Raw genomic sequence first — 54,828 nt, forward strand, 5'->3', positions numbered from 1 at the left:
GCCCCCCCGCGCCGCGGGGGCTCCCGGCCGCGGGCGGGGGGGGGGGGCCCCGGGGGGGGGGGGGGGGGGGGGGGGGGGGCGCGCCCGGGGGGGGGCCCCCCCCGGGGGGGGGGGCCCCCCCCGCCGCGCTCTCATGTCCCGGCACGTGCTCACCACGTGCCGAGGACGTGCTCAGTGCTTGAAGACGTCCTTCGTCTTCTCCTTGGCCTGACGGGCGTCGCCCTTCGACTGCTGGGCGCGGCCCTCGGCCTCCATGCGCTCGTTGCCCACGGCACGGCCGACCGTCTCCTTGGCCTTGCCCTTGGCCTGCTCGGTCTTCGCCTTGGCCTTCTGCTCTCCAGCCACTTCTCGTTCACTCCCAGTCGTGTGCGACGTCGGGGTCACAGTCCGGGTGACCTTGAATGGGGAGGTCCAAACCTGCCGGGGCGACTACACTGCCGCCCCATGACGTACTTCTTCCACCTCCGCTAGGCACCGTCGGCGAAGCGAGGACCCCCCGTCGCCGACGACGCGGGGCAGCGGAGCGCTGCCCCGAGTGCCGACGTGGAAGAAGATCCCCACCATGCACACGCCCCTCGTGGCGCGCTGCCTCCGCGGCCTGGAGCCGCTGGTCGCCGCCGAGGTCGTCCGGTCCGGTCTCGGCGCGGTCACCGATCTGCGGCACCGCGAAGTCCATTTCCGCACGCACCGGTCCGCGCCACCGCTGCGCACCGCGGACGACGTGTTCCTGCTCGCCGCCCAGCGCCCCGACGTCGGAGCCGCCCGGCAGGCCCCGCTGGAGCTCGCCGCACTCGCCGACGCCACCGGCCTCGACGACCTGCTGCTCCTGCGGCGCGCGGCCACGGCACCCGCCTGCGTCGACGTCTCGGCCTCCTTCCTCGGCCGGCGCGCCTTCACCCGCTACGACGTGGAGGACACCGTGGGCGCGGCCCTGGCGAAGCGGCTCGGCGTCCCGTACCACTCGCGCCGCACGGGCACCGCTCCCCCGCCGGGCTCCTGCGGCTGGCGCGTCACCCTGGACGGCACGCGGGCCACCCTCATGCTGCGTGTCGACGACCGGCCGCTGCACCGCCGGCCCTACAAGCGGCACACCCTGCCGGGCACCCTCCACCCGCCGCTCGCCGCCGCCATGGCGGCGCTGGCCGGGATCCGCCCCGGGCAGGTGGTCCTGGACCCGTGCTGCGGTGCCGGAACCCTGCTGATCGAGGGGGCGTTCGCCCGGCCCGACGCCCGCTTCCTCGGCTTCGACCTGTCGGCGGAGGCGGTCGCGGCGGCCCGGGCCAACGCCGGTGCGCTGCCGGTGTCCGCCGGCCGCTGCGACGCCGGCCGGCTGCCGCTGCCCGACGGGGCCGCCGACCGCGTGCTGTGCAACCCGCCGTGGGGCGCCCAGGTCCCGGCCGGTGGCCTGCTGGCCGGCGCGCCCGGCCGCTGGTGGACGGAACTGCGGCGCGTCCTCTCCCCCGACGGCACGGCCGTCCTGCTGCTGCCCGGGCGCGACGACCTGGCCGCCGCGCTCCGGCACGGCTTCACGCCCGCGTACGCCCAGCGCCTGCGCCTGTCCGGGGCACAGCCGTTCCTCATGCGCCTGACCCCGGCGGACGCCCGCCGGCGCCGTCGCTGACCAACTCCGCCCCGGCCGCCCGCTCGTGGGAACCTTGCCCCGATCATGATCAGCGGAACGGAGCGAGGACACGCCATGACCATCAACCGGCCGGGGCTGCCCGGGGACCTGCCACCGGCCCGGGTGCTGTGGGCGCGCTGGGCACTCATCGCCGCGCTGGAGGCCACCACCGGGGACGAGCGGAAGGCTCACCACCGCACGGGCACCTGGGCCGACGGCGGCGGGCTGCACCTGGTGGAGCCTCGTACCCCGGGGCGAGGGGCGGTGGGTGCTCTACGGCGAGGACGAGTCGAGCGGCTGCAAGTGGCACCACCCCCCGGTCGACCTGCTCGCCGGAGCCCCTTCCTGGCTGCCGCACGAGGAGTTGGGGGACCTGCTCGGCGGTGCGGAACTGGGCTGCGTCTACTGGTACGAGAACGGGTCCTGGGCCCGGGCCCCGTATCCGGACACCCTGGACGACGACGGCCTCGACTGCGGGATGAGCCGTTTCACCGACCGCACGGACGTGCTGCGCACGGTGGCCGACGAGGCGCACGGCGCCACGTCGGCCGCCGACGCGGAGGCCTTGCTGGCCCACGCCGAGAACTACCGGCTGACGCCCGGGTTGCTGCTGTCCCTCACCCGGGGCCCGCACGGGCGGCGGCGGGACCGGCCGGCCATGACCAGGGCGCTGGAGCACGCGGGCCTGGACCGGCCGTGACCGGCGAGGTCAGTGGCAGCATCCGTCACCGGCCGGCGTGACCTCCAGCCGGCAGAAGCAGGACGCCCGGACCGGCACGTCGGCCAGGGCGGTCGCCGTCTTGAGCTGGTGCGCCACGAGCGCCGCCTCCCCCGTCTTGCCGTTGCGCAGCAGGCACTCGTGGAAACCGTGCAGCGCCCACACGTTGTTGGGGTGCTGCAGGGGGCGGGGCAGGGTGTCGTCGAGGCCGAGGTCGGCGCGGTAGACGGCCTCGGCCTCCGCCACCCGGCCCTGTTCCAGCAGCAGGGCGCCGTAGGCGTGGCGGGTGGGCTGCATCCAGCCCCAGGGTTCGTCGTAGGGCAGGTTGTCGTCGAGTTCGATGGAGCGTTCCAGGGCGGCGAAGGCCAGGTGGTGGTTGCCTTTGCGGTATTCCAGTTCCCCGTCGAGCATGGCCGCGGCGATGGCGAGGATGTCGTGGCAGGTGTTGTTGAACAGCATCCGGGTCCCGGGCACGCGCCCCACGGCCTCGTGGAACAGGGCACGTTCGGCCTCCGCCCGGTCGACCTCGCCGGTGGCCGAGAGGGCCACGCCCCGGGCGTAGTGGCGCATGGCGGTGGTCACCGCGTAGAGCTCCGGGTCGGCGGGGGCGGGCAGGCGCAGGATGTCGGCCCAGCGGCCGAAGCGGATCAGGACGTGGACGCGCATGGCCAGGAAGGCCTCCAGCCAGTCGGCCATCGGGGGGCTCTGCACGCGCAGCAGGTCCTCCGGGACGGCGGCCTCCAGCTGGGCGGCGGTGTCGAGGGCGACCTGGGCCTGACCGAGGAACATCGCGCCGTAGATCTTGAAGTGGTAGTTGTGCGCCCGGTAGAGGGTGTAGAAGTTCATCGCGCCGGAGCGGCGGTGGTACTTCTCGTCGGCGGCGATCGCCGCGGAGTTGGCCGCGACGACCTGGCGGTAGTCGCCGCACAGCACGTCCAGGTGCGAGGGCATGTGGAGGAGGTGTCCCGCGTCGGGCACGATGCCGCGCAGCCGGTCGGCGACGGTGAGGGCCCGCTCCGGGGCCGGGGACATCTCCATGAGGTGGATGTACAGGTGCAGCACGCCGGGGTGCCGTGCGCCGGCCTCGGTGGCCAGGGCGCCTTCCAGCACGTCCCGGGCCTCGGGGGTGCGGGCGCCCGCGGCCGGCTGCCCGGTGCTGAGGTCCCACAGCTGCCACGGGGTGAGGTTCATCGCGGCGTCGGCGTGGAGGGTGGCGACGTCCGGGTCGTCGGGTGCCAGCGCGTAGACCGCGCGCATGGCGTCCGCGTAGGGCTCGTTCCACACGGAGCAGTCCTCCACGGCCTCCGGCTGCGGGTAGCGGGCCCGCAGGGCGCCGATCAGGGCCTGCTCGACCGGGGTGGCGCCGCGGGCCTTGTCGTGGGCCCGCTCCACGGCGGCGTGCGTGCGCTCGACCGTCCGCGCCAGTTCCTCGCCGTCGAAGAATTCCCAGGGCTTGTTGTAGTTCGGGCCGAGGGCGTAGGCGATGCCCCAGTACGCCATCGCGCAGTCGGGATCGGCCTCGGCCGCCTTCTCGAAACAGGCGACGGCTTCCTCGTGGTGGAAGGCGTACGTCCACACCAGACCCCGGTCGAACCAGAGTTGGGCCTCGGCGGACGTGGTGGTGACGGGACGGCTGTGGGAACCGAGGTCGTAATAGTCGCCCATGGGTTTCTCCTGGGAGTGCGGCCGGGGCCGCGAGAATAGCGGTTGCGCACCCAGTGCGGGCTTTCGTCCGGTTTTCGTCATTCCAGGTTAGAGGCTCGGGCGGTGGGCCCGGAGGTGCCGGGCGTGATTTCTTCGCGTCCCGGTCAGGCAAGGGCCAGCGGCCGCGGGCCAGGGTCCTGATCATGCCGTTGGCCCAGCGGAGCCCCCGGAGGGTCCGCGGACGGCAGTCGCCGCGCAGGAGGAGCAGCCCGGTTTCGGGGTGCGCCCGTCTTGCGAGGGAACTCGTGGCCGTGCGGCCGCGCCGCCAGGTCCCGCCAGGTCCCTGCCGGGTCGTTCACCGCTGCCGCCGGCGGGGCGGACCGGCAGGGTGACACGCGCCGCGGCGGTCTTGACCGGGGACTGCTCGGACACCGGGGCCCGGCCGGTGACGGTGGTCCCGCCGGCGGCGCGGCCCGGCCGGCGTCGGGCGGGCGACGGCCGGCCGGCGCGTTCCCGTGGTCGGAGGGGGTCCCGCCTCCCGGAGGGAACGGCGGTCCCGCCCGGGGCACCCACACGGCGGCCGATCACTCAGAGTGCGCGAACCATGACACATGGGTCTCACCGGACGGCCCGTGCCGATCATCTTGTCGTTCGATCGTGGGCAGCTTCACCGACGGGCTGGCACCGCCCAACTCCCGCTCCCTAGGATGTACTTCCTGTCCAGCCAGTCCGTTGGCGCGGCACCTTGCAGGGGGAACGATGCACTCCGAGAAGCAGCTGTCCACCGAGATCGACGCGAACGTGCCGACGGCAGCACGCATGTACGACTACTACCTGGGCGGCAAGGACAACTACGCGGCCGACCGCGCCGCGTGCGAGGAACTCGACAAGGTCGTCCCGAGCACGCGCCGTCTGGCCCTGAACAACCGCCGCTTCCTGCAGCGGGTCGTGCGGACCCTCTCCGAGGAGTACGGCATCCGCCAGTACCTGGACCACGGCTCCGGCCTGCCGACGCAGGACAACGTGCACCAGGTCGCCCAGCGCATCGACCCCACCACCCACGTCGTGTACGTCGACAACGACCCGATGGTGCTGGTGCACGGCCGCGCGCTGCTGGAGCAGGACGAGCGCACCACGGTGATCCACGCGGACATGCGCGAGACCGACCTGATCTTCGACCACCCCGACACCCAGCGGCTGATCGACTTCTCCGAGCCGGTGTGCGTGCTGTTCAACTCGGTCTTCCACTGCATCCCGGACAGCGACACCGACGGACCGCTCGCGGTGGCCCGGCGCGTGCGGGAACGGCTCGCACCCGGCAGCTTCATGGTGATGTGCCAGCTGGTCAGCGAGGACCCCGAGGTGCGCGAGTTCGTCACCAACTTCATGGACCAGGCGACGCAGGGCCACTGGGGCCGCGTCCGTGAGCCGAAGGACGTCGAGACGTACTTCGAGGGCCTGGAGATCCTGGAGCCGGGACTGGTGGAGGTGTCCACCTGGCGCCCGGACACGGAGGTGGCTCCGCGTCAGCTCACCCACGAGTGGATCGAATTCGGCGGTGTGGGCCGCCTGCCCCTGGAGAAGTGAGACGGCGGGTGCCGCTCGCGGGAGGACGCGCCTCCCGCGAGCGGCACCCGGGCGTCACGTGTAGCGCTGCTCCATCGTCTGCCGCAGCAGCTCCATGGACTCACGGGGCTTGAGCGCCTCGTCCGCGAGCCGGTCCAGCGCGATCCGGTACTCCTCCGTCTCGTCGCGGTCCTCCAGGAAGTTGGCACTGCGGATGTGCTCCAGGTAGACCACGTCGGGCAGGTCGAGGCCGCCGAAGCGCAGATAGGTCACCGGGATCGCGGGGGCCGAGGCGTTCGTGACGCTCAACGGCACGATCTGCACCGTCACGTTGGGGCGCTGGGCCATCTCGACGAGGTGTGCGAGCTGCTCGCGCATGACCTCCGGGCTGCCCAGGACCCGCAGCAGCACGGACTCGTCGATGATCGCCCACAGCTGCGGGGCCTCGACCCGCGTCAGCAACCGCGCCCGGCGCATGCGCAGTTCGACACGCCGCTCCACCTCGCCCGCCGGGGCGTTGGGCAGGCCCCGCTCGACGACGGCCCTGGTGTAGGCCGGCGTCTGCAGCAGCCCGGGCACGTACTGGATCTCGAAGGTGCGGATGGTGGCCGCGGCCTCCTGGAGTCCGACCAGCCGGTCGAACCACTCGGGCATCAGCCGCTTGTCGTAGCGCTGCCACCAGCCCGGCTCGCCCGCGCGCTGCAGCAGCTTGAGCAGCACCGAGGCCTCGTAGTCGTCGGTGCCGTACAACTGCAGCAGCGCACGGACGTCGCTCTCGGTCGGCGGGCGGCGGCCCTTGCCGGACTCGATGCGGGACAGTTTCGCGGCACTGAACCCGACAGCGCGCGCCGCCTGGTCCTGGGCGAGCCCGGCGTCCTCGCGGAAGCCCGCCAGCTGCACACCGACCAGCATCTTCAGCAAGGTCGGTGCCGGCTCGGGCCTGTCCAGGTAAGGTTCCAGACGGGAGATACGATGCGACGCGGCGGACATCTCGACTCCCAGCAGACCGGCACAAGGGCGATTTACACTATCGCACCCGGCCGGGCCTCTGCGCATCTCACCGCAAGAGCCCCGGTTAAATAGGGAGTTGGGTTCCGCTTCACCGCACCGGGACCCTCCGGCACGAGGCGGTCTCACACCAGGTGGTCGAACTCCCCGTCCTTCGCGCCGGCCAGGAACGCCGCGACCTCCGCGGCCGTGTAGACGAGCGCCGGTCCGTCGGGATCACGGGAGTTGCGCATCGCGATGCCCCCGTCCACGAGAGGGGCGACTTCGACGCAGTTGCCCTCGGCGTTGCTGTGCCGGCTCTTGATCCAGCAGGCGTCCAGCGAACTTGCCTGCACTCCGTTCCGCACTGGTGGCACCGCAGTCTCCTTGCTCTCCGGTCGGACACGTCGTCGGACACGTCCCGGCTTGCGTACCCGCGACGGCTTGAATCTCACGCAATTTCTCGTGCAATTGCACGCGAGCGCCGTCAGCGTGGATAATAGCCCCGGCGTCAACCCCCTTGCTGACGCCCCGTCCTGACGTCGCATCGGGGAGATGCCGTGTCATCACCTGCGCAGCACGTGCTCCGGCCGCCGAGTCAGGCCCCGGCGCACGCGGGCGCACCCGGGGCACTCGACGGCTTCCCGGCCGGTCCCGGTCCGCGCGAAGTACCGCCCTACCGTGTGCCGCCCTCGCTGCCGACGGCGGCTCCCCCGCCGCCGGGGACGGAGCCCGGCCCCGGGTCACCGTCCCCCTCGGTCGCGCTGCACGTCGAGTGCAGCCGGGAAGGGTTCGCCCGGGTCCGCTCCTTCACGCGCCACACCCTGCGCGGCTGGTCGCTCGACCACCGCTGCGACGACACCACGCTCGTCATCACGGAGCTCGCCGCCAACGCCGCCACGCACGCGGCGCACGCGGCACCGGGTGCGCCGCGGATCCGGCTGGGATTCCGCCTGGACCCGGCCCATCTGCTGGTCACCGTCTCCGACCCCGACGACCGCCCGCCCGTGTACGCGCCCGGCGCCGGTTCCGCCCTGCAGGAGCACGGCCGGGGCCTGTGCATCGTCGACGCCCTGTCCGAGGAGTGGGGCTGGACCCCCAGCCCGCCGGCGGGCAAGACGGTCTGGGCGAGGTTGTCGACCTGTCCACCCATCTGACACGACTGCCGCGGAAAGGCCTCACGCCATGCGCAGCGCTTCGACGGAACACCCGGGCAGCGAGCGCCCCCAGCGCCCCGACGTCCCGACCGGACTGGCCCGCAAAGCACCGCTCACGGCACTCGACCGCGTGCCGTGGGGCGACATCCAGGACTCCACCGGTTCGGCGGCGGCCATTCCCGTGCTGCTCAGCGGCATCGCCTGGGGCGACGCCGAAACCGCCCGCTCCGCCCTCGACGACCTGCGGAAACGGATCTGCCAGTTCGGTTTCGTCGTCGAGCAGGCGACCGCGGCCACGGTGCCCTTCCTGTGGGAGCTGGCGAAGCTGCCGCAGGTGACCGTCCGCGCCCAGATCATCCGGCTGCTCAAGAACATCGCCGACGCCCGGCAGTGGGAGACCACGGCCGCCGTCTACCCCAAGCTGCTGAACCACCGGGAGAACCCGGTGGTGTGGGAGCGCGCCGCGCGTCAGGCGGTGCGGGCCCGCAGCGGCGAGCTCGGCGGGCTCCTGGCGGACGAGGACACGGAGATCGCGCGGGCCACGACCGAGCTGGCCCGCTCGCTGGGGGCCTGAGCCCGGCGCACGGTACCGCGGTGGCCCGGCGCCCGCGGCGTTCCGGAGACGTGACGAAACGGTGAGGGCCCCCTGCCACCATGGGTGACGCCCCTCGCCTCCCGGAGCCCGGCAGTGTAGACATGGCACATGGTCCGACTCTTGGGTCGATCCGGGACTCGATCGCCCCTGCGGCCCGGCTCCGCGCCGTCCGCACGGCGGCGGGGGGAGACGGGTCCGTCACGGTGGCATCCGATGGCGGGGCTGCGGTCGGTGCTGGGCGGGCGCAGCGTCGCCGGGCAGGTGTTCCTGCTGGTCGTGGTGATCGTGCTGCTGCTGGTCGTGGCGGCCGTGGTGGCGCTCGTGCTGCAGGTGCGGCACGACACGACCCAGGAGGCCCGCAACCGCTCGCTGGCCGTCGCGGAGGCCTTCGCCAACGCGCCGGGCACGGTCGAGGCGCTGCGGGGCCCCGATCCCACGGCCGTGCTCCAGCCGCGCGCCGAGGCCACCCGGGAGCGGTCGCAGGTCGACTTCGTCGTCGTCATGAACACCGACGGGATCCGCTACACCCACCCGAAGACCGACCGCATCGGCAAGCAGTTCGTCGGCACGATCGCGCCGGCGCTGGCCGGGGAGGCGGTCACCGAGGAGATCGAGGGCACCATCGGGCCCCTCGTCCAGGCCGTGGTGCCGGTGAGGGACCACGGCGGACGGGTCGTGGGACTGGTGTCCGCGGGCATCACGACCAAGAACGTGGGCGGGACGGCCGACCGCCAGCTGCCGCTCGTGCTGTCGGCCGCCGCGGTGGCGCTCGCGCTGGCGACGGCCGGTGCCGCGCTGGTGAGCCGGCGGCTGCTGCGCCAGACCCACGGGCTCGGGCCGCACGAGATGACCCGGATGTACGAACACCACGACGCCGTGCTGCACGCCGTCCGGGAGGGCGTGCTCATCGTCGACGACAAGGGCACCCTCGTCCTCGCCAACGACGAGGCACACCGGCTGCTCGGGCTGCCCGACGACGCCGAGGGCCGGCCCGTGCTCGGCCTGGGCCTCGACCCGGGCACCGCCGACCTGCTCGCCTCGGGCCGCGTCGCCACCGACGAGGTGCACCTGGTCGGTGACCGGCTCCTCGCCGTGAACCAGCGGACCACCGACCGGGCCGGCGTCCCGCCCGGCAGCGTCGCCACGCTGCGCGACTCCACCGAGCTGCGGGCCCTGTCCGGCCGGGCCGAGACGGCACGTGAACGGCTCAACATGCTGTACGACGCCGGGGTGGGCATCGGCACGAGCCTGGACGTCACCCGGACGGCCGAGGAGCTGACCGAGCTGGTCGTGCCCCGGTTCGCCGACTTCGCCACCGTGGACCTGTTCGACGCGGTGCTGGGCGGCGGGCAGCCGGACGCCGCGGCCACCCTCAGCCGCACCGCGCTCACCGGCATCCGCAAGGACGCACCCCTCTATCCCGTCGGCGAGCGGATCCGGTTCGTGGAGTCCTCGCCCCAGGGGCGCAGCCTCGCCACCGGCCGGCCCGTCCTGGAGCCCCGGCTGGGCGAGGCGCCCGGCTGGCAGGCCCAGGACCTGGAGCGCTCGGCGCAGATCGTGGAGTACGGCATCCACTCCCTGATCACCGTGCCGCTGCGGGCCGGCGCACTGGTGCTGGGCGTGGTCAGCTTCTGGCGCTACGAGAAGCCCCAGCCCTTCGACGAGGACGAGCTGGCCCTGGCCGAGGAACTGGTCGCGCGGGCCGCCGTCTCCATCGACAACGCGCGCCGCTACACGCGCGAGCACAGCATGGCGGTGACCCTGCAGCGCAGCCTGCTCCCCCGCAACCTGCCCGAGCAGGACGCGCTGGACATCGCCTACCGTTATCTGCCCGCCCAGGCCGGGGTGGGCGGCGACTGGTTCGACGTGCTGCCGCTGTCCGGGGCCCGGGTCGCGCTCGTGGTCGGGGACGTGGTCGGGCACGGACTGCACGCGGCGGCCACCATGGGACGGCTGCGCACCGCCGTGCACAACTTCTCCTCCCTCGATCTGCCGCCGGACGAACTCATCGCCCTGCTGGACGAGTTGGTCGGCCGGATCGACCAGGACGAGACGGAGGAGGACGGCAGCGCCCCGGTCACCGGCGCGACCTGCCTGTACGCCGTGTACGACCCGGTCACGCGGCGGTGCACCGTCGCCCGGGCCGGGCATCCGCCGCCGGCCCTGGTGCACCCGGACGGCAGCGTCGAGTTCCCCGACGTGCCGGCCGGTCCCCCGCTCGGGCTCGGCGGGCTGCCGTTCGAGACGGCGGAGCTGGAGCTGGCCGAGGGCAGCCGGCTCGTGCTCTACACCGACGGGCTGGTGGAGGACCGGGAGCGGGACATCGACGTCGGCCTGGAGATGCTGCGCGAGGCCCTGGGGCGGGCCGGCGAGTCGCCGGAGGACACCTGCCGGATCGTGCTCGACGCACGGCTCACGGCCCGCTCCAGCGACGACATCGCCCTGATCGTCGCCCGGACGCGGGCGCTCGCCGCGGACCACGTGGCCGAATGGCCGGTGCCGGCCGACCCGGCGGCCGTGGGCGAGGTGCGGGCGGCGGTGAGCCGGCAGCTGGCCGCGTGGGGCCTGGAGGAGCTGACGTTCACCACCGAGCTGATCCTGAGCGAGCTGGTCACCAACGCGCTCCGGTACGGCGGCGGGCCGATCCGGGTCCGGGTGCTGCGCGACCGCAACCTGATCTGCGAGGTGTTCGACAGCAGCAGCACCTCGCCGCACCTGCGGTACGCGACCACGACGGACGAGGGCGGGCGCGGGCTGTTCCTCGTCGCCCAGCTCGCCGAGCGGTGGGGGACGCGCTATCTGCCCGCCGGCAAGGTCATCTGGGCCGAGCAGCCCCTGCCGTGATCCGGCCCGGGCCATAAGCCGGACCGAGGACCACTCATAAAGTAGCCTTATGGGCTCATAGACCAGACCCGCGTACCGGGTAAGGCTTGCCTTAGTTTAGGCTTCCCGTCGAGATCGCTTGTCGCCGCTCGAAGGGAACCTGACCATGCCCCGCCCCCTGCGGGTAGCCATCGTCGGATCCGGCCCCGCCGGGATCTACGCCGCCGACGCCCTGCTGAAGTCCGAGGTGGCCGCCGGACCCGGCGTGTCCATCGACATCTTCGAGCGCATGCCGGCGCCGTTCGGACTGATCCGTTACGGCGTCGCCCCCGACCACCCGCGGATCAAGGGCATCATCACGGCCCTGCACCAGGTACTCGACAAGCCCCAGATCCGGCTGTTCGGCAACGTGGACTACGGCTCCGACATCGGCCTGGACGACCTGCGCGCGTTCTACGACGGCGTGATCTTCGCCACCGGCGCGATGGCGGACCGGTCGATGTCCATCCCCGGCATCGACCTCGACGGCTCGTACGGCGCCGCGGACTTCGTCTCCTGGTACGACGGCCACCCGGACGTGCCGCGCACCTGGCCGCTGGAGGCCGAGAAGGTCGCCGTGCTCGGCGTCGGCAACGTGGCGCTCGACATCGCCCGGGTCCTGGCCAAGACGGCGGACGAGCTGCTGCCGACGGAGATCCCGCCGAACGTCTACGAGGGACTGAAGGCCAACCGGGCCAAGGAGATCCACGTGTTCGGCCGCCGGGGCCCGGCCCAGGCGAAGTTCAGCCCGATGGAACTGCGGGAGCTGGACCACTCGCCGAACATCGAGGTCATCGTCGACCCCGAGGACATCGACTACGACGAGGGTTCGATCGCCACCCGGCGCGGCAACAAGCAGGCCGACATGGTCGCCAAGACCCTGGAGAACTGGGCGATCCGCGACGCCGGCGACCGTCCGCACAAGCTCTTCCTGCACTTCTTCGAGTCGCCGGTGGAGATCCTCGGCGAGGACGGCAAGGTCGTCGGCCTGCGCACCGAGCGCACGGAGCTCGACGGCACGGGCAACGTCAAGGGCACCGGCACCTTCAAGACCTGGGACGTCGGCGCGGTGTACCGCGCCGTCGGCTACCTGTCCGACAAGCTCCCCAAGCTGCCCTGGGACATCGACTCCGGCACCGTCCCGGACCAGGGCGGCCGGGTCATGCAGGAGTCCGGCGAGCACCTGCAGTCGACGTACGTGACCGGCTGGATCCGGCGCGGCCCCGTCGGCCTGATCGGACACACCAAGGGCGACGCCAACGAGACCGTGGCCAACCTGCTGGACGACTACGCGAACGACCGGCTGCACACACCCGCCACCCCCGCCCCCGAGGCGGTGGACGCGTTCCTCGCCGAGCGGAACATCCGCTTCACCACCTGGGACGGCTGGTACAGGCTGGACGCGGCGGAGAAGGCGCTGGGCGAGCCCGAGGGCCGCGAGCGCGTGAAGATCGTCGAGCGTGAGGACATGCTGCGCGCCAGCGGCGCCTGACTCCCGCACACCCGCGAGGCGGATTCGGTGACGAGGTCACCGGATCCGCCCCTTCTGCGTGTTTGAAGCCTGTACGATCCGGATGCTTCACCGAACCGTCACACCGCCTTCATCAGAGGGCCACGCAGGGGGGACGAACGTCCATGCGCATACGCCTTGTCACCACCACCGCCGCCGCGGCCGTCGCGGCCGGAGCGCTCACCGCGCTGACCGCGGTTCCGGCGCAGGCCGCCGAGTACGACTCGGCCCTGAAGATCCGCGGCATCCAGTACGACGCTCCCGGCAGGGACTCCAACCGGTGCTCGGGCGGGAACACCAAGGAGGAGTACCTGACCATCAAGAACTACACCCGGTCCACGACGGTCAACCTCAAGGGGTACGTCGTGAAGGACGCCGCGGGGAACAAGTTCACCTTCACCGCGAACCACACGCTCCAGCCGGGCGACTACGTGAAGCTGCGCGGCGGGAACGGGTCCGACTCCGACGCCGGCAACGTCGTCTACCGCGACAACTGCAACTTCATGTGGAACAACGACAAGGACACGATCTACGTGTACAAGCCGTCCGGCGCCCCCGCCGACGTGCACTCGTACACCAGGAGCGGCTCCGACAAGGACGGCAACGGGTACATCACGTACCACGGCTGAGCCCGGCCGGCCGGGGCCCGCTCAGGGGCTCGGCGCCGTGAGATAGCGCTGCAGCGTCGGGGCCAGCCAGGCGACGATCTCCTCGCGGGCCAGCCCGACGGCGGGCGGGAACCTCAGAACGTAGCGCGTGAGCGCCAGCCCGAGGAGCTGCGCGGCGCACAGTCCGGCCCGCACGGCGGCCTGCTCGGGGTCGGGGCAGACCGCGCGGGCCACCGGGACCAGCTGGTCCCGGAAGACCGACTGCATCCGTTCGGCCCCGGCACTGCCGGCCACTCCGACCCGCAGCAGCGCCGTCAGCACCTCGTTCTCCTCCCACATGGCGAGGAAGTGCGTCACGAGCGCCTGCCCCGCGTCCTCGCGGGGCAGTGCGGCGAGGTCCGGCAGCGACAGGTCGACGGAGACCGCCGCGGCGAACAGGCCCTCCTTGTTGCCGTAGTAGCGCATGACCATGGCGGGATCGATGCGCGCGTCCCTGGCGATCGCGCGGATGGTGGCCCGGTCGTAGCCGTCGGTCGCGAAGCGCTCCCGGGCGGCCGTGAGGATGGCGCTGCGGGTGTCCTCCGAGCGGCGGCGGGTGCCGCCGGGCCCGGGTTCCGCGCTCCTCCTGCTGTGGCTGGCGTTCATGCCGGCCAGCCTAGGCCAACACGTGTTGGCCAACAACTGTTGACCCCGCGGGCCGTGCGGCCTACGTTGGTCAACGAGCGTTGGTCAACGGTCGTTGGCCAACAGGTGTTGGTGACAGGAGGTCATGTCATGCGGACCCAGCCCTCCGTGATCGTGGTCGGTGCCGGCCCCGTCGGCCTTCTCCTGGCCGGCGACCTTGCCGCCGCCGGAGTTCCCGTCACGCTCCTGGAGAAGCGCCCCGACCGGATCAGCAACCTCTCCCGGGCCTTCGTCCTGCACGCCCGCACGCTGGAGCAGCTCGACGCCCGGGGGCTCGCGGACGAACTGGAGTCCGCCGGGCGCCCCTTGGGCAGTCTCCGCCTCTTCGGCCGCCTCGACATCGACCTGGGCTCACTCCCCTCCCGCTTCGACCACCTGCTCGTCATCCCGCAGTACGAGGTCGAGCGGGTCCTCCACCGGCGCGCCGCCGAAGCCGGGGTGGACTTCCACCACGAGACCGAACTGACCGGTCTGACCCAGGACGCGGACGGTGTGACAGTGCGGGCCCGCACGGCCGGCGGGCGGGCGCGGAGCCTGCGGGCCGCCTACGCGGTCGGCACCGACGGCATGCGCAGCGCCGTGCGGGAGGCGGTCGGAGTGCCCTTCCCCGGGCGCTCCGTCATCCGCTCCGTCGTGCTGGCGGACGTCCGGCTGGCGCAGGAGCCGGAGAACCTGCTGACGGCCGACGCCGTCGGCGACGCCTTCGCCTTCCTCGCGCCGTTCGGGGACGGCTACCACCGGGTCATCGCCTGGCACCGCGCCCGTGACGTCCCCGACAGCGAGCCCCTCGGCCTCGACGAGATCAGGGAGGTCACGCGGCTCGCCCTCGGCCGGGACTTCGGCATGCACGACCCGCGGTGGATGTCCCGCTTCCACAGCGACGAACGCCAGGCACCCGCCTACCGCGTGGGCCGTGTCTTCCTCGCCGGGGACGCCGCGCACGTCCACACCCCGGCCGGCGGCCAGGGCATGAACACCGGTCTGCAGGACGCGGCCAACCTCAGCTGGAAGCTGGCCGCGGTCGTCCGGGGCCACGCGGACCCGGCCCTCCTCGACAGCTACCAGTCCGAACGCCACCCGGTGGGCCGGGCCGTGCTGCGCAGCAGCGGCGGCATCGTCCGCCTCGCGATGGCGAACTCCCCCTGGACGCTGGCGCTGCGGGCCGCGGTCACCGGCTTCCTGAACTCGGTCGGCCCGGCACGGCGCAAGGTGATCGGCGAGATCACCGGCCTCGGCTACCGGTATCCGGCGCCCCGCGGAGCCCACCGCCTCACCGGCACGCGCGTCCCGGACGTCGCCCTGGAGGGCGGCCGTCTGTACGAGGCCCTGCGCGGCGGCCGGTTCGTGCTGATCACTCCCGGGGCCTACCGGGACGGTGGCGGCCGCGAGGACCGGCTGGCCGTGGAGCGCTGGCGGAGCGACCGGGGCACGACGGTCCTCGTCCGCCCCGACGGATACGCGGCCTGGGCGGCGGACACGGCGGACACCGCCGCGATCGGGGAGGCGCTCGCCGCGCACGTGGGGACCGGCTGAGGTCACACCTTCCGCTGGGCGTCGATCTCCGCCATCAGCGCCTCCACCCCGGTGCGGATCTCGTCGCGGATCGGGCGGACGGCCTCGACGCCCCTGCCGGCCGGGTCGTCCAGGTCCCAGTCGAGGTACTTCTTGCCGGGGAAGACGGGGCAGACGTCGCCGCAGCCCATGGTGATGACGTGGTCGGACGCCTGGACGGCCTCGGTGGTGAGGAGCTTGGGCGCGGCTCCGGAGAGGTCGATCCCGACTTCCCTCATGGCCTCGGCCGCGGCCGGGTTCACCCGGTCCCCGGGGACGGAGCCGGCGGAGCGGACCTCGATCCGGTCGCCCGCGAGGTGGGCGAGGAATCCAGCGGCCATCTGCGAGCGGCCGGCGTTGTGGACGCAGACGAACAGCACGGAGGCGAGCGGGTCGGAGGACACCGGTTCTTCCTTCGCATGCGGCCCGGGAAGGGCGGGCCGGGCTGGTGTGAGCTGATCTGCTGCCCGGGAGCGGTGCCCGGTCAGACGGTGGTCGCCCGGGCGGCGGGCGCCGTCGTCGACAACCGGCCCATCGCGGCCAGTACGGACGGCTCCACCCGGACGGCTCCACCCGGTAGTACACCCAGGTGCCGCGCCGCTCGGGGCGGTTGGCTGGGAGACCCCGACGTCGGAGATGTCGCACACGCACGCCTCACCGCCCTCGTGCGAGGCCACCGCGGAGAACAGGCGCAGCCGCACCGGATCGCCCAGCGCCTTGAACATGCGCGCGGCCGTCTCGGCCTCCTCGGCGGTGATCGGGCGCTCGTTCAGCGGCGGGCAGCAGGGCGCCGCGGTCCCGTCGGCGGGGTCGAGCAGCGGCAGCGGCTTGGCGGCGTTCGACATGCGGGCCCTACTCCCTGACGCGTGGCGGGAGGATGCGTGACCGGTCGTCCGAGGGGCCGGCGCGGAACTGTCCGCCCTAGGCGCCCGGCAGCCAGCGCGCGAGGTAGGCGCGTAGGCCCGTCAGGTCGGTGCCGCCCGCCACGTAGCCCACGTGTCCGTCGGGCCGTACGAGGGCGTGGGCGACGCCCGCCCACGGGCTGTCCGTGCCGAGGTGGTGCACGTGTACCTGTTCCCGCCCGAACGACGGGTTCGACCAGAGACGGGACGGGCCGGTGAGCAGGAGGTGGTAGCCGGGTGCGGCGGTGCGCCTGTGCAGGCCGCGCGGGACGTCCGGAAGCCGGTCGCCCGCGCGCGGGCCGCCCTCCGGCCGGTCGGGGCCGGTGGTGGAGGCGGGGCTCCGGCGGTGGTGGATGCCGAGTTCGGACACCGTGCGGAACAGGCGTGCCCGCAGGCCGGTCGCGCGCAGGACCAGGGGCGCGGCGCGCGGGGCCAGGTGCCTGCGGGCCAGCCGCAGGACCGGGTGACCGCTCGTACCGGCGGTGAACGCCCGGTCGGTGAGGCGCCGTACGGCCCGCCCCACCGGGGCGCGCTCCGCCTCGTACGTCGCCAGCAGTTCGTCCGGCGCCGCGCCCCGGCACACGTGGGCGAGTTTCAGCCCAGGTTGAGCGCGTCCTGGATGCCGGTGTTCATGCCCTGTCCCCCGGCCGGGCTGTGGATGTGCGCCGCGTCGCCCGCGAGGAAGAACCGGCCCCTGCGGTACTGGGCGGCGCCACGGTTGTGCAGGCGGAAGGATGTCGCCCAGACCGGGTCGCGCAGGGTCAGCCGGCCGGTGGTCCAGTCGTCGGCGACGCGCTGGAGGAGTCCGAGGGTGACCTCTTCGGCCGGCGTCCCCGGCGGCCGCATGGCGATCAGCCGCCAGGTGGCGGGGGTGCCGAGCGGAAAGAAGAACAGCAGGCCGTCGGCGGTCATGAAGGTGTGCGCGGAGCCCGGCTCCAGGCCGTCGGCCTCCAGGTCGGCCAGCAGGAACGTCTGCGGGTAGGCGTGGCCCTCGAAGGCGATGCCCGCCCGGGCGCGCACGGTGCTGTGGGCGCCGTCGCAGCCCACGACATAACGGGCCCGTACGGTCTCCTCGCCCCCGTGCGGGCGTCGCAGCCGGCAGGTGACGTACCCGCCCGCCGGTCGCGCGCCGACCAGTTCGGTGCCCCGCTCCACCGTGACGTCCCGCTCGGCCAGACGGGCCGTCAGCACCGCCTCGGTCTGCGACTGCGGGAGGAACAGCAGGAAGGGGTACGGCGTGTCGTCGCACCCGACATCGAACACCGGGACGTGCAGCACCCGCCCGGGCAGATGGAGACGGAGCCGGACCGTCGGATTGCCCCGGTCGACGAGGTCGTCGGCGACACCGTGGGCGGCCAGCATCTCCAGGGTCCGCGGCTGGACGGCCGGGGCGCGCGACTCCCGCACGCGGTCAGGGGAGCGGTCGACGATCCGGAACGAGGTGTCGTACGCGCGCAGTTGGGTCGCGAGGGCGAGTCCGGTCGGGCCCGCGCCCACGACCAGCACGTCCAGGGGTGCCGTCATGGCACTCACCGTAGACGCGGCACTCCGGTGTGCCGGGGCCCTCCGCCGCGTGTCCGTGGCGGAGGGCCCGTCCCGTGCCGCCGGTTCAGACCTCCAGGTCGGCTTCGATCCTGCGCAGCTGGTGGCGTGCCATCGCGAGGTTGGCCCGGCTCCCGTCGAGCACGAGGTAGAGGAACAGCCCGCTGCCCCCGCGTCCCTTCAGCAGGCGGATGAGGTGGTACTGGGTGTTCAGGGTGATGAGGATGTCCTCGATCTCCTCCTTCAGGCCCAGGTGTTCCATGGTGCGCAGCTTGGACCGGACGACGTCGGTGTTGCCCGCGGCGGCGACCTCCAGGTTGAAGTCCTTGCCACCGCCGAGGGTGCCGAGGGCCATGCCGCTCGTGTAGTCCACGAGGGCGGCGGCCGTGGCTCCGTCGATGGAGGCCAGGCATTCCTTCAGTGCGGTCTCCGTGTTGGCCATGGGATCGGTTCCTTTCCTTGGGTCTTGCCTCGGTCGGTCGGAGGTGCGGAGCGGCTCCGCGGTTCAGGCGCGAGCCGTTCCGGTGCCGGGTGGTTCAGGTGCCGGGTGGTTCAGGTGCCGGGCTGGGGGCGCGGCTGGTGGGCGGGGCGCTGCGGGGTGCGTACCGGCAGCGTCCCGATGGGGCGGACGGCGGTGGCCGGGGGTGCCGCGGTGTGGTGTTCCCCGGTGCCGGGCGCGGGGGCGGACGGCGGCGCCGGCGCGGAACCGGGTGCGGGCGTCGGTCGGTCGGCGTGGCGGCCGGTGCCCGGGCCGACGCGCGCGGCGACGAGGTCGGCGATCCGGGCCCCGCTGCGCCGGCCCTCCAGATGGAGGCGGCCGACGTTGACCCGGTCCTCGGCGAGCAGGGTGAGGACGGCGGTGGCGCCGGCCGCGTACGTGGCGACGTACCCTCCCGAGCCGCGCACCAGCAGTTCGCGGAAGTCGCCGCGGGCGGCGGCGTCGGTCATGCGGTGGGCCACGCCGAGGGCCGCGGCGGTGAGCGCGGCGAGTCCCTCCGGCTCGGTCCCGGGCACGTCGTGGGCGAGGACGAGTCCGTCGACGGTGGCCGCGAGCGCGCCGGTCAGCCGGGGTACGCGGGTGCGCAGCCCGCGCAGTTCGTCCAGGACGTCGGTCTCGACGGCCATGAGCAGTCTCCTTTCGGCACGCTGTCGTCGCGCGCGCATCACAGTGCCTCCAAGGCGTGCAGGAGCCGTCGCAGCAGAGCGGTGTCGGGCTCGTCCGGCCAGGCCGGACGCGGGGCGGGCCCCGGCGCGTCGGACGCGGCCGACGCGTCGGCGGAGGCTCCGGATCCCACCCGTGCCGCCTCGGGAGCGCCGGAATCCGCGAGGGCTGCGGGAGAGCTGGGGTCTGCGGGAGCCGTGGGGGCTGGGGCTGCTGGGGCTGCTGGGGCTGCTGGGGCTGCGGCGGCCGTGCGGGCCGGGGCCGCCGGGACGACCATCCCGGCGGCGGCCAGGCGGCGGAGCTCGACCAGGGTGTGGAAGGTGCGGCAGGCGAGGGCCGTGGCGATCTGGGCGGCGGTGCGGACGCCGTCCACCTGGGCGAGGATCCGGCCGCGGCGGGCGGGCAGGTCCCCGGACCCGGCACCGGGCACCCGGGCGAGTGGTGCCAGGTCCACGGCGCGTTCGGGCCATATGCGGTGCAGCAGTTCGCGGCGGCGCCGGGACTCGCGCAGGACGGTGTCCACCGGTACGGAGCGCACGGCGCCGAGCCAGTGTGCGACTCCGGGGCGGAAGCGCAGCGCCGGCCCGTCGTGGGCGAGGACGAAGTAGGCCGCGTCGAAGAGGGCGCCGAGGTGGCACAACTCCAGTGCCCCGGCGGCGAGATGGCCGCTGTCCACGAGCTGCCGCGCCACTCGGCAGCGCCGGCCCGCCCGGTCGATCGCCTCCCACCAGCCGTCCGGGGCGAGTGCCCCGCTGTGGGTGAGCAGGTCGCCCAGGGCGGGTGTGAGGGCGGACTCGACGTGGACGACGTGCCCGGCGGCCAGGTAGACGATGCCGGCCTCGGTGGACAGGGCGCCGCTCGCGCCCTGCTCGGCCAGGGCGGCGAGTCGGGCCGAGGCCGGTTCGTCGGTGCGGGAGGTGAGGATCTTCGTGATCATCCCAGCACCAGTCTGTCCGCCATCTCGGCCAGCCGTATGCGGGCCAGGGCCAGGTTGCCGTCCGCGCGGTCGAGCCATAAGTGCAGGAACACCGTGCTGTCGAAGGTCGTGGTGACGAATCTCAGCAGGTGGTACGAGTCGGTGTTGGTGAGGATCAAGTCCTGCACGGGTGGCTCCTTGCCGACGGCGCCGTCGGCGTCGCCGACCGGCGGGGCGAGCACGCCGCTCTCCGTGGCGAGCCGGGCGAGTTCGGCCGTCTCCGCCGCCGTCGCCTCCGGGTCGCCGCCCGGGGCGTCGCCCACCGCGCCCAGGGCGAGACCGCTGATCCAGTCGACCACCGACGCCCCTCGGGCGCCGGGCAGCCGCATGGCCTCCAGCAGACTTTCGTCGATTCCGGGCACGCCGAATCCCCTCCCCCTGCACGGCCGTTCCCGCGAACGTGAGCACGACATTACGGTGGGTGCTCGGCCCAGGTGAACGCTTTGGCATTTTCCAAAGGAATGTGCAGGGAAGCGGGCGGGGGGTGAGCGCGGCCGAACGGAAGCGGGCAGGATACGTCGCTCGCCGACGCGGCCGCAGGGCTGCCGGTGATGTGGGTGCGGGCGCGCGGCGCACGCAAAACGCGGCCGGGAAGAAAGGACCCTTCCCGGCCGCGCTCGTGAGGTCTCGCGGTTCAGGCCTCCGCGCGCTTGGGCAGACGCCAGTTGGGGCGCGGGAAATGGCAGGTGTAGCCGTCCGGGTAGCGCTGGAGGTAGTCCTGGTGCTCCGGCTCGGCCTCCCAGAACGCACCGGCCGGCACGACCTCGGTGACCACGGGACCCGGCCACAGCCCGGACGCCTCGACGTCGGCGATGGTGTCCTGCGCGACACGCCGCTGCTCTTCGTCCAGGTAGAAGATGGCGGAGCGGTAGCTGAGCCCGATGTCGTTGCCCTGCCGGTTCCTGGTGGTGGGGTCGTGGATCTGGAAGAAGTACTCCAGGATCGTGCGGTAGTCGGTGGCCGTGGGGTCGAAGACGATCTCGATCGACTCCGCGTGGCGTCCGTGGTCGCGGTAGGTGGGGTTGGGCTTGTCGTCGTCACCGCTGTAACCCACTCGGGTACGCACCACCCCGGGCAGTGACCGGATCAGCTCCTGCATCCCCCAGAAGCAGCCACCCGCCAGCAGCGCCCTCTCCTCGACGTCGCTCATGGCGCTTCCCCTTTCTGTCTGCGTCGATCCACGCGCGTCCAGCCTCGCACATCGGCCGGGAAACCCGGATCGCGCGTCACCTTTCGCCTGGGGGAAGCGGCCGTACCGCACCCCGTCGAGGCAGGAGTCGTGAGCCCCTGAGGGCGCGGCGAGCAGGACCCGCCCCGATGCGGATGGTGGGCGGGCCCTGCTCGTGCGGACCATTGTCGGGACCGCGTACCGGCCGGGCCACGAGTGGGACCCACCGATGTGGGCGCGGCGCGCACACCCCGCGCGCGTGGCGCACACCCCGTACGCCTCCGCCCGCCGCGGGGCGCCGCCGGGTACCGCACCGCGCCTCGTCCGGGACACATGCCGCGGCGCAGCCGGGGTAGGGGCTGCGTGACCCCGGGTCCTACCCACCTGCCTGCGGCGACGATACTGGCAGGCGCCCGTGCCCTCACTCACAGATGGACTCATGCCGACATCCGACACCGCCCGCCCCATGACCCCCGCCACGGTGTGGCTGGCGCGCGGCCGCCATGCCCCGGGCGCCGCGGAAGACGTTCTCCGGCGCTCGCTGCAGCGGCGCAAGGACGACGGGGACATCGACGACTTCCTCGAGCTGCCCGAGGCCGCGGCCGGCCCGGCCGAGCGGGTCTTCGAGGCCCGCTGGCGGGCCGGCGGCGACGTGACGGTGCGCGCCCGGCTGAGCGTGACGGCCGGGGCCGGGGACCGGCGGGAGTGGCTGCTGGTGGCCGAGGCCGAGGAGCCGTGGAGCGACCACTGGCCGTCCCCCGCCGCGCTGTTCTGGCCGGCCGAGCCGGACACCGCCTGGGACGAGGACGCCACCGCCCGCCTGTCCCTCGGGGAGATCAACCCGCTCCCCCGGGACGACAAGGAGGTCCGCCGCCTGCTCAGGAGCGCGGTGCGGGGCGGATGGCACATCCACGTGGTCGTCCACGAGGCGATGACCACCGACGAGCGCGGCCGGGTGCCGCTGGCCCGCTGGCTGCCGCCGGGGCTGCGCCACCGGGTGGTGGAGCACCGGGCCGCCCCGCAGCAGCTGCGGGGCCTGAACTGGGCGCTGCGGGACTCGGGCGCGGAGGTGCCGCGCGGCGGTGCCGTGGTGCTGCCCGGCATCCCGGCGCCGGAGGGCTACGACGCCCGGGACTTCTCCGTGCGGGCGGTCTTCCTCGACGGCTCGGAGCCGTCCGACCTGGTGGACGCGGTCAGGCGGTTCGCCGCGCTGCCCAGGCCCCTGCCCGACGGCGCCGAGCAGGCCCTGGCGGCGCTGCGGGAGGACTGGCACCTGCTGACGCTCCGGGAGGAGCTGGACCGGCAGCGCGGTCTGGTGGCCATGTACGCCGAGGCGCTGGAGGCCATGACGAAGTCGCGCGACCTGTACCGGGAGGCGGCCGAACGCGCTCACGAGGCGCTGGCGGCCTACCAGGAGACTGCGGCGGCCGCTCCCCCGCGCGAGCGGCCGTCCGACGCGCCCGCCGCGTCCCCGCTCCACCAGATCACACGGACGTTCGAGCGCTTCAAGGCGATCCTGCCCGCGGCGCCGTCCCGGGACGGCGCGAGCACCGACGCCCGGCACGTGGGTTCGGAGCGGTAGCGCCTCGGGCGGGAGCGCACGTGTCAGGCGTGGTCTGGTGGATACGCGGTCCCTACGGCACTACGGCCCGCCCGGGAAGGCCTCCACGCATGGGCAACGACCAGCACCGCTCGCGGACGACGCTCCGCGTCAACGGCAAACCCCACACCCTCACCGTCGACCACCGGCGGGTCCTGCTGGACCTCCTGCGCGAGGACCTGGAGCTGACCGGCGCCAAGAAGGGCTGCGACCACGGCCAGTGCGGTGCCTGCACGGTCCTGGTCGACGGGCGGCGCGTCAACAGCTGCCTGCTGTTCGCGGTCGCCCTGGACGGCTGCGAGGTCACCACCGTGGAGGGACTGGCCGGTGACGGGGAGGAACCGCACCCGCTGCAGCGGGCCTTCCTGGAGCGTGACGCCTTCCAGTGCGGCTACTGCACCCCGGGCCAGCTCTGCTCCGCGGCCGGCCTGCTCGACGAGGCGGCGGCCGGCCACCCCTCCCACGTCACCGACCCGGGCGCGCCCTCGGGCGCGCCCGTACCGCTGGACCGCGCGGAGATCCGGGAGCGGCTGAGCGGGAACCTGTGCCGCTGCGGCGCGTATCCGCGCATCGCCGAGGCGGTCGAGGACGTGATCCCGTGAAGGAGTTCGCCTACGTCCGCGCCGGCAGCGTCGAGGAGGCGACCACCGCCTACGCCGCGCACCCCGGTGCCCGCTACCTCGGCGGCGGCACCAACCTGGTCGACCTGATGAAGCTCGGCGTCGAGGCGCCCGCCGCCCTCATCGACGTCACCCGCCTGCCGCTGGACGCGGTGGAGGAGCTGCCGGACGGCGGACTGCGGATCGGGGCGATGGTGCGCAACAGCGACCTCGCGGCCCACCCCCTCGTCCGCGACCGGTACCCGGCGCTGTCCCAGGCGGTCCTCGCGGGCGCCTCCGGGCAGCTGCGCAACGCCGCGACGACCGGCGGGAACCTGCTCCAGCGCACCCGCTGCCCGTACTTCCAGGACCTGTCGAAGCCGTGCAACAAACGCGAGCCGGGCAGCGGCTGCGGCGCGCGCGACGGCGTCCACCGCGACCACGCCGTGCTCGGGCACTCGGCGCACTGCATCGCCACCCACCCCTCCGACATGGCGGTGGCGCTGGCCGCTCTCGACGGGCGTGTCGAGCTGCACGGGCCCGAGGGCGCCCGGAGTGTCGCGGCGGCCGGCTTCCACCGGCTGCCCGGGGACCGGCCCGAGCGGGACACCGAGATCCGGCCGGGCGAGCTGGTCACCGGCGTGGTGCTGCCGGGCACGACGGCCGGGCTGCCGTCGGCGTACCGCAAGGCGCGCGACCGGGCCTCGTACGCCTTCGCGCTCGCGTCCGTCGCGGTCGTGCTGCGGCTGGAGGACGGTGTGACCGGCCATGCGGGGATCGCCTTCGGGGCGCTGGCGCACCGGCCCTGGCGCGCCCGGCGGGCGGAGGAGGCGCTGACCGGCGCGGCTGCGACCACCGCCGCGTTCGAGCACGCCGTCGACCAGGAGCTGTCCGCCGCGCAGCCGCTGCGGGACAACGGCTACAAGGTGCCCCTCGCCCGCAACCTCGCCGTGGACGTGCTGTCCCGGCTCACGGACGCCGCGCTCGCCGGGAGGGCCTCATGACCGCCGGCACGGGCGCTCCCGCCGAACGCCGGGAGGGACGCGAGAAGGTCGGCGGCACCGCCCGCTACGCCGCCGAGTACCACCACCCCGGCCGCGCCCACGCCTGGCCCGTGCCCGCGTCCGTGGCCCGGGGCCGGGTGACCGGCATCGGCACGGCGGCCGCCCTGGCCGTGCCGGGCGTGCTCGACGTCCTCACCCACGAGAACGCCCCGCGGCTGCGGGAGCCGGACGACGCCACGCTCGCCGTGCTGCAGAACCCCCGGGTCCCGCACCGCGGCTGGTTCGTCGCCCTGGTGGTGGCCGAGACGCCGGAGGCGGCCCGGGCGGGCGCCGCCGCCGTCCGCGTCACGTACGACACCGAGGAGCACGATGTCGTCCTGGGCGCGTCGCACCCGGGCCTGTACGTGCCCGAGGAGGCCAACGCCGGTCAGCCGGCCGTGCGCGAACAGGGCGATCCCGACGGCGCCTTCGGCGCTTCGGCCGCCCGGGTCGACGTCGCCTACCGGGTGCCGCCGCTGCACAACCACCCCATGGAACCGCACACCAGCACCGCCCGCTGGGAGGACGGCCGGCTCCTGGTGCACACCTCCAGCCAGGGCGCCCACACCGTACGGGCCGTGCTCGCGGGACTGTTCGGTCTGTCCGAGGAGCGGATCGTGGTCACCGCCGAGCACGTCGGCGGCGGCTTCGGCTCCAAGGGCACACCGCGGCCCGACGTGGTGCTCGCCGCGATGGCCGCCCGGCGGACCGGCAGGCCGGTCACGGTGGCGCTTCCCCGCCGCTTCCTGCCCGCCGTCGTCGGGCACCGCGCCCCCACCCTGCACCGGCTGCGGCTCGGGGCCGACGCGGACGGCCGTCTCGTGTCCCTCACCCACGAGGTCGCCACGCACACCTCGCGCGTCAAGGAGTTCGTCGAACAGGCGGCGGTGCCCGCGCGCGTGATGTACGCCGCCCCGCACCGCCGGACCCTGCACCGGGTCGCGGCACTGGACGTGCCCTCGCCGTCCTGGATGCGGGCGCCGGGCGAGGCACCGGGGATGTACGCGCTGGAGTCCGCCATGGACGAGCTGGCCGGCGAACTCGGCATGGACCCGATCGAACTGCGCGTCCGCAACGAGCCGGACGTCGAGCCCGACAGCGGCAGGCCGTTCAGCAGCCGGCACCTCGTCGAGTGCCTGCGCGAGGGGGCCCGGCGCTTCGGCTGGGAGGGACGCGACCCGCGTCCGCGCTCACGGCGGGACGGGCCCCTGCTGCTGGGGACGGGCGTGGCGGCCGCGACGTACCCCGTCATGGCGAGCCCGTCCACGGCCGAGGCCCGCGCGCTGCCCGACGGGACGTTCCTGGTGCGGATCGACGCCACCGACATCGGAACGGGCGCCCGGACCGTGCTGGCGCAGGTGGGTGCCGACGCCCTGGGGGTGCCGCTGGACCGGGTGCGGATCGAGGTCGGCAGCACCGAGCTGCCGTCGGCGCCGCTGGCCGGCGGCTCGTCCGGCACGGCCTCCTGGGGCTGGGCGGTGCACGAGGCCTGTGCCGGGCTGGCGCGGAGGCTGGCCGAGCACACGGGACCGCTGCCCGAGCGGGGCCTCGACGTCCACGCGGACACCACCGGCACGGCGGACGCCGAGAGCGAATGGGCCCGGCACGCCTTCGGGGCGCATTTCGCCGAGGTCGCCGTGGACACGGTCAGCGGGGAGGTCCGGGTCGGCCGGCTGCTCGGGGTGTACGCCGCCGGGCGCATCCTCAACGCCCGTACCGCGCGCTCGCAGTTCGTCGGCGGCATGACGATGGGGCTCGGCATGGCCCTGACCGAGGGCAGCACGATGGACGCCGCGTTCGGCGACTTCGTGGAGTCGGACCTGGCGTCGTACCACGTGCCCGTGCACGCCGACATCGCCGGGATCGAGGCGCACTGGCTCGACGAGGACGATCCCCGGCTCAATCCGATGGGCAGCAAGGGGATCGGGGAGATCGGCATCGTCGGGACGGCGGCGGCGATCGGCAACGCGGTGCACCACGCCACGGGCGTCCGCTTCCGCGAGCTGCCCCTCACCCCCGACCGGGTGCTGACCGGGCTGCTCGGCCGGCGGACGGCGTAGCACACGGGCCGGACCGGAGCCGCGGCGCGCGGTTCCGGTCCGGTACGAGGCCCACGGGGGTCACTCCGCGGTGCGGGGCGGCTCGGGCGGCGGCACGGCCGCCCACTGCCGGCCGGCGATGGGTGCCAGCACGCGGAAGACCAGCGCGACGAGGGCCAGCAGCGCCGCGCACACCGCGGTCGCGGCGGCGAGCCACGGTGGGGCGAGCGCGAGGTCCACCGCCCGGGACAGCGACGCCGACGGGAAGGAACTCCCGTAGGCCTGGGCGCCGGCCAGCACCGTGGGCACCAGCACCGCCCCGGCGAGCACCACGGCGACGGGGCGCAGGGCCAGCAGCAGCGCCAGCACGGTGCACAGCACCGACAGGCCGAGGGCGAAGGCGTGCAGGCGCAGCGACGCCTCGCCGCGCTCCAGCGGGAAGTGGGCCACCGCGCACACGGCCAGCGCCAGGGCGGCGAGCCAGCCCGACCAGGACACGGACCGGGCGAGCCGGTCGGTGGCGCGGTCCTCCTGCTCGGGCGGGGCGGCGTCGAGTGTCCGGTGGGTCTCGCCGTCCGAAGCGGCGCGCGCCGGGCGGCGCCTGCCCGCGCGGGCCGGCTTCTCGGGCTTGCCGTCGCCGGTCTCGGGGCGCGGGGTGCCGTTCGGCAGGCGGCCGGTGCGGTCCAGGCGTTCCAGGCCCAGGCGGTCGATCAGCTCGACCAGCTCCCCGACCGACCGGCCGGTGGCCGCGGCCCGGAGCGCCTCCTCCCGGACGTGGGGCTCCTGCGGCTCCTTGTGCAGCAGGGTCACCAGCCGGGTCACCTCCTCGACCGGACGGTGGGCTGCCGCGGCCCGGATCGCCTCGTCCGCGCAGTCGGCGTCGCGCGGCGGCTTCGTCAGCATCGCGATCAGCCGGGACACGTCCTCCACGGGCCGGGCCACCCCGGCCGTGCGGAGCGCGTCGACCCGGGCCTGGGTGTGGTCCGCCGACTCCTCCAGCGAGGTGATGAGGTCCACGACCTCCTCCAGCGGCCGGTCGGCCACGGCGGCGTGCACCAGGTCGCTGACCGCGTCGCCGTACGGAGCGCCGCCGGTGCCGGTGCCGGGCTGGAGTTCGACCGGGTTGTCGTCCAGGGAGCGGATGACGAAGGGCCGGGCGGCCGAGGGGTCGCCCTCGTCCGGGCCGGAAGCGGTGGGCCCGCCCGGGCCGACGGCGGACGAAGTGGTGGGTCCGTCCGAACCGGGGGCGGACGAAGCGGCGGGCCCGTCCGAACCGGGGATGGACGAAGCGGCGGGCCGATCCGGCCCGGCAGCGGAGGGCGCGGCGGACCCGTCACGGCCGGACGGAGGCGCCGGAGCCGCGGCGGACGCGGACGCATCGCCTGCGGCGGGCCCGAACCGGCCGGGCGCGGCGGACTCGGGCCGACCGGGCGCGGAAAGTCCGGACTGACCGGGTGCGGCAGAGCCCTGCGGGCCGGACGCGGCGGATCCCTGCTGACCGGGCGCGGCGGGCTCGGGCCGACCGGGCGCGGCAGACGGGTCGGATCCGGCCGACGCGGACGTCCCCTCGTGCCCGGGAGCGACCGGCCGGGCGTCGGCGGGGTCCGTCCAGTCCTGGCCGGGGGCCGTGGGCGGGGCCTCGGCGGGATCCGTCCAGTCCTGGCCGGCGGGAGCGGGCCGCGCCGGCGGGCGGTACGGGTCGGGTGCCGCGGTCGGGGCGGGAGCGTGGCTCGGCCGCTCCGGCACGGCGAAGGGCTGCGGACCCGCCGCGGCCGCCGGGTGGGAACCGGGGGCCGCGGGGCCGGGGCCCGTCGGCGCGGCCTGTGCGGAGCCGTGCGCCTCGTACGAGTCGGCGGCGGGCTGCGTGCTCGTCTGCTCCACCTGGTGCGTGCCGGTGGCGGCCGTTGTCTCGGCGGACGGCTGGGCGGGCCCGTTCGGCTCGTGGGGTATGGCAGGTTCGTTCGAGCGGGGTGATGAAGAGCAGGTGGTCATACTCGCCTCCAGGGGAAGAGTGCGGCCGCTCCTGCGCCCCCCGTCGTGCGACGAGCGACGTTACGCTGACCATTACTAGGCGCCCCCGTCACGCCGTGCCACTCGGGTGAGCCACCGGGATGACGGCGCGCACGGGAAAATCAGCCGACACGGCGACATGTCGGGCCCCGAGCGCAATACAGCCGCCGGAAACGGGAATCCAGAAGGTGACACCCCGGGTCGCGGCACGCCAGGAGGGGGCAGCCCGTGGATACGACCACAACGGTCATCATCGTGGCCGCGGTACTCGCGGCGATCGTCCTGGGCTGCGCCGTCGGCGTCCTCGTCCGTCTCGTGCGGACCCGGCGCGAACTGCGGCGCGCCGGACTGCCCACGGGACCGCGCTGGGTCTTCTGGGGCGCGGTGCTCTATCTCGTGCTGCCCACCGACCTCTTGCCCGACCCGGTGTACCTGGACGACATCGGCGTCCTGCTGCTCGCTCTGCGCACCGTCCGCGGCTCCCTCGGCGAACGGGAGCGCAGCACGGCACCCCCGCCGGCCCGGCAACCGGCGCGATGACTACGGAAAGTAAGGAAACCAACCACCCGTTCGACTCGTATAAGTCTCTGGAAGCCGAAACGAGTCGGCGGACCGGGCGGCCGCGCCCCCGGGCCTCCGTCCGGTCGGCGCAGTACCGACGAGGGAGAGACGATGCAACCGTTCGCGCTCAACTACGCGCGCCCGGCAGTGGAGTTGGACGCTGCCATTCCGTACGTGTACGACGCCGGACTGCAGTTGAACGTGCTCCGCGACGGCCGCGTCGCGGCCTCCGACTTCGCCCTGCTGAGGGAGTTCGGCACCACGACGTCCACCGCCGGTTCCAAGACGCACTTCGACGACTGACCACGGGCCGCCGAAGATGACCGTACTGATCCTCACCTGCGAGGAGGACGTGACCGCGGACATGGTGGTCGTGCACCTGAACGCGACGGGGGTCCCGGTGGTCCGCGTCGACCCGGCCGATCTGACCGGGGGCGTCGCACTGTCCGGGGAGTACGTGCACGGCCGGTTCCGCGGCCATCTGTCCGCCGGGGGGCGGCTGGTGAGCATCGGGGGGCTCCGGTCGGTCTGGGTGCGCCGGCCCGGCACCCCGGCCGCACGGGCGCCCCAGCCGTCCGCCTGGCTGACCGAGGAGGCGGCGCAGGCGCTCTACGGCATGCTGCGCGGTTCGGACGCACGGTGGATGAACCACCCCGACGCGGCCCGCCGGGCCCGGCACAAACCCTGGCAGCTCAGGCTCGCCCAGCGGTGCGGCCTGCCCGTGCCGGCGACGCTCATCACGACGTTTCCGCGCGCCGCCCGCGAGTTCGCCGAGCGCTACCCGGACCTCGTGGTCAAGCCGGTGTCGGGCGCGCATCCGCAGGATCCGCCGCGGGCCGTGCCGACCAGCCGGGTCGCGCCGGACACGGACTTCTCCGCCGTGGCCTTCGGTCCGACGCTGCTGCAGCGGCGGATCGCCAAGCGGGCCGACATCCGGCTCACCGTCGTGGGCGAGCGGATGCTGGCCGCCCGCAAGGCGGCCGCGGCGGACGCGGATCCCGACGAGGTCGACGTGCGGTTCGCCGCGCCCGGTTCACCGTGGCGGCCGGCCGAGGTGCCGCCGCGCGTCGCGGCGGCCGTCCTGTCGTACCTGGCCGAGGCCAAACTGGCCTACGGCGCGTTCGACTTCGTGGAGGACGCGGACGGGACCTGGTGGTTCCTGGAGTGCAACCAGTCGGGGCAGTTCGGGTTCGTCGAGGTGGAGACGGGGCAGCCGATCGCCCGCACCATCGCCGAGTGGCTGGCGCGGCCGGTCCCCGAGCGGCCGTCGCACCTCAACGGCCTCGACTCCACGGTCCGTTGAGCACCGGGCCCGGCACCCGTACCGGGCCCGGTCCCGGGGGCGGCCAGGGGGTCACTGCGGCCGCGGGCCGGGGAGCATCGCCGTGCGCTGCCAGCCGTTGCCCGGGGAGTGCGGACGGTCGTAGCCGAGGGACTGTGAGGGCCGCATGACCAGCTCCAGTTCCCTGCTCACACGTTCGGCCTCGCGGCGCACCTGTGCGGGTACATCGCCGCGCTCCGCGATGAGTCGGTCGTAGATGGGGGAATCCTGGAACACCCGTCAACGTGCCTTTCTGCTCGTCGGCCCCGAGCGGGGGCGAGACTGCGAGTGTAGGCGGCACGGAGTCCCGGAGTGTGAATTCCTTGGGATGACTTGACTCAGACCGGACATCTGTGACAAGCGCGGGAGGGCTCTCAGGCTCCGGTCGTGGAACCGGGCCGGACGATCATCAGGACGGTGACCGTGGCCCACAGAAGGTTGAAGACACCGGTGAACATGGCGAGTTGCACGGTGTTCCGGTGGTCGACGGCCTGCTCGTCCCTGAGTTGACCGAGCAGTTCCTCCTGCCGCGGCAGGACGAAGGCGGCGAGGACGCCCGCGGCCGCGGCGGTCAGGGCGATGGAGGTGACGAGCCACCCGCTGCCCAGGACGCCCATCACGGCCCCGGTGGCCAGGCCCAGGACCGGGACGCTCACTCCGACCGCGGCGTAGACGCGGCAGATGCGGTGGAGCAGCGCGACCGTACCGACCGCCGACGGGTCCACGGCGACGCCGCCCGCCGGGACCGCGCGCCGGGCCGCCGGCGGGAACATGCTGGCCGCGACGGTCACGGGACCGATGGCGACGATGGCGGCCAGGACATGGAGGGACAGCAGGAACTTGGTCACCGGGGCTCTTTCCGTGAGGACGATCAAGGGCCCTCACGCTAGAAAAACCCCGGCCCCGTCGCCCAGGGGCTGGAACGACAGCTTCCAACGGATTCCCGCCAACTCGCTGACCTGCCGCTCCCGCCGCGTACCGCCCGGTTCCCCGGGTCACGGGCCCGGCGGGAATGCGCCTAGGGTGGCGGCCATGCACACAGTGGCGATCCTCGTCCTCGATCACGTGGTGCCGTTCGACATGGCGGCTCCCCAGCAGACGTTCGCCTTGACCCACCTGCCGGACGGGCGGCCGGCCTACCGGGTCCGGCTCTGCTCCGAGACGCCGGAGGTACGCGCGGACGGCGGTTTCACGCTGCGCGTCGAGCAGGGGCTGGAGGCGCTGGCGGAGGCCGACACCGTCATCGTCCCCGGCTGCTCCCCCGAGGCGCCGCCACCGTCCGCCCGCGTGCTGGCGGCCCTGCGGCGGGCGGCCGAGTCCGGTACCCGGATCGCGTCGGTGTGCGTGGGCGCCTTCGTGCTGGCCGAGGCGGGGCTGCTGGACGGGCTGCGCGCCACCACGCACTGGGTGGCCGCGGGCGAACTGGCGCGGCGCTTCCCCGCGGTCGAGGTGGAGCCGGACGTGCTGTACGTGGACAACGGGCAGATCCTCACCTCGGCCGGTGCGGCCGCCGCGCTCGACCTGTGCCTGCACATGATCCGCCGCGACCTGGGCTCGGCTGTGGCGGCGAACATCGCCCGGATGTCGGTGATGCCGCTGGAACGGGAGGGCGGGCAGGCCCAGTTCATCGTGCACGAGCACCCGCCGGTGCCCAGGGGCTCCGCGCTGGAGCCGCTGCTGGAGTGGATCGAGGACCACCTGGCGCACGAGGTCACCTTGGGCGACCTGGCGGCACGCGCCGGGATGAGCGAGCGGACGTTCAGCCGCCGTTTCCGGGAGCAGACCGGCACCACGCCGTTGCAGTGGCTGCTGCGGGCGCGGGTGCGGCGCGCCCAGTACCTGCTGGAGAGCACCGACCACCCGGTCGAGCGGATCGCGCGGCAGGCCGGTTTCGGCTCCCCGACGGCGTTCCGGGAGCGGTTCCGCAAGGTGGTGGGCACCACGCCGTACGCGTACCGCACGGCGTTCCACGGGAGGACCGCTGCTCCGGCGGCCCGTTCCCGGACCGCCGGGGCAGCTCCGGGTACGGGCCCGGGTCCCTGATCTCAGCCGACCAGCTTCAGGCCGTTCTCCCCGTCCGTGTCCGCGGCGGCGGACCGCTCCTTGGTCAGCAGCAGCACGTCCGCCTTGGCGATGGCATCGCTGATGTCGGACGTCCCCATCATCACGCACAGCGTGTAACTGACGTCGTCCAGTTCGCGTGCCGTCGCCGGCGTGTTCCGCTCCGCCTGAGCGATCCTCAGCGACGCGTACCGCGTCAGCAACTCCCTGACGGCCTTCCGGTCCGGTACGAGCACGTAGCGCCCCTCTCTGTGGTTTGCGCTGCGTATGCCCGAACCACGCGGAAACATTCACACCTTTTCCTCAGCGGGGGCGGATGTGACGAAAATTGACCGCCCCCTGATCACGTCAGGCGAGCTGGCCGCTGTGCAGGGCCGTGTACGCCCCGCCCCGGCGCAGCAGCTCCTCGTGGGTGCCGATCTCCTGGACGCGGCCGTCGTCCATCACCACGATCCGGTCGGCGCCCTGGACGGTGGAGAGCCGGTGCGCCACGACGAAGGTGGTCCGGCCGCGCAGCAGCCGGCCCAGGGCCTGCTGGACGAGCGCCTCCGAGCGGGTGTCGAGCGCCGACGTCGCCTCGTCGAGGACCAGCACCCTGGGGTCGCGGATCAGGGCCCGGGCGATGGCGAGCCGCTGGCGCTGCCCCCCGGAGAGCCGGGCGCCGTGCTCGCCGACCAGGGTGTCGAGGCCCCTGGGGAGCCGGTCGACGAACTCCAGCGCGTTGGCGTCGCGCAGGGCCGCCCGCACCGTCTCCTCGTCGGTGTCGTCCATGCCGTAGGCGACGTTCTCGCGGACCGTGCCGTCGAAGAGGATCGACTCCTGCGGCACGACCGACAGGAAGCGGCGGTAGGTGCGCAGGTCGAGGGTGTTCATGTCGGTGCCGTCGAGCAGCAGACGGCCCGAGGTGGGGCGGATGAAGCCGATGACGAGGTTGAGCACGGTGGACTTGCCGGCGCCGGACGCGCCGACCAGGGCCACGGTCTCGCCCGGCCGCACGTCCAGGGTGAGGTCCCGTACGGCCGCGCGGCCGTCGGTTCCGTAGGCGTAGCCGACGTGCTCGAAGGTGACGGCTCCGCGCAGCGCGGTCAGCTCCGCCTTGCCCTGGTTGTCCTCCAGCTCCGGCGCCTGGAGCACCTCGCCCACGGAGCGGACCGACTCCAGGCCCTTGGTGATGACCGGGGCGAGCCCCGCCAGCGTTGTGGTGGAGTTGGTGAGGGTGGTGAGGAACGCGCTGAGCATGACGACGTCGCCGGGGGTGACGCCCCACACACCGTGGTAGGAGACGAGCGCCGCGCCGGCCAGGACCAGCACACCGACGACGTTGAGGACGACCCAGGCCAGGGAGCCGAACCGGCCGTTGACCAGGTCGAGGCGGAGGCCGGAGGTGAGCAGCCGGTTGAGGGTGCCGTCCATGCGGCGCAGCGCCTTGCCCTCCAGGCCGTGGGCGCGGGTGACCGGGATGAGGCGGGTCATCTCCGTGACGCGGGACGACAGGGTCTCCACCTCGTGGCGGAAGTGCTCGTTGTGGGTGCGCAGTCTGGCCCGGAGCCGGGCCACCAGAAGCGCGGCGGCGGGCACGACGACGAGGAAGACGGGCAGGAACTCGGGGGTGCGGATGGCGATGATGACGAGTCCGCCGGTGAGCACGGTGGTGGCGCCGAGTCCGGTCTCGGCGGTCTGCTGGACCATCTGCTCGACGGTCTCCACGTCGCGGACCACCTTGGCCTGGAGCACGCCGGCGCTGACCCGGGAGTGGTAGCCGATGGACAGCTGCTGCATGCGGGTGCACAGGGCGGAGCGCAGGCCGGTGCCCATGCGGCGGACGCTGCCGTACAGCAGTCGGACGTAGAGCACGTGCAGCGGGTAGTTGACCAGCAGGATGAACAGGATGAGCCCGGTGCTGGTCCACAGGCGGGCGAGGGGCTGGTGCTGGACGACCGTGTCGATGATGGACGCGGTGACCAGCGGCAGCAGCCAGACCGGGCTGTGCTTGACGGTGAAGACGACGACGACGGCCAGCGCCAGCCGTCGGCGGTCGGCGCGGAACAGGTAGGCCAGGGTGCGGACCGGGTGCTCGTCCCGGTAGCGGTGGTCGAGAGGTCTTTCTGACGACGACGCCATCGGCGGCGGTCCTCCCGGTTGCCGGTGGTGCCGGGCGACGGTTCAGGCGGCGTCCAGCTCGGCCAGTTCCCCCGCGGTCAGGACGAGGTCGGTGGCGGCGGCCGAGTCGCGGATGGTCTCGGGCCGGCTGGCGCCCGGGATCGGCACCACCACGGGCGACTTGGCGAGCATCCACGCCAGGCACACCCGCTGCGGGCTCACACCGCGTGCCGCGGCGACACGGGCGAAGGCGCCGTGGGCCGAGCCGAGCTCGCCGGCCTTCGTGATCCCGCCGAGCGGGCTCCAGGGCAAAAACGCGATGCCGAGCTCGTCGCACAGGCGCAGCTCCGGCTCGCTGGAGCGGAAGGCCGGGGAGAACTGGTTCTGCACGGCGACCAGACGGCCGCCGAGGATGTCCCGGGCCTGCCGGATCTGCTCGGGGTCCGCGTTCGAGATGCCCGCCATGCGGATCTTGCCCTCGTCGAGCAGGTCACGCACGGCGCCGACCGACTCGGCATAGGGCACCTTCGGGTCGGGGCGGTGGAACTGGTACAGCCCGATGGCCTCCACGCCGAGCCGGCGCAGGGACGCCTCGCAGGCCTGCTTGAGGTGGCGGGGGCTGCCGTCCAGCGTCCAGCTGCCGTCGCCGGGGCGCAGGTGGCCGCCCTTGGTGGCGACCAGGACCTCACCGCCGCGCTCGTGGGAGGCGAGGGCCTTGGCGACGAGGGTCTCGTTGTGGCCGACCTCGTCGGCGTGCAGGTGGTAGGCGTCCGCGGTGTCGATCAGCGTCACGCCCGCGTCGAGCGCGGCGTGCAGGGTGGCGAGGGAGCGCGCCTCGTCCGGTCGGCCCTCGATGGACATGGGCATCGCGCCCAGGCCGATCGCGCTGACCTCGACGTCACCGATGCGGCGGGTGTGCATGGGCTCGTGACCTCTTCCGGTTGTCGTTTCGGCTGTTCGGGCGATGGTCGACTCCAGCCTGGATGTCCGGCGGCCGCACGTCCAATAGAAGAACGAGAACGCATTCAGCAGCCCCGGAACTGAATCCTCCCCGTGTCGGCGGCCCCCTTGTCACACGGGGATGAAACCCCGCGTCCGAGGACTCAACTCCCCCACACGTCACGGCGATCCGCCCGGGACCCCGCACCCTCGCTGCCATATTCGAGACCCGCTTCGGAGGTGGTCGTGAGCACAGAGGTGACAGCATCCGGTCCGGGGGAGAGCACGGCGCACGCACCCGGCGGCACCGCGGAACGCGTCGCCGGCCTGCGGCGTCGCCGGGAGCAGGCGGCGGCCCCGGCCGGGCCGCGCAGACGCGGGGAGTTCTCCGCCCGGCAGCGGATCGAACGGCTCGTGGACGAGGACTCCTTCACCGAGACCGGCCTGTTCGTCCGGGCCCGGCCCACCGGACAGGACGCCCGCCGTCCCTACGGTGACGGCGTGGTCACCGGGTACGGCACGGTCGACGGCCGCCCGGTGTGCGTGTTCGCCCAGGACTCCACGGTGTTCGGCGGCAGCATGGGTGAGGCCTTCGGGGAGAAGACCGTCGCCCTGATGGAGCTCGCCCTGAAGACCGGCTGCCCGGTGATCGGCCTGAACGACTCCGGCGGGGCCCGCATCCAGGAGGGCGTCGCCTCCCTCGCCCTCTACGCCGAACTGGTGCGCCGCAACGTCAAGGCGTCCGGGGTGATCCCGCAGATCTCGGTCGTCCTCGGCCCGTGCGCGGGCGGCGCCGCGTACTCGCCGGCCATCACCGACTTCACGGTGATGGTGGACGGCGCCTCGCACATGTTCGTCACCGGCCCGGACGTCATCGAGACCGTCACGGGCGAGCGCACCACCGCCGAGGAGCTGGGCGGCGCCCGCACCAGCAACACCGTCAACGGCAACGCACACTTCCTGGCCGCCGACGAGGAGGACGCCCTCGCCACCGTGCGCGACCTCCTGTCGTACCTCCCGGCCAACAACCTGGAACGGCCCCCGGAGTACGCACCCGGGCACGCGCCCTCCGGGGCCGGGCTCGACGACGTCGTGCCCGACCGGCTCGGCGAGGCGTACGACATGCGGGACGTGCTGCACGCCGTCGTCGACGACGGCGAACTGCTGCCGGTGCAGGAGCTGTTCGCGCCGAACATCATCTGCGCCCTGGCCCGCGTCGAGGGCCGCTCGGTGGGAGTCGTCGCCAACCAGCCGCTGCACGCCGCCGGGGTCCTCGACATCGACGCCTCGGAGAAGGCGGCGCGGTTCGTGCGGTTCTGCGACGCGTTCGGCATCCCGCTGCTGACCTTCGCCGACGTGCCCGGGTACCTGTCCGGCGTACGGCAGGAACAGGCCGGGATCATCCGGCGCGGCGCGAAACTGCTGTACGCCTACGCCGAGGCGACCGTCCCCAAGGTCACGGTCGTGGTGCGCAAGGCGTACGGCGGCGGATACGCGGTGATGGGCTCCAAGCACCTGGGCGCGGACGTCAACCTCGCCTGGCCCACCGCCCGGATCGCCGTCATGGGCGCGGAGGGGGCGGTGGGCGTCCTGCACCGGCGCGAACTCGCCGCCAGCGACGACCCGCAGGCGCTGCGCGCCCGCCTCCTCGCCGCGTACGAACGCACCCACGGCACGCCGTACCTCGCCGCCGAGCGCGGCTACGTCGACGCCGTCATCGCGCCGCGCGAGACCCGGGAGCAGGTGTGCCGCGCCCTGCGTGCCCTGCGCGGCAAGCGGGCCCCGATGCCGGAGCGCCGGCACGGCAACATCCCGCTCTGACCGGACGGCCGGCGCGCCGCGGCGGTGCGCCGGCCGGTACCGGCGGCAAGCACGCACGGTCCCGCGGGAGCCCGTCCCGGACCGTGCGGTCCGAGCACCCGTGACGATCCGCAAGCAGATCCGCGCCGTGAGGAGCCCCGCCTGATGGACAACCGCCGCCCCCCGCTCGCGCCCGCGTGCCCGACGCTGCCGGAGTACGTGCGGCACTGGGCCGGGGCCGCCCCGGACCGCCGGGCGTTCACCTACGTCGAGCACCCCGCCCCGCACTCGCGCGGCGTGCACCGCACGCTCACCTGGCGGCGCCTGGACGTGCGGGTGCGGGCCCTGGCCGCGCGCCTGGCCGAGTCGGCCGGACCCGGGGACCGGGTCGCGCTGCTGTGTCCCCAGGGCGCGGATTACGTGACCGCGTTCCTCGCGGCCCTGGCCGCCGGGCTGGTCGCCGTGCCGCTGTACCCGCCGGGGCTGCCCGGCCACGCGGACCGGCTCGCGGGCGTCCTGGCCGACGCCGCCCCGTCGGTGGTCGTGACCACGGGCCCGGGCCGGGACGAGGTGCGGGAGTTCCTCGGCGCCGGCGGACCGCGGATGCTCGTCGCGGACGAGGTGCCCGACGACGCGGGCCGCGACTGGTGCCCCGTCTCCCCCGCACCCGCGGCGACCGCCTACCTGCAGTACACCTCCGGCTCGACCCGGGCCCCCGCGGGCGTGGAGATCAGCCACGGCAACGTCGTCGCCAACGCCCGCCAGGCGCTGGCCGCCTACGGGGCCGACACCCACCCGGTGACCTGCGTGGGCTGGCTGCCGCTCTACCACGACATGGGTCTGGTGCTCAGCGTCGCGGCGCCGGTGGTGCGCGGCACGCTGTCGGTGCTGATGGATCCGGCGGCGTTCCTGCACGAGCCCGTGCGCTGGCTGCGGCTGCTCGCCGCCCATCCGCACGCGATCAGCGCGGCGCCCAACTTCGCCTACGACTACTGCGTCGCCTCCGTCACCGCGGACCAGAAGGAGGGCCTGCGGCTGGACCGGGTGACCGCGCTGATCAACGGCAGCGAGCCGGTGCGCCCGGGCACGGCCGACCGGTTCCACGCGGCGTTCGCCGGCCAGGGCCTGTCGCCAGGGACGCACTGCCCCTCGTACGGGCTGGCCGAGGCGACCGTGTTCGTCAGCGCGGCCCGGCCGGGTGAACCGCTGACGCGGTTCACGCTGGACCGTGACGCCCTGGCCGCCGGGAAGGCGCTGCCCGCGCGCCCGGACGATCCCCGGGCCGTGCTGCTGGCGGGCTGCGGCACCCCGGCCGGCCAGGCGGTCCGGGTCGCCGACCCGGTGACCCGGGCGCCGCTGCCGGAGGGCGAGGTCGGGGAGATCTGGGTGCAGGGCCCCAACGTGGGCCGCGGCTACTGGAACCGGGACGCGCGCGACGTGTTCGGCGCCCGGTTCGCGGCGGCCGGGGACGCCCCCGGCCGCTGGCTGCGCACCGGTGACCTGGGGACGGTGCTGGAGGGCCACCTGGTCGTCACGGGGCGGCTGAAGGACCTGATCATCGTCGACGGCCGCAACCACTATCCGCAGGACGTCGAGGCGACGGCCCAGGAGGCGCACGAGGCGGTCCGGCGGGACCGGCTGGCGGCGTTCGCCGTGCCCGGCGGGGCCGGGGGCGAGCGGGTGGTCGTGGTGGCGGAGCACGCGCGGACCGCGCGCCTGGAGGACCTCGACGTGCCCGCCCTGGCCGGGGCCGTGCGCGGCGCCGTCTCGGCCCGGCACGGGCTGCGGCTCGCCGACGTCGTCCTGGTGCCGCCGGGGACGGTGCCGCGCACCTCCAGCGGCAAGGTGTCGCGGGCGCTGACCCGGGCCCGGTACCTGGAGGGCGCGTACGGCGGGCGGGACGGGGCGGCGACGGCGGGGGCCGCCGGATGAGGCCGCTCGACGAGGGCGCGCTGCGCCGGCTGGTCGCACAGCGGGTGGCCGTCTGGTACGGCACCCCGCCCGAGGCCGTCCCGATGGACCGGCCGCTGGCGGACCTCGGCATGGCCTCGCGGGACGCCGTGGCCCTGGCCGGCGAGCTGTCCCGGGCCACGGGCCGCGACCTGCCGTCGACGCTGCTGTGGGAGACGCCCACGGGCGAGGCCCTGGTGGCACGGCTGTGCGCCACGGAGGCGCGGGCCGTGCCCGCCGCACGGGCCGGGGCACCGGCCGGGCCGGCGGAGCCGGTGGCGGTCGTCGGGGTGGGCTGCCGACTGCCCGGCTCGGTGCACGGCCCGGAGGACTACTGGCGGCTGCTGAACGAGGGCGTCGACGCGATCCGGCGCGTCCCGGAGGACCGCTGGCGCGACTTCACGCCCGTCCCGCCGGCCGAGGCGCAGGCGTGGGGCGGCTATCTCGACGACATCGCCGGGTTCGACGCCGAGTTCTTCCGGATCAGCCCGCGTGAGGCCGCGGTGACGGACCCTCAGCAGCGGATCCTGCTGGAGGTGGTCCACGAGGCGCTCGACCACGCGGCCGTGCCGGCCGGGTCGCTGGCGGGCACGGCCACCGGTGTGTTCGTGGGGATCTCCGCCCCCGAGTACGGGCAGCTCACCGGCGCCGACCCGGCGGCCGTCGACCCCTGGGCCCCGGCCGGGGGCGCCCTGGGCGTGGCCGCCGGACGGCTCGCCTACGTACTGGACACCCGCGGGCCGAGCCTGGCGGTGGACACGGCCTGCTCCTCCTCGCTGGTCGCGCTGCACCACGCCTGTGTCAGCCTGCGCACCGGCGAGAGCGACACCGCGATCGCCGCCGGGGTCAATCTGCTGCTGTCACCGGCCGTCACGGTCGCCTTCGGCAGGGCGGGCGCCCTCGCCCCGGACGGGCGCTGCAAGCCGTTCTCGGCCGCCGCCGACGGCATCGGGCGCGGCGAGGGCTGCGCGGCGGTGGTCCTGAAGCGGCTGTCGGACGCCGAGCGGGACGGCGACCGCGTCCTGGCCGTCGTGCGCGCCACCGCCGTCAACTCCGACGGGCGTTCCAACGGCCTCATGGCCCCCAACCCGGCCGCCCAGCAGGCGCTGCTGGAGAGCGCCTACGCGCGGGCCGGGCTGGCCGCCGGGCGGGTCGACTACGTGGAGGCGCACGGCACCGGCACCCCGCTGGGCGACCCGATCGAGGCGGGCGCGCTGGCCGCGGTGCTGGGCGCGGGCCGCGACCCGGACCAGCCGCTGCTGCTGGGGTCCGTGAAGGGCAACCTCGGTCATCTGGAGTCGGCCGCGGGCGTCGCCGGTCTGGTGAAGACCGTGCTGGCCCTGCACCACGACGCCGTCCCCCCGTCGCTGCACTGCGCGGCGGGCAGTTCCCTCACCGACGCCCGGCTGCGGGTGGTGACCGAGCCGGAGCCCTGGCCGCGCTACGGCGGCACCGCCGTGGCGGGCGTCTCGGGGTTCGGTTTCGGCGGCACCAACGCCCACGCCGTGCTGGAGGAGGCGCCGCCCGGCCCGGCCCCCGCACGCCCCGCCGAGGAGCCGGCCGCCCGCCTGCACCTGCTCTCGGACATCGGCACCGGCCGCGTCCGCGACACGGCGGGCCGGCTCGCCGCGTGGCTGCGCGAGAGCACCGCGCACCCCGCGGACGTGGCCCGCACCCTGGCCGGGCGGACGGGCCGGGGCCCGGTGCGCGCCGCCGTCGTGGCCCGGGACCGGGCCGAACTGGTCACGGCCCTTCAGGCGCTGGCCGACGGGCGCGCGGACGCGCGGGTGGTGGCCGGTGAGGTGGACCGTGTGGGGCGCGGTCCCGTCTGGGTCTTCTCCGGTTACGGCAGCCAGTGGCCGGGCATGGCGCGCCGGCTGCTGGCCGAGGAACCCGCGTTCGCCGCCGCCGTGGAGAAGCTCGACCCGCAACTCGCCCCGGAATGCGGCCTGTCGCTGGGCGACCATCTGTCCTCCGGGGCGCCCTTGGACCGGCTGGAGGTCGCCCAGCCCGTGCTGTTCGGGCTGCAGCTGGCGCTGGCGGAGCTGTGGCGTTCGTACGGCGTCGAACCCGCCGCCGTGATCGGCCACTCCCTGGGCGAGGTGGCGGCGGCCGTGTGCGCGGGCGCGCTGGACGTGGCGGACGGGGCCCGGGTCGTCGCCGTACGGGCCCGGCTGCTCAGCGGGTTGCGGGGCGGGGCGATGGCCGTGGTGGACCTGGACGACGACGAAGTGGCGTCCCTGGAGCCGGGCGTGCAGGTCGCCGTGCACTCCTCTCCCCGGCAGAAGGTCGTCACGGGAGAGGAGGCGGCGGTGGCCTCACTGGTGCGCGGGCTGCGGGCCCGCGGGCGGGCGGCCCGGGCCATGCGGGTCGTCGGCGCCGGGCACTCGCCGCAGGTGGACGTGCTGCTGCCGGAGCTGACCGACGCGCTGTCCGGTGTCCGGGGACGGCCCTCGGCCGTCCCGGTGTACTCCACCGTCCTCGACGACCCGCGCGGCGACTCGGCTTTCGACGCGGGCCACTGGGCGGCCAACCTGCGGCGGCCCGTGCGGCTGGACCGGGCCCTCGCCGCGGCCGCGGCCGACGGGCACACGGCGTTCGTCGAGATCTCGCCCCATCCGGTGCTGACGGGCGCCGTCACCGACACCGTGCCCGGCGCCCTCGCCCTGGCGACGCTGCGCCGGGACGCCGACGGGTCCGCGGCGATCGCCGGGCAGCTGGGCGCGCTGTACGCGGCGGGCCTGCGTCTGCCCGTGCCCCCGGGCCGGGTGGTCGACCTGCCGCGGCCCCGGTGGCGGCACACACGCCACTGGTGGACGGACGGCCGGGCGGCGCGCGGTGAGCCCGCGCGCCCGGTTGCCGGGGCGGCGCACGGCACCGCGGGGGCGTCCGACCAGTCGGCGGCCGCCCCGGCCCGGCACCCGGCGACGGCGACGGCGACGGCAACGGCAACGGCAACGGCAACGGCAACGGGAGGCTCGGCTGCCCCCGACCCGGCGGACCCCTCCACCGCCCTGGCCCTGCTGACCCACCACATCGCCGCCGTCACCGGCCACTCCCCCGCCCGTGTCACGCCGGGCACCGCGCTGGCCGACCTCGGCCTGGACTCGCTCATGGCCGTCCGCATCCGCACGGCCGTGGAGCGCGACCTCGGCATCGCGCTCCCCCTGCGCGCGCTGTTCACCGCCGTCACCGTGGAGGACGCCGCCGCCCGCGTCCGCGCGGCCCTGGACGGCCCGCTGCGCCCGCTGGTCGCGACCGGTTCCCGGCCGCCGCTGTTCCTGGCCCACGCCGCCGGCGGCCCGGTCTCCGTCTACCGGGCGCTGGCCGAGCGGCTCGGGGACGACCGGCCGGTGTACGGCCTGGCGCGGATCGAGGAGGCCCGGACCGTGCCGGACAAGGCCCGCCGCTACGCCGAGGCGATCGCCGCCGCCCACCCCGACGGGCCCCTGGTGCTGGGCGGTTGGTCCTTCGGTGGTTTCGTCGCCCAGGAGGCGGCACGGCAACTGACCGCCGCCGGGCGGGACGTCCGCCTGGTCGTGCTCATCGACTCCGTACGCCCCCTGCCCCGGCCCGGGCTGACGCGCGCCGACCGCGTCCGGGCCCACTTCGAGGGCTTCGCCCGGCACGTGGCCGACGCCTACGGGGTGCGGCTGGAACTGCCCTACGCGGATCTGGTGGCCATGGACGACGACCGGGCCCGGATCGACACCGTGCTGGGGGCGCTGCGCGAGGCCGCCGACGTGCCGGACGCCGCGCTGGAGCACCAGCGGGCCTCGTACCTGGACCTGGGCGCCGGGGAGGCACACCGGCCCGGGCGCCACGACGGCCCGGTGGTCCTCTACCGGGCCACCGAGCCCGCGCCGCACACCGTGCGCGACCCGGCGTACGAGCGGGACGACGCGGCACTGGGCTGGGACGAGGTGTGCCCGCGCCTGGAGGTCGTGCCGGTGTCCGGCCACCACCTGTCGCTGCTCGATCCGCCGCACGTCGACGCGATCACCGCCCATCTGAGCCGGGTGCTCGCCGAGCGGGCCCCCTGAACCACCGTGACCCGAGGAGCCGCCATGCCCGACCTGCCGCCCCAGCCCGCCACCGGAATGTCCCGGCGCGCCGTCGCCCGGGCGACGGCCGCCGCCGGACTCGCCACCCTGCTCGGGGCCGTGACCGGTACGGCCCGCGCCCGGGCCGCCGCCCGGCCCGGGCCACGCACCCGGGACGTGTCCGTGTCCTCCGCCGCGCTCGGCCGCAGTGCCCCGGTCCGGCTGATCCTGCCGTCGGACTTCGCCACCCGGCCGGACAAGAAGTACCCCGTGCTGTACCTGCTGCACGGCGCCCACGACGACTACACGTCCTGGACCCGCGAGACGGGCATCGAGGCCTTCACCGAGGGCCGCGACCTGATCGTGGCGATGCCGGACGCGGGGCCGACGGGCGTCCCGAGCGCGTGGCGCGGCGGCCCGGACTACGAGACCTTCCAGGTGTCGGAGGTGCCGGCCCTGCTCGCCCGGGACTACCGGGCCTCACCCGTACGGGCGGTCGCCGGAGTCTCGACCGGCGGCTACGGCGCGATGGCGCACGCCGCCCGCCACACCGGGGCGTTCCGGGCCGCGGCCTCCTACAGCGGCATCCTGGACACCACCGCCCCCGGTGTTCCCGCCATCATGGACGCCATCGTGGCACGCGAGAACCTGCCGGCCGGTTCCCTGTGGGGCCACCCGCTGCTCAACCTGCCGACCTGGCGGGACTTTAACCCGCGCGCCCGCGCCGCCGGTCTGCGCGGCACCGCGCTGTACGTCTCGCAGGGCAGCGGGCTGGCCGGTGGCAGCGGCGATCCGCTGCCCGGGGTGCTGGAGAGCGCCCTGTGGCCCTCGGCTCAGGGCTTCGCCCGCACCCTGGCCCGGCTGGGCGTTCCGGCGACCACCCACTTCTACTCGGGAGGAGGACACGACTGGCCTTACTGGCAGCGCGAGTTCACCGCCTCGTGGCCGATGCTCGCCCGTGCGCTGGGCGTGCCGGAGTGACGCGGGTGCCGTCGGGGCACGGAACGGAGCGGAGGGGTCGTCCGTCCAACACGGCACTTCCCACTCGTCCCACCGGCACTAGCCAGCGGGTGAGCCGCTTCCGGTCGAAAGGAGTGTCCGTGATGGCTGTGCCCACCCCCCGCGGGGTGCCGGACCGCCCCGGCGCCCCGTCCGTGCCCCCCGAACTGGCCGAGCTGCTGCGCGAACGGCTGCCGGCCGTCGCCGACGAGGTGGAGGAGGAGGTCCGCCGCCAGGTCCCGGAATACGCCCGGCCCGCCGACGGGACCTACCGCAGGAACCTGCGGGCCGGGGTGGTGCAGGCGCTGACCCTGTTCGTCGACCACGTCGCGGATCCGCGCGACGACGGGGGCGCGATCGCGGCCACCTACTACGAACTCGGCCGCGGCGAGGCCCTGGAGGGCCGGAGCCTGGACGCCCTGCAGTCCGCGCTGCGCGTCGGCGGGCTGCACGCCTGGCGGCTGATGGGGCGTACGGCGGAGGAGCTCGGCCTGGAGTCCACGGCGGTGACCGCGCTCGGGGAGCTGGCGTTCCGGACCGTGCACGAGGTCGCCCAGGCGGCCGCGGCCGGCTACGCCGAGGCACAGCTGCGCAGCTCCGACGAGCTGGAGCGGCGCCGCAGGCGGCTGCTCGACCTGCTCCTGGAAGACGGCCCGGTCGCGCTGGAGGCCGTGCAGGACCTGGCGCACGCCGCCCGCTGGCCGGTGCCCCGGACGGTCGCCGTGGTGGCGCTCGCGGCGGCTCCGGACCGGCGGGAGGAGGAGCGGCCGCTCGCGGCGGCGGGCGCGCTGGTGGACATGGAGGCCCGGCCGCCCCGCATGCTGGTTCCCGACCCGGACGGCTCCGGCCGCTTCGGCCGGGCTTTCACGCTGGCGCTGCGCGGACGGCCCGCCGCGGTCGGCCCGGTGGTCGCCGTCACCGAGGCGGCGCAGTCGCTGCGCCCGGCCATCCGCGCCCTGGGGCTGATGGGGCGGGGGATCCTGCCCCGGCAGGGCGTGGTGCACTGCTCGGAGCATCTGTCGACGCTGCTGCTGTACGGCGACGAACGGCTCCTCGAACGGCTCCGGGGCCGGGTCCTCGCGCCGCTGGACACGGTGTCGGCGGGACAGCGCGAGCGGCTCGCCGAGACGCTGCTGGCGTGGCTGCTCAACGGCAGCAACGTGCCGGACGTGGCCGTGCGGCTGCACATCCATCCGCAGACGGTCCGTTACCGCCTGCGGCAGCTGGAGAAGCTCTTCGGGGACGCGCTGCACGATCCGGAAACGCGCCTGGACCTCATTCTCGCGTTGCGCGCGGAATCCCTGCACACGCGCCGGGACTGATTCCCGGTACTCAACGGGGGACAAAAAATCGCCGGGGTTTCCATAATCCCGTCCATAACACCAGGCACTGGAGAGCGCATACGTTCGGGCCGTCCTTTTTCGCAGGCGCCAACGCGCCTCACCCGCGGAGGATTCCCCATGCGCATCCGCTTGTGCCTCGCCGCGCTCTCGCTGGCCGGCGGGGCCGGACTCGCCACTGTCTCGACTCCCCCGGCCGCCGCCGCGGCCTGCTCGGACGTGGAACTCGTCTCGGCCCGCGGCACCTTCGAGCCGGGCACTCTCGGCTTCATCGTCGGCGACCCGGTGTATTCCGCCCTGCAGAAGAAAGCCGCCGGGAAGAACATCACCAGCTACAGGGTGAACTATCCCGCCGACCTCTCCCCGACGTCCGCCGCCCAGGGGAACCTGGACCTGGTGAATCACGTGCGGAGCCAGGCCGCCGCCTGCCCGGATCAGAAGTTCGTGCTCGTCGGATATTCGCAGGGCGCGAATGTCGTCGACAACTCGATCGGCGTCAGCAGCGCGGGCGCGGTGGTCGGCAGCCCGATCGTGGCCACGCTGCCCGCCGCGGTCGAGCCGAAGGTGGCCGCCGTGCTGCTGTTCGGCAACCCGATCCGGGCCCTCGGCAAGAGCGTCACCGGCACCTACCAGAGCCGCACGCTCGACATCTGCGCCAAGGGCGACCCGGTCTGCGAGAGCGGCGGCAACGACGTCGGGGCGCACCTCGGCTACCGCGGCGACGCCGAGACGGCGGCCGCGTTCGCCGCGGGCCGGCTCTAGCCGCCCGGCGGGCCGTCTCCAGCCGCCCGAGTACGACGAAGGGGCCCGGGAGGATCTCCTCCCGGGCCCCGGGCGTGCGGGCCGTGGCCTCAGCGCGGCGTGCGCGCGAAGGCGGCGAGGCTCGTGGAGACGGGTTCGGGCCTGCCGTCGTTCTGCTCGGCCGCGGCGGTGAGCACGTCGAGGTGCTGGTAGCCGTCGGCCACGACGGGGCGCAGTTCGGGCGGGACCCGGCTGGCCAGCAGTCCTTCACCGGCGAGGACGGTGAGCACCGGGTTGGCCCTGAGCCCCTCGGGATGGACGACGAGCCGCTTCACCTGGGGCGAGCCGGCCAGCTGGATGTCGGTGACCAGCTTGGTCGGGAAGTACTGCTCGGTGAAGTCCAGCGGCTGCTCGGCCAGGCTGCGGGCCAGCTGCCGCACGTCGGTGACCTCCTCGCCGGGGCCGGTGAACGGCGTGCCGTCGGCGGACCGGTGGCCGGGGTCGTCGGGGTCGCCGACGCGGTCGTAGTTCCGCCAGGTGTAGAGCGGTCCCCGCGGCCGGTCCGGGATGGCCTTGTAGGCGGTGCCGTACAGGCCCGGCTGCCGGGTGCCGCCGTTGGCGACGGGGAAGCTCTTGTCCGCGACCGGCCCGCCGTCGAAGAAGCCGACGCTGGTCTGGAGGAAGGCAAGCGGCACGGAGTTGTCGTCCAGCAGCGCGCCGAGCACCGCGCCGTTGGTGAGCCGGAAGTCCTTCACGGCGGGCCTGCCGGTGAGGAAGGCGGCGGTGTCCTTGGAGAACAGGAAGCGGTGGGTGCCCTCGATGTTGAGGTTGGAGGGCAGGTAGCGGGGCAGGTCCGCCTCGGCGTCCGGGTCCTTGAGGGCGCCCATCCCGGCGATGCCGAGCAGCGTCATGGTCTCGGGGTTGAGCAGCACCGGCGCGGACAGCGTGCGCGGCAGCACCCCGCTGTCGAGCCCCGCCTGGACGACCCCGTAACCGACGCCGACGTCGGGCAGGTTGGTGTCGCCTGGCAGGCTCCCGCTCAGGTCGGCCAGCGAGGTGGAGACGGTGGTGTCGAGGGCGAAGTAGCCGGCGCACTGGCGGTGTCCGGCGTCGGCGGTGGTGGCCGGGTTCCCGTCGAAGTCGGCGGCGGCGAAGTACCCGGTGATGACCCCGCCGAGCGAGTGCCCGCCGCACAGCACCTTCCGCTTGCGCTGCGCCTGGCCCGGCAACTCGGCGGCGAGCAGGTCGTACTGGTCCCGGACGGTCTGCTCGATGCCGAGCTTCGCCATCCAGCCCAGCGCGCCGTTGCCGGCGAAGCCGCCGAAGGTCCGGCCGTCGACCTGTTTGCCGCGGTAGTAGTAGTCGACCGCGGTGTGCTGGTCGCCGGAGGCGATGCCGGTGCGGTCCTCCAGGCAGTTGGAGCGCCGGTCCAGCGCCCAGAACTCCACGTGCAGCCCCTGCTCGGCGGCGCGCGCCACGGTGTTGCGGGCGACGCTGTCGAACGCCCCGGCACCTTCCAGGATGCCGGGCTGGGCGACGAGGATCCGGTCCGCGTCCGCCGACGCGGCGGGGCCGTCGGCCGAGCGGTAGCGCAGATACGACAGCCAGTCGCACGCGGCCGGGCGGGGCCCGGCCGCTTCCGGCAGCGGCACCTTCACCCGCACCACCGTCTCCGTCACACCGGTCACGGGCGACGTCGACCGAACGGGCGTCTCGGTGCGTGCCCCGTCGGCCCGGGCGCCCGGCGCGGCGGCCGTGAGCGTCCCGGCGGTCAGCAGCAGGGTCAGCGCGGCGCCGCGCCATGCCCCTCTTCTCCTGCGGTTCATGTCCATGCCAGGGACGCTAGGGCGGTGGCGGACGGACCCCCAGGGGGTGCTGATGAGAACTCAGTTTCCGGATCGCCCCTTGTCACCGGCGTACAGGCGCCGGGGGGCGCCGGCGCCGGGTGGGGCCCGTTACCGCTTGTGGACGCGATCGAGCTGCGGAGCGGCCGTTTCGGGCGCATGGTGGGGTCATGGACGGTCAACCCCCTGTGGTCGTGCAGCCGCCCGCGCCGGACGGCGGACGGCTGGTGACCATCCGCGGCGAGAACATGGGCGTCGCCTACAGCCTGTTCGACGTGCTCGACCTGGTGCACCGCGAGGGCCTGCCCACGGCCGACACGGCGGTCGACGACACCGAGCTGATCGAGTGGCAGGGCGGCGGCCCGTACGACTGGAACAGCGCGGCCTCCGACGAGGGGTGATCCCGCCTGCCGCGGCCCCGGCTCCTCGGCCGGAGCCGGCACGTCACCCGCATCCGGCTCCCCGGCCGGACTCGACTCCACGGCGGGACCCCGTTCCTCAGCCGGCCTCGCTCCGGGCCGCCCCGGCCAGCGCGTCGAGCCGGGCGCGCTGGGCGGGCGTCAGTTCCAGCCCGGCCGCTGCGACGTTCTCCTCCAGGTGCTCGATCCGCGCGGTGCCCGGGATCGGCAGCACGACGGGCGAGCGGTCCAGGAGCCAGGCGAGCGCCACCTGGGTCGGCGTGGCCCCCAGCTCGGCCGCCACGGCGGCGACCGCGGCCTCGGCACCGGCCTTCCCCCAGGCGACGGTCCGCCACGGCAGGAAGGCGATACCGGCCGCCGCGCAGGCGTCGAGGACCGGCTCGTGCTCGCGGTCGAGCAGGCTGTACCGGTTCTGCACGCTCACCACGTCGACGATCTCCCGGGCCCGCGCCAGCTCGGCGACGGAGACCTCGGACAGTCCGACCCGTCCGACCAGGCCCTCGGTCTGCAGCTCGCGCAGCGTGCCCAGCTGGTCGGCGAGCGGTGTGTCCGGGTCGATGCGGTGCAGCTGGAGCAGTTCGATCCGCTCCACGCGCAGCCGGCGCAGGGCCTGCCGGACTTGCTCGCGCAGGATCGCGGGCCGCCCGTCGAGCTTCCAGTCGCCGCCCGGCCCCGTGCGGGCGACACCGACCTTGGTGGTGATGAGCAGCCCTCGCGGGTAGGGGTACAGGGCCTCGGCGAGGAGCTCCTCGTTGGCTCCGCCGCCGTACAGGTGGGCGGTGTCGATCAGGTTCACACCCAGCTCCACGGCCCGCCGGGCCACGGCGAGGGCGTTCTCGCGCTCCGGGCCCGGCCCGGTCGGCAGATGCATGGCCCCGAACCCCAGCCGGTGTACGTCCAGGTCCCCGCCGATGCGGAACGTCGATGTCATGAGCGGTGTCCTCCCCCTCGGCCCAGGAGGCACGCTAACAGCCCTGTTGGAACGGAGCCCAGCCGAGCGGATCATGCACGGCATGCCGGAGACCACCACCGGCTTCACCCTGATGGGCGCGGACAACCGCCCGGCACGGAAACGTCCCGGGGCGGCTCGTTCGCGGTGAGCCTCAGCGGTGATGACGACGCCGAGCTGCCCGGCTGCTGGGAGAAGCCGCCCGAGGTCGGCTCGGTGTCGGTGCCGCTGGAGAGGCAGATGTGGCACCCCCGCCCGGATCCACCAGCACCTCGACATCGGTCAGGGCGAGGTCGACTGGGACGCCTTCTTCGGCACCCTGCGCGAGCTCGGCTTCGACGGTGTCGCCACCGCCTGTGTCTTCGCCCGGGAGGAGCGGGCCCGGGAGTCGTCGGCGTTCATGCTGGACCGCATCAGGAAGGAGCTCGCCGCCTAGCGCCTCCGAGCCGCGTCCTTCTCGTTTCCGCACCCCTGCGGCCCGTCGCCCGCCGGTCGTGTGTCACGCTCTTCGCCCAGGCACGGCGAAAGGCGGCAGCATGCGCATGGGACTGCTCGGTACCGGACCCTGGGCCCGGATGGCCCACGCCCCCGCCCTGAGCGGGCACGACCAGCTGGACTTCGCGGGCGTGTGGGGGCGTCGCCCCGAGGCCGCGAAGGAACTGGCCGAACAGCACGGTGTGCGGGCGTACGACGACGTCGACGCGCTCCTCGCCGACGTGGACGCGGTCGCCGTGGCGCTGCCGCCCCAGGTGCAGGCCGATCTCGCCGTGCGGGCGGCGCGGGCCGGGTGCCATCTGCTGCTCGACAAGCCCTTGGCGCCGACGGCCGAGCAGGGGCGGGCCGTCGTCGAGGCCGCCGACGCGGCCGGTGTCGCCTCGGTCGTGTTCTTCACGACCCGTTTCCAGCCCGGGCCGCAGGCCTGGATCGCCGAACAGGCGGCACAGCGGGGCTGGTTCACCGCCCGGGCGCAGTGGCTCGGCGCGGTGTTCACCGGCGAGAGCCCCTTCGCGACGCCCTGGCGGCGCGAGAAGGGCGCCCTGTGGGACGTCGGCCCGCACGCCCTGTCCGTGCTGCTGCCGGTGCTCGGCGACGTGCGGCGCGTGACGGCGGCCGCGCACGGACCCGGGGACACGGTGTACGTGGTCCTCGACCACGCCGGCGGCGCGTCCAGCACCCTCACCCTGAGCCTGACGGCACCACCCGCCGCGGCCGGTGCCACCGTCGAACTCCGCGGCGAGGCCGGGGTCGCGGTCCTGCCGGACGGGGGCGACGGGGCCGTCCCGGCCCTGATGCGGGCCGCGGACGCCCTCCTCGCCGCCGCCCGGACGGGCCGCCCGCACCCTTGTGACGCGGCGTTCGGGCTCCGGGTGACGGAGATCCTCGCTGCGGCCCAGGACCTGCTGGACCGCGGCGCGCGCTAGACCCGTCAGGTGGTGCGGTTCTCCCGGGGCGGCTCGAAGTTGAGGCGCTCGCGGACCACCGGGTAGCCGGCCTTGGTGAAGTTCGCGGCCATCGGGGTGTTGCCCCGGTCCGTGGCGGCGGTGATGAACTCCGCGCCCCGCTCGACGAGGAAGTGGGTGCACTCGGCCAGCAGGTCGTAGGCGTAGCCCCGGCCGCGCTGGTCCGGCATGACGCCGATGAAGCCGATGCAGGGGCCGGACGGGTTGTGGGCCGGGATGTGGATGCCGACCCTCTCCCCCTGCGGGGTGTACGCCACCTGCCACCAGTCGCGTGGTGACGGGCACCAGTGGAAGAAGTCGAGTTCCTCCTGGGCCGCCCGGTCGAGTCCGCCCTGTGCGATCGCCTTGAGCGCGTGGGCGTCGAGGGTGGCGGAGTGGATGCGGCGCAGCGCGTCGAAGAAGACGGCGTCGTCCGGTTCGGCGCGGAACTCCAGGCGCCCGGGCCGCTCGGGCAGGCCCCGGCCGGGGGTCCAGCGGTACAGGAGGCGTTCGACGAGGAGGTCGTAACCGGCTCGGCGGGCCGCGGTGACGCGGGCCTTGGCGGCGTCGCGCAGCGCCGGGTCGTCGCGCCAGCCGGCCGGCAGGTTGAGTTCCAGTTCGACCTGCCAGGGGGCGGAGCGCAGGAGCGCGGCGCCCGCGTCCTCCTCGCCTTCCGCGACGTCGAACCAGTTCACGTTGACGGGTGTGGTGTCGTCGGGGCCGCCCCACCAGGCGCCCCGGGCGACGACGCGGCCGTCGCGCAACGCCACGCGCTTCCAGTCGGGGCGGTGCCGGGTCAGCCGGTGGCCCTCACGGGCGCCCAGCGGGTCGGGCAGGGTGTCGAAGAGTGCGGCGTCGCTCGTGTCGAGCGCGCGGATGACCGGAGCGGTCATGGGTGTCCTCCGGGATGGGCTGCTGCGAGAGCGCTCCCGGCCGGGTCAGTCGAGGCACGCCGGGACCACGGGGAGGGAGCGCGGGAACGGTGTGAACTGCACGGCTCTTCCCTCCTCTCGTCGGCCTCGGGCGCGGGGGCCACACGTTACGGGATCGCCGGCGGGCCGTCCACGGGTTTCCCGGCCGGGCTCAACCGGCCCTCAAGAGCGGGTTAAGCGACTCCTAAAGGCGTCCGAGTGAGCGGCGGTACGGGGGATTTGTTCGTGACGGACGAGTTGGCCGGGACGCCGCTCGTCCGTAGCATCCGTGGCGACCGGCCTGAGAGCGCTCTCAGACGGTTCTCCCACCCGCACAACAGGAGGCCCCCCACATGACTCCTCGTCACCGGCGCCCCGTCACCCGCCGTACGCTCCTCGCCGGACTCGGCGGTGCCGCGGTCGCCGCCCCGGCGGTCGCCGCGCTGGCCCCCCACGCCCTCGCGGAGACCACCCCGAGTACGCCGAAGGCGGCGGCCGCGCTGCCCGTGACGCTCGTCAACGACAGCGGCTCGTTCGGCAACGCGAGCGTCCACGTCTACGTCGTGGGCAACGCCGACGGCCGCCAGGTGCGCCTGCGTCCCGACGGCACCCTCGCCCCGGTGGCCCTGTCGGACAACGGCCCCGACGGCTTCACCGACTACGCGATCCCCCTGGCCGGCAGCGGCGAGACCCGGCTGTCCCTGCCGCACATGTCGGGCCGCATCTACGTGTCGCTCGGCGCGAAGCTGAAGTTCAAGGTCGTCACGGACGGCGCCGGCGACCCGGCCCTGCAGTACCCGGCCGGCTGGGTGTCCTCGGACCCCAACTACGGGGTGCTGCACGACTGCGCCGAGTTCACCTACAACTCCGCGGGCATGTTCTGCAACACCACCATGGTCGACATGTTCAGCGTGCCGATGAGCATCCGGCTGACCGGCGCCGAGGACCAGACGACGGGCACGCTGCGCGACGGGGGCCGGGCGGCCGCGTTCGCCGCCGTCCGGCGGGTCCCGGAGTTCGCCCGGCTGGTGATCGACGACACGCGGATCATCGCCCCCGGCCACGGCCTCGACGCCGGGCTGTTCCCCGAGGACTACTTCGCGCCCGCCATCGACGAGGTGTGGAGCACGTACACCGGCCGGGACCTGACGGTGACCACCAACGCCGGCACCTTCACCGGCCGGGTGCGCGGCGAACGGTTCACCTTCACCGGACCGGCGGAGGTCTCCTTCGGCAGGCCCTCCACGCGTGACGTGCTGTTCTGCGACGGCGCCCTCGCCGCCCCCAACGACGGCACCACCGGCCCGGTCGCCGCGGTCCTCGGGGCCGGGTTCAACCGTTCGACGCTGCTGGGCTCCGCCGCCCAGCCGACGACCGACCCGGCGTCGTTCTACCGCGGCGAGCTGACCAACCACTACGCCAAGGCCATGCACGCGGCGGCCCGGGACGGGAAGGCGTACGGCTTCGCCTTCGACGACGTGGCCGACTTCGCCTCCTACATCCAGGACACGGCCCCCACGGGCTTCCGGCTCACGCTCACGCCCTTCTAGCCGGGTCACGGCCGTCCGCGGCGGTGCGGCCCCGGCGTGCGGTGGCCGGGCGGGCGTTGCAGCGTGGTGGTGTGAGAGTGACGCGCCGGTCCCGCACGGCCCCCGACCGGGACCGGCCCGGCTGGCTGCGCGGGGCACCGCCGCCGGGGTGGGCCCGGGTACTGCCGACGGCGCTGCTGGTGGGCGTGTGCCTGGCGGAGCTGCTCAGCCCGGACCCGCTCGACATCGGCTTCCTGCTGGGCGCCATCCCGCCGCTGGCCGTGCTGGCGCACGGGCCGGCGGCCACGGCCGTGCTCGGGGCGCTCGCGGTGCTCGTGCTGACCGTCCCGGTCTTCAACCTGGACGATCCCGGCAGTACCGACGTGCTGACCGTGACCTTCGTGTCCGTGCTGAGCGTGCTGCTGTCGTACGTGCGCAGCCGGCGGGACGCGCAGCTGGTCACCGAGCGGGCCGTGGCCGAGGCCGCGCAGCGGGCCGTCGTGCCGCCGCTGCCGCGGCGGGTGGGGCCGGTGGGGTGCGCGGGCCTGTACCGGGCCGCGCAGCGCGGGACGCTGGTCGGGGGCGACTTCTTCGACGTACGGGCGGGCCCCTACGGCGTCCGGGCGGTCATGGGGGACGTCCAGGGGCACGGTCTGTCGGCCGTCGCCACGGTCGCCTCGCTGCTGGGGGCCTTCCGGGAGGCGGTGCTGGACCAGCCGGACCCGGAGGCGGTGGCGGCCCGGCTCGACCGGAGGCTCACGGTGGACTCGGCGGACGACCCGCACGCCGAGCTGTTCGCCACGGCGGTGCTGCTCGACTTCTCCGCCGACGCCCGGCTGGTGCGGATCGTGGCGTGCGGGCAGTGCGGCCCGCTGCTGATCCGCGACGGACGGGTCGTCGAACTGGACGTCGAGCCCGGGACGCCGCTCGGGCTGGGACTCGCCGGGGCCGTCCCGCCCCGGGTCGCCTCGGTGCGGCTGCGCGCCGGCGACCGGCTCTTCCTCGCGTCCGACGGCGTCACGGAGGCCAGGGACGCGCAGGGAGCCTTCTACCCGCTGGCCGAGCGGCTGCCGGGCCTGACCGCCGCCGACCCGTCCGCCCTGGCCGAGCGGGTGTGGACCGATCTCGTGCGGCACTGCCCGGACGTCCGGGACGACGTCACGATGCTGGTGCTGGCGCCGTGCCCGGAATCCGGGCCCTGACGACGGCCGGGGGGGGGGCCCCCCCCCCCCCGCGGCCCCCCCCCGCCCCCCGTGACCGGGGGGAACACCAGGTGGTGGTCACCAGTGGCCAAAAACCGGGGCCGCGCGAACACAAAAGTTTTTAGTAGGTGCCAGG

Annotated in this window: 49 protein-coding genes and 1 pseudogene; 28 read left to right on the forward strand and 22 right to left on the reverse strand. The window is 74.3% G+C overall.

The features are described 5' to 3' along the window. Nucleotides 1-171 precede the first annotated feature (171 nt). Nucleotides 172-345, reverse strand: a complete 174-nt coding sequence (locus AC07DA_RS34105) for a CsbD family protein (RefSeq protein ID WP_479132099.1) — start codon at nucleotides 343-345, stop codon at nucleotides 172-174. 217 nt (nucleotides 346-562) lie between these two features. On the opposite strand from AC07DA_RS34105, the gene AC07DA_RS34110 reads away from it, so the two are divergent. Then, nucleotides 563-1,621 carry a methyltransferase domain-containing protein gene (locus AC07DA_RS34110; RefSeq protein WP_479132100.1) on the forward strand — a complete coding sequence of 353 codons (1,059 nt, stop codon included), beginning with the start codon at nucleotides 563-565 and terminating at the stop codon, nucleotides 1,619-1,621. Nucleotides 1,622-1,889: 268 nt separating this feature from the next. Continuing rightward, nucleotides 1,890-2,321, forward strand: a complete 432-nt coding sequence (locus tag AC07DA_RS34115) for a hypothetical protein (protein ID WP_479132101.1) — start codon at nucleotides 1,890-1,892, stop codon at nucleotides 2,319-2,321. A gap of 9 nt (nucleotides 2,322-2,330) precedes the next feature. Here AC07DA_RS34115 and AC07DA_RS34120 read toward each other — a convergent pair whose 3' ends face one another. Next, a complete protein-coding gene (locus AC07DA_RS34120) occupies nucleotides 2,331-4,004 on the reverse strand; it encodes a hypothetical protein (RefSeq protein ID WP_479132102.1) in 1,674 nt (557 codons plus the stop codon). A gap of 738 nt (nucleotides 4,005-4,742) precedes the next feature. On the opposite strand from AC07DA_RS34120, the gene AC07DA_RS34125 reads away from it, so the two are divergent. Continuing rightward, complete coding sequence (locus AC07DA_RS34125; protein ID WP_479132104.1) at nucleotides 4,743-5,570, forward strand: SAM-dependent methyltransferase; 828 nt, start codon at nucleotides 4,743-4,745, stop codon at nucleotides 5,568-5,570. A 54-nt stretch (nucleotides 5,571-5,624) separates the two neighbouring features. On the opposite strand, the gene AC07DA_RS34130 is transcribed toward AC07DA_RS34125, so the two are convergent. Both AC07DA_RS34130 and AC07DA_RS34135 read right to left on the reverse strand, forming a co-directional pair. Continuing rightward, a complete protein-coding gene (locus AC07DA_RS34130) occupies nucleotides 5,625-6,539 on the reverse strand; it encodes a helix-turn-helix domain-containing protein (protein ID WP_479132105.1) in 915 nt (304 codons plus the stop codon). Between the two features lie 143 nt (nucleotides 6,540-6,682). After that, the gene (locus AC07DA_RS34135; protein ID WP_311686249.1) at nucleotides 6,683-6,913 is read right to left on the reverse strand and encodes a DUF397 domain-containing protein; all 231 of its coding nucleotides are present in this window, start codon (nucleotides 6,911-6,913) and stop codon (nucleotides 6,683-6,685) included. A 183-nt stretch (nucleotides 6,914-7,096) separates the two neighbouring features. On the opposite strand from AC07DA_RS34135, the gene AC07DA_RS34140 reads away from it, so the two are divergent. From AC07DA_RS34140 to AC07DA_RS34160, 5 genes are all read left to right on the forward strand, one after another. Next, entirely contained in the window at nucleotides 7,097-7,693 is a 597-nt protein-coding gene (locus AC07DA_RS34140) for an ATP-binding protein (RefSeq protein WP_479132106.1), read from the forward strand. A 28-nt stretch (nucleotides 7,694-7,721) separates the two neighbouring features. Further along, on the forward strand, nucleotides 7,722-8,267 hold the full coding sequence (locus AC07DA_RS34145) for a hypothetical protein (protein ID WP_479132107.1): 546 nt from the start codon (nucleotides 7,722-7,724) through the stop codon (nucleotides 8,265-8,267). Nucleotides 8,268-8,501: 234 nt separating this feature from the next. Further along, the gene (locus AC07DA_RS34150) at nucleotides 8,502-11,132 is read left to right on the forward strand and encodes a SpoIIE family protein phosphatase (protein WP_479132108.1); all 2,631 of its coding nucleotides are present in this window, start codon (nucleotides 8,502-8,504) and stop codon (nucleotides 11,130-11,132) included. A 145-nt stretch (nucleotides 11,133-11,277) separates the two neighbouring features. Next, nucleotides 11,278-12,642 carry an FAD-dependent oxidoreductase gene (locus AC07DA_RS34155; RefSeq protein ID WP_479132109.1) on the forward strand — a complete coding sequence of 455 codons (1,365 nt, stop codon included), beginning with the start codon at nucleotides 11,278-11,280 and terminating at the stop codon, nucleotides 12,640-12,642. A 143-nt stretch (nucleotides 12,643-12,785) separates the two neighbouring features. Next, nucleotides 12,786-13,289, forward strand: a complete 504-nt coding sequence (locus tag AC07DA_RS34160) for a lamin tail domain-containing protein (RefSeq protein ID WP_479132110.1) — start codon at nucleotides 12,786-12,788, stop codon at nucleotides 13,287-13,289. A 21-nt stretch (nucleotides 13,290-13,310) separates the two neighbouring features. On the opposite strand, the gene AC07DA_RS34165 is transcribed toward AC07DA_RS34160, so the two are convergent. Beyond that, complete coding sequence (locus AC07DA_RS34165; RefSeq protein WP_479132111.1) at nucleotides 13,311-13,913, reverse strand: TetR/AcrR family transcriptional regulator; 603 nt, start codon at nucleotides 13,911-13,913, stop codon at nucleotides 13,311-13,313. Between the two features lie 129 nt (nucleotides 13,914-14,042). On the opposite strand from AC07DA_RS34165, the gene AC07DA_RS34170 reads away from it, so the two are divergent. Further along, complete coding sequence (locus AC07DA_RS34170; protein ID WP_479132112.1) at nucleotides 14,043-15,485, forward strand: FAD-dependent monooxygenase; 1,443 nt, start codon at nucleotides 14,043-14,045, stop codon at nucleotides 15,483-15,485. Between the two features lie 2 nt (nucleotides 15,486-15,487). Here AC07DA_RS34170 and AC07DA_RS34175 read toward each other — a convergent pair whose 3' ends face one another. From AC07DA_RS34175 to msrA, 8 genes are all read right to left on the reverse strand, one after another. After that, nucleotides 15,488-15,907 carry an arsenate reductase ArsC gene (locus AC07DA_RS34175; RefSeq protein ID WP_479132148.1) on the reverse strand — a complete coding sequence of 140 codons (420 nt, stop codon included), beginning with the start codon at nucleotides 15,905-15,907 and terminating at the stop codon, nucleotides 15,488-15,490. 517 nt (nucleotides 15,908-16,424) lie between these two features. Beyond that, nucleotides 16,425-16,988, reverse strand: a complete 564-nt coding sequence (locus tag AC07DA_RS34180; protein ID WP_479132113.1) for an aromatic-ring hydroxylase C-terminal domain-containing protein — start codon at nucleotides 16,986-16,988, stop codon at nucleotides 16,425-16,427. Between the two features lie 11 nt (nucleotides 16,989-16,999). Then, nucleotides 17,000-17,929, reverse strand: a complete 930-nt coding sequence (locus AC07DA_RS34185; protein ID WP_479132114.1) for an FAD-dependent monooxygenase — start codon at nucleotides 17,927-17,929, stop codon at nucleotides 17,000-17,002. 85 nt (nucleotides 17,930-18,014) lie between these two features. Then, on the reverse strand, nucleotides 18,015-18,389 hold the full coding sequence (locus tag AC07DA_RS34190) for a roadblock/LC7 domain-containing protein (RefSeq protein ID WP_479132115.1): 375 nt from the start codon (nucleotides 18,387-18,389) through the stop codon (nucleotides 18,015-18,017). Between the two features lie 110 nt (nucleotides 18,390-18,499). Beyond that, on the reverse strand, nucleotides 18,500-19,072 hold the full coding sequence (locus tag AC07DA_RS34195) for a roadblock/LC7 domain-containing protein (RefSeq protein ID WP_479132116.1): 573 nt from the start codon (nucleotides 19,070-19,072) through the stop codon (nucleotides 18,500-18,502). A 38-nt stretch (nucleotides 19,073-19,110) separates the two neighbouring features. After that, a complete protein-coding gene (locus AC07DA_RS34200) occupies nucleotides 19,111-20,046 on the reverse strand; it encodes a hypothetical protein (RefSeq protein WP_479132117.1) in 936 nt (311 codons plus the stop codon). Then, a complete protein-coding gene (locus AC07DA_RS34205) occupies nucleotides 20,043-20,447 on the reverse strand; it encodes a hypothetical protein (RefSeq protein WP_479132118.1) in 405 nt (134 codons plus the stop codon). Before AC07DA_RS34205 ends, AC07DA_RS34200 begins: the two co-directional genes overlap by 4 nt. Before the next feature lie 272 nt (nucleotides 20,448-20,719). Then, nucleotides 20,720-21,235, reverse strand: a complete 516-nt coding sequence (gene msrA / locus AC07DA_RS34210; protein WP_479132119.1) for a peptide-methionine (S)-S-oxide reductase MsrA — start codon at nucleotides 21,233-21,235, stop codon at nucleotides 20,720-20,722. A gap of 457 nt (nucleotides 21,236-21,692) precedes the next feature. On the opposite strand from msrA, the gene AC07DA_RS34215 reads away from it, so the two are divergent. The 4 genes from AC07DA_RS34215 to AC07DA_RS34230 all read left to right on the forward strand — a co-directional run bounded on the left by AC07DA_RS34215 (nucleotide 21,693) and on the right by AC07DA_RS34230 (nucleotide 26,555). Further along, a complete protein-coding gene (locus tag AC07DA_RS34215; RefSeq protein WP_479132120.1) occupies nucleotides 21,693-22,835 on the forward strand; it encodes a hypothetical protein in 1,143 nt (380 codons plus the stop codon). Between the two features lie 89 nt (nucleotides 22,836-22,924). Next, a complete protein-coding gene (locus AC07DA_RS34220) occupies nucleotides 22,925-23,455 on the forward strand; it encodes a (2Fe-2S)-binding protein (RefSeq protein ID WP_479132121.1) in 531 nt (176 codons plus the stop codon). Continuing rightward, nucleotides 23,452-24,456, forward strand: a complete 1,005-nt coding sequence (locus AC07DA_RS34225) for an FAD binding domain-containing protein (RefSeq protein ID WP_479132122.1) — start codon at nucleotides 23,452-23,454, stop codon at nucleotides 24,454-24,456. Before AC07DA_RS34220 ends, AC07DA_RS34225 begins: the two co-directional genes overlap by 4 nt. Continuing rightward, nucleotides 24,453-26,555 (forward strand): xanthine dehydrogenase family protein molybdopterin-binding subunit, encoded by a 2,103-nt coding sequence (locus tag AC07DA_RS34230; RefSeq protein WP_479132123.1) that lies wholly within the window; start codon nucleotides 24,453-24,455, stop codon nucleotides 26,553-26,555. Before AC07DA_RS34225 ends, AC07DA_RS34230 begins: the two co-directional genes overlap by 4 nt. Nucleotides 26,556-26,615: 60 nt before the next feature. Here the strand turns inward: AC07DA_RS34230 and AC07DA_RS34235 are convergent, their stop codons facing one another. Beyond that, nucleotides 26,616-28,526 (reverse strand): hypothetical protein, encoded by a 1,911-nt coding sequence (locus AC07DA_RS34235; protein ID WP_479132124.1) that lies wholly within the window; start codon nucleotides 28,524-28,526, stop codon nucleotides 26,616-26,618. Between the two features lie 246 nt (nucleotides 28,527-28,772). Here AC07DA_RS34235 and AC07DA_RS34240 point away from each other — a divergent pair, with 246 nt between their 5' ends. The 3 genes from AC07DA_RS34240 to tgmB all read left to right on the forward strand — a co-directional run bounded on the left by AC07DA_RS34240 (nucleotide 28,773) and on the right by tgmB (nucleotide 30,408). Beyond that, the gene (locus AC07DA_RS34240) at nucleotides 28,773-29,084 is read left to right on the forward strand and encodes a YkvA family protein (RefSeq protein WP_479132125.1); all 312 of its coding nucleotides are present in this window, start codon (nucleotides 28,773-28,775) and stop codon (nucleotides 29,082-29,084) included. A 132-nt stretch (nucleotides 29,085-29,216) separates the two neighbouring features. Beyond that, nucleotides 29,217-29,408: a putative ATP-grasp-modified RiPP gene (gene tgmA, locus AC07DA_RS34245; RefSeq protein WP_425949366.1), complete on the forward strand. Its 192-nt coding sequence runs from the start codon at nucleotides 29,217-29,219 to the stop codon at nucleotides 29,406-29,408. A gap of 16 nt (nucleotides 29,409-29,424) precedes the next feature. Beyond that, nucleotides 29,425-30,408 (forward strand): ATP-grasp ribosomal peptide maturase, encoded by a 984-nt coding sequence (tgmB, locus tag AC07DA_RS34250; protein ID WP_479132126.1) that lies wholly within the window; start codon nucleotides 29,425-29,427, stop codon nucleotides 30,406-30,408. 51 nt (nucleotides 30,409-30,459) lie between these two features. Here tgmB and AC07DA_RS34255 read toward each other — a convergent pair whose 3' ends face one another. Continuing rightward, entirely contained in the window at nucleotides 30,460-30,663 is a 204-nt protein-coding gene (locus tag AC07DA_RS34255; protein ID WP_479132127.1) for a hypothetical protein, read from the reverse strand. A 137-nt stretch (nucleotides 30,664-30,800) separates the two neighbouring features. Further along, complete coding sequence (locus AC07DA_RS34260) at nucleotides 30,801-31,274, reverse strand: hypothetical protein (protein ID WP_479132128.1); 474 nt, start codon at nucleotides 31,272-31,274, stop codon at nucleotides 30,801-30,803. Nucleotides 31,275-31,458: 184 nt separating this feature from the next. On the opposite strand from AC07DA_RS34260, the gene AC07DA_RS34265 reads away from it, so the two are divergent. Then, on the forward strand, nucleotides 31,459-32,469 hold the full coding sequence (locus AC07DA_RS34265; protein WP_479132129.1) for a GlxA family transcriptional regulator: 1,011 nt from the start codon (nucleotides 31,459-31,461) through the stop codon (nucleotides 32,467-32,469). Between the two features lie 2 nt (nucleotides 32,470-32,471). Here the strand turns inward: AC07DA_RS34265 and AC07DA_RS34270 are convergent, their stop codons facing one another. The 3 genes from AC07DA_RS34270 to AC07DA_RS34280 all read right to left on the reverse strand — a co-directional run bounded on the left by AC07DA_RS34270 (nucleotide 32,472) and on the right by AC07DA_RS34280 (nucleotide 35,508). Beyond that, complete coding sequence (locus tag AC07DA_RS34270; RefSeq protein WP_479132130.1) at nucleotides 32,472-32,723, reverse strand: DUF5133 domain-containing protein; 252 nt, start codon at nucleotides 32,721-32,723, stop codon at nucleotides 32,472-32,474. A 112-nt stretch (nucleotides 32,724-32,835) separates the two neighbouring features. Continuing rightward, nucleotides 32,836-34,608: an ABC transporter ATP-binding protein gene (locus tag AC07DA_RS34275; RefSeq protein WP_479132131.1), complete on the reverse strand. Its 1,773-nt coding sequence runs from the start codon at nucleotides 34,606-34,608 to the stop codon at nucleotides 32,836-32,838. Between the two features lie 42 nt (nucleotides 34,609-34,650). Next, on the reverse strand, nucleotides 34,651-35,508 hold the full coding sequence (locus AC07DA_RS34280; RefSeq protein ID WP_479132132.1) for an aldo/keto reductase: 858 nt from the start codon (nucleotides 35,506-35,508) through the stop codon (nucleotides 34,651-34,653). Nucleotides 35,509-35,772: 264 nt separating this feature from the next. Between AC07DA_RS34280 and AC07DA_RS34285 the strand changes: the two genes are divergently transcribed. From AC07DA_RS34285 to AC07DA_RS34310, 6 genes are all read left to right on the forward strand, one after another. Then, a complete protein-coding gene (locus AC07DA_RS34285; protein WP_479132133.1) occupies nucleotides 35,773-37,347 on the forward strand; it encodes an acyl-CoA carboxylase subunit beta in 1,575 nt (524 codons plus the stop codon). Nucleotides 37,348-37,491: 144 nt separating this feature from the next. Then, entirely contained in the window at nucleotides 37,492-39,258 is a 1,767-nt protein-coding gene (locus AC07DA_RS34290) for a fatty acyl-AMP ligase (protein ID WP_479132134.1), read from the forward strand. After that, nucleotides 39,255-43,319: a beta-ketoacyl synthase N-terminal-like domain-containing protein gene (locus AC07DA_RS34295; RefSeq protein ID WP_479132135.1), complete on the forward strand. Its 4,065-nt coding sequence runs from the start codon at nucleotides 39,255-39,257 to the stop codon at nucleotides 43,317-43,319. Before AC07DA_RS34290 ends, AC07DA_RS34295 begins: the two co-directional genes overlap by 4 nt. Nucleotides 43,320-43,343: 24 nt before the next feature. Further along, complete coding sequence (locus AC07DA_RS34300) at nucleotides 43,344-44,300, forward strand: alpha/beta hydrolase (protein WP_479132136.1); 957 nt, start codon at nucleotides 43,344-43,346, stop codon at nucleotides 44,298-44,300. A 122-nt stretch (nucleotides 44,301-44,422) separates the two neighbouring features. Next, nucleotides 44,423-45,640, forward strand: a complete 1,218-nt coding sequence (locus tag AC07DA_RS34305) for a PucR family transcriptional regulator (protein WP_479132138.1) — start codon at nucleotides 44,423-44,425, stop codon at nucleotides 45,638-45,640. A 138-nt stretch (nucleotides 45,641-45,778) separates the two neighbouring features. Then, on the forward strand, nucleotides 45,779-46,420 hold the full coding sequence (locus AC07DA_RS34310) for a cutinase family protein (RefSeq protein WP_479132139.1): 642 nt from the start codon (nucleotides 45,779-45,781) through the stop codon (nucleotides 46,418-46,420). 89 nt (nucleotides 46,421-46,509) lie between these two features. Here AC07DA_RS34310 and AC07DA_RS34315 read toward each other — a convergent pair whose 3' ends face one another. Then, entirely contained in the window at nucleotides 46,510-48,225 is a 1,716-nt protein-coding gene (locus tag AC07DA_RS34315) for a hypothetical protein (RefSeq protein WP_479132149.1), read from the reverse strand. A 188-nt stretch (nucleotides 48,226-48,413) separates the two neighbouring features. Between AC07DA_RS34315 and AC07DA_RS34320 the strand changes: the two genes are divergently transcribed. Further along, a complete protein-coding gene (locus AC07DA_RS34320; protein ID WP_479132140.1) occupies nucleotides 48,414-48,644 on the forward strand; it encodes a hypothetical protein in 231 nt (76 codons plus the stop codon). Nucleotides 48,645-48,741: 97 nt separating this feature from the next. On the opposite strand, the gene AC07DA_RS34325 is transcribed toward AC07DA_RS34320, so the two are convergent. Continuing rightward, a complete protein-coding gene (locus AC07DA_RS34325) occupies nucleotides 48,742-49,593 on the reverse strand; it encodes an aldo/keto reductase (RefSeq protein ID WP_479132141.1) in 852 nt (283 codons plus the stop codon). A 262-nt stretch (nucleotides 49,594-49,855) separates the two neighbouring features. Between AC07DA_RS34325 and AC07DA_RS34330 the strand changes: the two are divergent. Together AC07DA_RS34330 and AC07DA_RS34335 are read left to right on the forward strand one after the other, a co-directional pair. Next, a pseudogene (locus AC07DA_RS34330) lies at nucleotides 49,856-50,047 on the forward strand (TIM barrel protein); the annotation flags it as partial. A gap of 100 nt (nucleotides 50,048-50,147) precedes the next feature. Beyond that, nucleotides 50,148-51,032 carry a Gfo/Idh/MocA family protein gene (locus AC07DA_RS34335; RefSeq protein ID WP_479132142.1) on the forward strand — a complete coding sequence of 295 codons (885 nt, stop codon included), beginning with the start codon at nucleotides 50,148-50,150 and terminating at the stop codon, nucleotides 51,030-51,032. Nucleotides 51,033-51,037: 5 nt separating this feature from the next. Here the strand turns inward: AC07DA_RS34335 and AC07DA_RS34340 are convergent, their stop codons facing one another. Next, the gene (locus AC07DA_RS34340) at nucleotides 51,038-51,943 is read right to left on the reverse strand and encodes a GNAT family N-acetyltransferase (RefSeq protein ID WP_479132143.1); all 906 of its coding nucleotides are present in this window, start codon (nucleotides 51,941-51,943) and stop codon (nucleotides 51,038-51,040) included. A 371-nt stretch (nucleotides 51,944-52,314) separates the two neighbouring features. Between AC07DA_RS34340 and AC07DA_RS34345 the strand changes: the two genes are divergently transcribed. Both AC07DA_RS34345 and AC07DA_RS34350 read left to right on the forward strand, forming a co-directional pair. Then, on the forward strand, nucleotides 52,315-53,511 hold the full coding sequence (locus AC07DA_RS34345) for a beta-1,3-glucanase family protein (RefSeq protein ID WP_479132145.1): 1,197 nt from the start codon (nucleotides 52,315-52,317) through the stop codon (nucleotides 53,509-53,511). A 71-nt stretch (nucleotides 53,512-53,582) separates the two neighbouring features. Further along, nucleotides 53,583-54,692 carry a PP2C family protein-serine/threonine phosphatase gene (locus tag AC07DA_RS34350; protein WP_479132147.1) on the forward strand — a complete coding sequence of 370 codons (1,110 nt, stop codon included), beginning with the start codon at nucleotides 53,583-53,585 and terminating at the stop codon, nucleotides 54,690-54,692. Nucleotides 54,693-54,828: the final 136 nt, after the last annotated feature.

The sequence above is a fragment of the Streptomyces sp. NPDC044921 genome (assembly GCF_056432865.1).

What these genes read in the sequence shown, in the direction of transcription:
- AC07DA_RS34110 (WP_479132100.1), top strand. Translation starts at nt 563, where the DNA reads ATGCACACGCCCCTCGTGGCGCGCTGCCTCCGCGGCCTGGAGCCGCTG.
- AC07DA_RS34120 (WP_479132102.1), bottom strand. Translation starts at nt 4,004, where the DNA reads ATGGGCGACTATTACGACCTCGGTTCCCACAGCCGTCCCGTCACCACC.
- AC07DA_RS34125 (WP_479132104.1), top strand. Translation starts at nt 4,743, where the DNA reads ATGCACTCCGAGAAGCAGCTGTCCACCGAGATCGACGCGAACGTGCCG.
- AC07DA_RS34130 (WP_479132105.1), bottom strand. Translation starts at nt 6,539, where the DNA reads ATGTCCGCCGCGTCGCATCGTATCTCCCGTCTGGAACCTTACCTGGAC.
- AC07DA_RS34145 (WP_479132107.1), top strand. Translation starts at nt 7,722, where the DNA reads ATGCGCAGCGCTTCGACGGAACACCCGGGCAGCGAGCGCCCCCAGCGC.
- AC07DA_RS34150 (WP_479132108.1), top strand. Translation starts at nt 8,502, where the DNA reads ATGGCGGGGCTGCGGTCGGTGCTGGGCGGGCGCAGCGTCGCCGGGCAG.
- AC07DA_RS34155 (WP_479132109.1), top strand. Translation starts at nt 11,278, where the DNA reads ATGCCCCGCCCCCTGCGGGTAGCCATCGTCGGATCCGGCCCCGCCGGG.
- AC07DA_RS34160 (WP_479132110.1), top strand. Translation starts at nt 12,786, where the DNA reads ATGCGCATACGCCTTGTCACCACCACCGCCGCCGCGGCCGTCGCGGCC.
- AC07DA_RS34165 (WP_479132111.1), bottom strand. Translation starts at nt 13,913, where the DNA reads ATGAACGCCAGCCACAGCAGGAGGAGCGCGGAACCCGGGCCCGGCGGC.
- AC07DA_RS34170 (WP_479132112.1), top strand. Translation starts at nt 14,043, where the DNA reads ATGCGGACCCAGCCCTCCGTGATCGTGGTCGGTGCCGGCCCCGTCGGC.
- AC07DA_RS34185 (WP_479132114.1), bottom strand. Translation starts at nt 17,929, where the DNA reads ATGACGGCACCCCTGGACGTGCTGGTCGTGGGCGCGGGCCCGACCGGA.
- AC07DA_RS34190 (WP_479132115.1), bottom strand. Translation starts at nt 18,389, where the DNA reads ATGGCCAACACGGAGACCGCACTGAAGGAATGCCTGGCCTCCATCGAC.
- AC07DA_RS34195 (WP_479132116.1), bottom strand. Translation starts at nt 19,072, where the DNA reads ATGGCCGTCGAGACCGACGTCCTGGACGAACTGCGCGGGCTGCGCACC.
- AC07DA_RS34200 (WP_479132117.1), bottom strand. Translation starts at nt 20,046, where the DNA reads ATGATCACGAAGATCCTCACCTCCCGCACCGACGAACCGGCCTCGGCC.
- msrA (WP_479132119.1), bottom strand. Translation starts at nt 21,235, where the DNA reads ATGAGCGACGTCGAGGAGAGGGCGCTGCTGGCGGGTGGCTGCTTCTGG.
- AC07DA_RS34215 (WP_479132120.1), top strand. Translation starts at nt 21,693, where the DNA reads ATGCCGACATCCGACACCGCCCGCCCCATGACCCCCGCCACGGTGTGG.
- AC07DA_RS34220 (WP_479132121.1), top strand. Translation starts at nt 22,925, where the DNA reads ATGGGCAACGACCAGCACCGCTCGCGGACGACGCTCCGCGTCAACGGC.
- AC07DA_RS34230 (WP_479132123.1), top strand. Translation starts at nt 24,453, where the DNA reads ATGACCGCCGGCACGGGCGCTCCCGCCGAACGCCGGGAGGGACGCGAG.
- AC07DA_RS34235 (WP_479132124.1), bottom strand. Translation starts at nt 28,526, where the DNA reads ATGACCACCTGCTCTTCATCACCCCGCTCGAACGAACCTGCCATACCC.
- tgmA (WP_425949366.1), top strand. Translation starts at nt 29,217, where the DNA reads ATGCAACCGTTCGCGCTCAACTACGCGCGCCCGGCAGTGGAGTTGGAC.
- tgmB (WP_479132126.1), top strand. Translation starts at nt 29,425, where the DNA reads ATGACCGTACTGATCCTCACCTGCGAGGAGGACGTGACCGCGGACATG.
- AC07DA_RS34265 (WP_479132129.1), top strand. Translation starts at nt 31,459, where the DNA reads ATGCACACAGTGGCGATCCTCGTCCTCGATCACGTGGTGCCGTTCGAC.
- AC07DA_RS34275 (WP_479132131.1), bottom strand. Translation starts at nt 34,608, where the DNA reads ATGGCGTCGTCGTCAGAAAGACCTCTCGACCACCGCTACCGGGACGAG.
- AC07DA_RS34280 (WP_479132132.1), bottom strand. Translation starts at nt 35,508, where the DNA reads ATGCACACCCGCCGCATCGGTGACGTCGAGGTCAGCGCGATCGGCCTG.
- AC07DA_RS34290 (WP_479132134.1), top strand. Translation starts at nt 37,492, where the DNA reads ATGGACAACCGCCGCCCCCCGCTCGCGCCCGCGTGCCCGACGCTGCCG.
- AC07DA_RS34295 (WP_479132135.1), top strand. Translation starts at nt 39,255, where the DNA reads ATGAGGCCGCTCGACGAGGGCGCGCTGCGCCGGCTGGTCGCACAGCGG.
- AC07DA_RS34300 (WP_479132136.1), top strand. Translation starts at nt 43,344, where the DNA reads ATGCCCGACCTGCCGCCCCAGCCCGCCACCGGAATGTCCCGGCGCGCC.
- AC07DA_RS34305 (WP_479132138.1), top strand. Translation starts at nt 44,423, where the DNA reads ATGGCTGTGCCCACCCCCCGCGGGGTGCCGGACCGCCCCGGCGCCCCG.
- AC07DA_RS34310 (WP_479132139.1), top strand. Translation starts at nt 45,779, where the DNA reads ATGCGCATCCGCTTGTGCCTCGCCGCGCTCTCGCTGGCCGGCGGGGCC.
- AC07DA_RS34315 (WP_479132149.1), bottom strand. Translation starts at nt 48,225, where the DNA reads ATGAACCGCAGGAGAAGAGGGGCATGGCGCGGCGCCGCGCTGACCCTG.
- AC07DA_RS34320 (WP_479132140.1), top strand. Translation starts at nt 48,414, where the DNA reads ATGGACGGTCAACCCCCTGTGGTCGTGCAGCCGCCCGCGCCGGACGGC.
- AC07DA_RS34325 (WP_479132141.1), bottom strand. Translation starts at nt 49,593, where the DNA reads ATGACATCGACGTTCCGCATCGGCGGGGACCTGGACGTACACCGGCTG.
- AC07DA_RS34335 (WP_479132142.1), top strand. Translation starts at nt 50,148, where the DNA reads ATGCGCATGGGACTGCTCGGTACCGGACCCTGGGCCCGGATGGCCCAC.
- AC07DA_RS34340 (WP_479132143.1), bottom strand. Translation starts at nt 51,943, where the DNA reads ATGACCGCTCCGGTCATCCGCGCGCTCGACACGAGCGACGCCGCACTC.
- AC07DA_RS34345 (WP_479132145.1), top strand. Translation starts at nt 52,315, where the DNA reads ATGACTCCTCGTCACCGGCGCCCCGTCACCCGCCGTACGCTCCTCGCC.